Source organism: Arthrobacter sp. WCS2018Hpa-7 (assembly GCF_031843805.1).
Lineage (GTDB): Bacteria > Actinomycetota > Actinomycetes > Actinomycetales > Micrococcaceae > Arthrobacter.
Window position 1 is genome coordinate 1 of record NZ_JAVTJB010000019.1, and the last position, 56,627, is coordinate 56,627.

Below are 56,627 nucleotides of genomic sequence, written 5' to 3' on the forward strand. Positions count from 1 at the left end.
TGCTGTCCAGCCTGTCCGCCATTCCGGCGCTGCTGCCGAGGACCCCGGACCGGCCTGTAGTGCTTCGGTCCGGGCCCGTTCCACCGCGCGGGCAGCAACAATCTGCAGGTACTCCAGTACCCGTGAGACGTCCTCGACCCTGCCGGCAAAATCCGCCGCCTCAACAAACCCAAACAGGGAACTCTCGCCGGCGGCGGACAGGCGTGCAGTGTCCAGAAGTGCCGCGCTGTGGGTAAGAAGCGCCTTCAGGTCCCGCCCGGCAGCTGTGCTGGGGTCAGGACACTGGGTGTCGGAACGTTTGACTGGCTGAGCTGGCTTGGGGTCATGGCCGGTCCGGGGATCCCGCCGTGGGTCAGGGATCGATCCTGTACTTTGGGCCGGAACGTCCGCCGGGTCCGGGCCGTTGAGCGTTGAAGCCCGGGCGGACTTGGACTTGCCGTTGAGCAGCCCAGCGCCGTGAAATGGGATGGTGATGGTGATGGGCGCCGTCGAATCCTTGAACCCGGCCCTCAGCAAGTCCGGCATCCTCAAGAAGCGTCGTGACCGGACGGCGGACAGGGCAGCGACAGCAGGGGACCATTCCGCCCTCAGCGCTGTCAACTGCCCTTGATCTTCCATAAAAACATCATGTCAGGGGGGTCTGACATTTTTAGGCGGCCAGCTACCGGGTGATCTGCTCCCGCAAAATATCCGCGTGCCCGCAGTGCTGGGCGAGTTCGCGGAGCATATGCAGGTACACCCAGCGGAGGGGGAGTGGGCCGCGGCGGTTCCCGAACACAAGGTCGTCGAGCCCCAAGTGGGCCGCCGCCTGCCTGGATGCGGAGCAAGCCTCTCGGTGAGCCGCCTGGATGCTGGCAACGGTGTCGTCATCGTCCAGGATGAACGACTCGTCCGGGCTCGCGGGGATGCCGATCTCGGCCCGGGTCCTTCGCGAGATCGCTTCGTCGAACCACACCTTTTCGACGAAGGTGGCGTGTTTCACCAGGCCCAAGAGCGTGGTGCGCGAGGCGACCAGCCGCCGTCGTGCTTGTTCTTCGGTAAGCCCATCGAGGCATTCGTTGAGGGCCCTGCGATGCTCGTCCAGGAACGCATCGAACTGGGTCCGGGCGTCCTGGTTGATGACGTCCTCACTGAGGGTGTGCGGGAGGGCGCTCATCCGAAAACCACCGTGCCGTCGTCGTTGATTCCCCAGCCGGGGTTGTGCGCGATCTCCCAGACGATGCCGTTGGGGTCCTTGACGTGGGCGTGGAAGATGCCGCCAAACGCGCCTGCCTGCGCCGGTTTCAAAACCGTGGCACCAGCCGCCACCAAGGCATCGATGGTGCTGGCGACTTCCTCGGGGCTGCCGACGTTGTGCGAGAGCGTCACGCCGCTGACTCCTGCCGTCGGAGCAGTGGCGCCGAGATCCTGGTCGAATTTTTCGGCATTGAACAGGCCGAGCATCAGCCCCGGCGCGATCTGGAAGAACAGGATCTCACCGGGAACGTCCATGGTCGGATCCCAGCCGAGCCCGTCCTTATAGAAGGCGCGCGCGGCGTCGAGATCCTTGGTGGCGAACGTGAGGAAGTGCAGTCGCTGGTCCATAGGGGAAGCCTAGCGGGAGGGTACGACGGCGGCACTCGTCTGGGGCGGTTGGTGCAGCAGCGTTGGCGGAGCCGCCAACAATGAGGGTGTGGGCGAACCAGGGTGAGGCAGAGCTTGAGAGAGCCTCTTGTGCCGAGCCGTCGAAGCCACTGACCATCACGAATTAGCCAATCCGGCCAGTCCTGTTGAGCCCCGGTCCAAGCCGGTGGGAGGATGGAGCAGTGGAACCCCTCTTCGACTTCCTTGGTAGTTACTGGTGGCTCATTTTCCCTATCGGCGGGATGGCTGGTGGCTGGGCGAGGTCGTGGTCGAAAGCCAGCGAGGAACGGCACCGCCGCAAGGTGGAATTGCTGAAGTTGAAGAACCAGTTGGCGGTGCACGAGGAAGCCAACCAGGCCGAGGTATTCTCGCTGATTGACGCGCATGATTCGGTGAACCACAGATGGCTTGATTACGAGCTCGACGTCGGCAACGTCATTGATTTCCCCCTCATGACCGACGTGCGCGAGCCGCTCACAGTCGCGTTCCTGCGCGCCAAGAAAGAGGCCGACGGCCTACGGCCCGCCACCCCTGAAGAGATTTCGACGCCGGCCCGGCTGGCTGAGTACCGTGCGGCGGTCCACAGTTACGAACTCGCTTTCGATGTCGCCGAGCGGGAGGCCCGACGCATCAAGGACGGCAACTTCAGTGGCCCCGAACGCCAACGACTTGCGACGGCGAGGAAGCTCCTGCGCATCGCGGAGGACACTGCCGCTACCCCCGCCGAACGACAAACTGCGTACAAGCGTGCCCGCAAGGAACTCGACGGTCTGATCGTCCTGCCGGAGGCAACCGTAGCCGCCCTCGAAAGCAAGATCATCAGCATGTTGGATTCGCGTAAGGATCCGGACCCGGACACGGACGTGCGGTTCGCTTGACGCCACGCAGAAGGCTCGCCGTCATTACAGGTGCCGGCCGCGGTCTGGGGAAGTCGCTGGTGGAGGAATTCTCCGACGCCGGTTGGGCGGTAGTCGCGATCACCCGGACACCCACCGCGTCGACCGACCGGCAGCACGTCACCGCAGTCACCCACGACGTTCGAGAAGAGCCATCGGCCGAGTTGCTGTCAGCCATCGGAGGCAGATCCGTTGACGTACTCGTCAACAATGCTGCTCAAGGAGCTCAGCACGCCGAACTCGGTGACATTGCAGCGGAAGGCGTTATCAACGCCGTCGACGTCAATGTCGCGGGCCCTTTGCGCCTGGTGCAGGCCGTCCTGCCTCATCTTCTGACCGCGCCGGACCCCGTGATCATCAACGTTACGTCCCGGCTGGGCTCGGTGTCGGCGCAGGCGCGGGGTGACTACGCGGACCTCTCAACGAGCTACGCCTACAAAATCTCCAAGGCTGCGCAGAACATGTTGACCATTTCCCTCGCTCAAGACCTCGCGGGCCGGGTACGGTGCTGGGCGGTTCACCCGGGGAAGTTGGCAACGGAGATGGGGCAGGCCGACGCCAACAAGGATCCACGAATTGCGGCCCGAGAGCTGAGGGAACTGGTTGATTCCCGCGACCGCATGTCGCCGCGTTTAGTCTCCCTCGGAGCCGCCGACCTCGCCTGGTAGAGGCCCAAACACCGTGGCTTCCTGACCCTCTTTGAACTCGGATTGGCCGATACTCAACCGAAATAGGGTGCATCACGGCCCTGCTGAATCCAAAGTGGGTGGTGACGCTACACCTGACGGCACACCAGATGGCACACCAGATGGCACACCAGATGGCACACCTGCCAGCACTCCAGCTAGCCGAGCTCCACGCCCATCACTGTTCGCACCACAGATCCGCCCAGATCATCCTCGAGGTGCCGCATCCCCAGCCGCTCAGCTACTCGGCGGGAAGCCGCATTGTCCCGGTGGATGATGGCCACGAGCCGACTGACCCCCACCACGTCACGCGCGAATTCCAGGCACGCCAGCGCTGCTTCCGTGGCATACCCGTTGCCCTGGAGCTCACGACGTACGTGGTAGCCGACCTCAAGTTCGGACCGCCCGTTGACCTGTTGCCACGTCAACCCGCAGTCGCCGACGAACCCGCCGTCGTGCGTTTCAACGATCCATAACCCGTACCCGTAGCGGGCATAGTTCGCTTGGTTCCATTCGATCCAGGCAGCCGCTTCATCATGGGATTTGGGAGCCGGGTAGTAGGTCATAACCACGGGATCACCCAGCAACAAGCTCATCGCATCGAGATCAGCCATCGACATCTCGCGGAAACGCAGCCGGGCTGTCGGGTGGGGGAGCATATCCGAAGCCTACCCGCCGTCGGGCTGCGCCTTCCCCACCCACTTTCAAGTCGGCGGCCCCATAAAACAACCACTATTGCTTGCATGAGTGCCCTTTGGAATTCAAAGTGGGTGGTGACGGTACAGGCCTGCAGAAGAGGCTGCCCTGTCAGGCCGAAGGCCGTACCTCCACCGGCGTCAGCATCTCCCGCTCGAACCCCACCACGCGGCGCGGTCCGTGCAGGATCACCTCATGCGTGTGGGCATCAGCGGGGCTGGACGTCGAGACGTGCAGCTTCACCAAACCCGGCGTCACCACGCGCTGAAGGTCCAGGCCTGTGAACGAGGTCCGGTCGGCGTGAACTACAAAATCCACGACGGCGGACGCGCCGGCTTCCAGCTCGACGCGCGCGTAGCCGATCAACTCGCGGAGTGGACGGACCACTTCACCCACCGGATCCTCCAGGTACAGCTGCACAACCTCTGCGCCGCCACGGACACCGGTGTTCGTGACCGTGCAGCTGACGGTGACCGAGTCCGACGTCGACATGGTGGGTGCGCTGCATTGGTGCCCGGACAACTCGAACGTTGTGTAGGAGAGGCCATGCCCGAAACCGAACAGCGGAGACGGGTCAAGAGCGCTGACTCCGCTGGGGCCGGCGAGCTTGGAGTGCAGGTACGTGCCGGGCTGGCCGCCGGGGGATCGGGGCACCGAGACGGGCAATTTCCCGGAAGGATTAACGACGCCGGTGAGCACGTCCCACAGCGCCTCGCCGCCCTCTTCGCCCGGGAAGAACCCCTGGACGATCGCGTCGGCACGGTCCACGAAGTCACCCAGCGCGTAGGGTCGCCCGCTGAGGACCACCACTACGGCACGAGTTCCGGAAGCAGCGCACTCAGCGAGAATGCGGTCAAGCATCCGGTGCTGGTCGCCGGGAAGGCGGAGGTCGGCGGCGTCGTTTCCTTCGCCCGAAGTGCCCCGGCCGAACAGCCCCGCATTGTCGCCAACCACCACCACGCACGTGTCCACGGAGGACGCCACCCGGCAGGCTTCCGCGATCTGCTCCTCGGTGGCGGCCTCGCAGTTTCCAGTGACCGACGTAGCCACTGACAAGAACCGTCCAGAAGCAACGCCGGCCACGGAGGGAACCGAAATGCCCATCGGCACGTCCGGATGTGAGGCGCCAACATGCGCATCAAAGGAGTAGCAGCCCAGCATCGCGAAGGGATCGTCGGCCAAGGGCCCCACAACACCCAGCGAACCCGTCGGACTGAGCGGCAGCGCCGGAGAGCCGCCGAGCTCCCGGTTGCTGAGGAGCACCAGGGACTGAGCCGCCAACTGCCGCGCCAGCGAGCGGTTCGGAGCAGGATCCAGCTCGATCCGATGAGACGGAGCCTCGGAAAGCACGGCCGGGACAGGGGAGAAGTCCGGCGACAACAAGCCAACCTCCGCCTTCTGCGTCAGGACCCGGCGCAGCGCTTCGTCAACCACGGATTCGTCCAACGCACCCTCGCGGATGCGCCGAAGCAGCGGCTCACCGAAGCAGTTCACGGTAGGCAATTCCACATCAACGCCCGCGGAAAGCGCCAGCACAGCGGCGTCACCGGAATCTGCGGCCACGCCATGGGTAACGTCCAGGAACGCGACGCCGAAGTAGTCAGCCACCACGGTCCCGGTGAAACCCCATTCCTCACGAAGCAGCCCCGTCAGAAGGGCGCGGTTCGCGGCGGCCGGTACGCCGTCGACGTCGGTATAGGCGTGCATCACCGAGCGGGGACCGCCGTGGCGGATCGCCATTTCAAACGGCGGCAGCATGACGTCGGCGAGTTCGCGGGGGCCCATGGAGACGGGCGCGTGGTTGCGGCCGGCTTGGGAGGCTGAGTAGCCCACGAAGTGTTTAAGGGTGGCGACGATGCCGGCCGATTCCAGGCCTTGCACGTACGCGGTGGCTACCGTGCCCACCAGATACGGGTCTTCGCCGATGGTCTCTTCCACACGGCCCCAGCGCAGATCACGCACCACGTCCAACACGGGAGCCAGGCCCTGATGGATGCCCAAAGACAGCATGCTCGCGCCGATCCGGGCTGCCATCTCCCGCACCAGCGGCGGGTTGAAGGTGGCACCCCAAGCGAGCGGAACGGGGAAGGCCGTTGCCTTCCACGCGGCCAGGCCGGCCAAGCATTCCTCGTGAACCTGCGCCGGAATGCCGAAGCGGGACGCGGCCATGATCTGTTCCTGGGCCGCGGCCAGTCGGCGCGCGCCTTCGGCCGGTTCAACGGGAACTGTGCCGTACATGCGCGTGATTTGGCCGAGCCCGTTGGCGATGATGTCGTCCCAGGAGCGGGTGTCTCCGGCCATCTGGCTTTGCAGCGGAGCCACGGAATCGCCGTCGGTGGAGGCATTGACCCACACTCCCACCAGCTGTGCGAGCTTCTCCTCCAGTGTCATTTCGCGGATGAGGTGCTCCACGACGTCCGACGCCGGAACGCGGGCAAGTGATTGCTGATCGGCGGCGCCGGTGCTCACAGGCTTCTCCTTGGATTCTGCAGATGATTTTTAGAAACTATCAGAAATATCCAATTACTTTCCATAGTCAGAAACCCTTGACTTGATCTGTGAGGTCTTCATAACGTTGAGCACTGAAGCGGATGCAGCGAGGCTAAAGGCAACACCGGCCCTGCATGCAAATAAGAAACTTTCGGAAATGAATCCAAGCAATCGGAGAACCATGCACACGTACAGAGTGGCCATCGTCGGCACTGGCGGGATCGCGGCAGTCCACGCGTCCAACCTGGCCCGCACCGACAACCGGGCGGAGTTGGTGGCCGCGTGTGACGTGGATGAGGCGCGCCTGCACGCCTTCGCCGATGAACACGGCATAGCCGGCCGTTACCAGAACCTCACCGAGCTCCTGGCAGAGTCGAAGCCGGACATCGTGCACCTCTGCACGCCGCCCATGATGCACATCGAACAAGCAATTGAGTGCCTCGAAGCCGGCGTCCATGTCCTGTCCGAGAAGCCGCCGGCGCTCAGCCTGGCCGACTTCGACCGTCTCAACGACGCGCAGGTACAGGGCGGTGCCCAGTTCTCGTGCGTCTTCCAACACCGCTTCGGTGACGCCTCGGCCGCGGCCCGTGCCCTGATCGGCGACAGCAACTTTGGCCGTCCGCTCGTGGCCCGCTGCGACACCCTCTGGTACCGGCCCGACGAGTACTTCGACCTCCCGTGGCGCGGAACCTGGAAGGCCGAGGGCGGCGGACCCACCATGGGGCACGGCATCCACCAGTTCGATCTTCTCCTTCACCTGCTCGGCCCGTGGGAAGAGGTCACCGCCATCGCGTCACGGCAAGCCCGCGCCACGTCCACCGAAGACTTCTCCGCTGCCTTGGTCCGCTTCGAGAACGGCGCCGCCGCCACCGTCATCAACTCGCTGCTCTCACCGCGCGAAACCTCCGACATCCGCGTCGACTGCGAATTCGCCACCATCGAACTCAGCCACCTCTACGGCTACGGCACCAAGGACTGGACCATCACCGCAGCGCCCGGACACGAAGATGCCGTGTCTGCTGCATGGAGCGCAAAGCCGTTGGAGCGGGGCAGCGGACACTCCGCCCAGTTCCTCGCGATGTATGACGCGCTCGACGCCGGATTGCCGCTCCCAGCCGGCGCGGACTCTGCGCGGCAAACACTGGAGTTCGCTGCCGCGATCTACGCTTCGGCCTTTACCGGCCAACCCGTGCGACGCGGGGACATCGTCCCCGGCCACGCCTTCTATGAGGGCATGGACGGCGAGGGCCGCGGCACCAGCGTCCTGGCCTCCACCGCCCGCGCCTGAATCCCACACCCGAACCGGAGATCCCGCATGACCACCACAGCCCAGACCCCCTCAGCTCAGACCCTCTCAGCCGAGGCTGACACCGTCAGCTATACAGACGACGGCCGCTCCCTCACCTTCACCGTCGGAGCCCAGGACATCGCCACCTACACGTACCGCCCCACGGATGACCAGTACGAAAGCCCGCGCCCCTACTTCCACCCGCTCACCACACTGGAGGGGGACGAGGTCACCATTTCCAGGCCGTGGGATCACGTGTGGCACAAGGGTCTTTCGTGGGCCCTGCCGAACGTGGGCGAGCACAATTTTTGGGGCGGAGCCACCTACACCCGTGAGACCGGCTACTCGAAACTGGACAACAACGGGGCCATGAACCACGAGGCCTTCACCAGCATCGAAGACGACGGCACCTCCGTCACGGCAGCGGAGTCCCTGCTCTGGACTGCCCAGCCAACTGAACCCGGGCAGGCCGGCGCACCCCTCATTAGGGAGCAGCGCCGTTTCGCCATCCAACTGCTCCCCACCGGAAACGCCTGGGCCCTCCTCTTCGAAACCACCATGGAGAACGTCTCTGGGGCCGAGATTGGCATCGGCAGCCCCACCACCGAGGGTCGCGACAACGCCGGCTATGGCGGACTCTTCTGGCGCGGACCCCGGTCCTTCACCGGCGGCGAATTCCGCTCCGAAGCAGGGGTCGGCGCCGATGAATTCATGGGCACCCGCTCACCGTGGATCGCCTTCACCGGCCAGCACGATGTCACCTGCCGGAAGTCCAGCATCCTGTTCGTCGAGGACCAGGCCAACCCGGGTGCGTCCAACCAGTGGTTCGCCCGCTCGTCCATGTTCGCCTGCCTCGGCTCGGCACCGTTCTTCAGCGAAGTAGTCCCGCTCAAGGAGGGCGCGCCGCTGACGTACCGCTACGCCGTCGTGATTGCTGACGGGGCGCTGGAAGAGCATAACGCCGCTTCGCTTGCCGACGCTGCCAAAGCTTCGCTGGATGCCTGGGTCTGAGATGTGCACATCGTTCCCGGGGGCCACAGCAGTCTCCGAGGTCAGTATTTACAGTTGGCCGGGGCTGGACGGCGCGGCCGGCGGCTCCCCGCATCTGCATACTGCGTCCACAGAGGCGTATGTGGTGCAGCAGGGTCTCGGCCGGCTGGAGACCCTGGATTCCCGCGGTTTCACCTCCACGCCGCTGGCGCCCGGGACGGTGGTCTGGTTTACGCCGGGCACGGTGCACCGCGCCATCAACGACTCCGGGGACCTCAGGGTGCTGGTGGTCATGCAGAACGCCGGGTTGCCGGAGAATGGCGACGCCGTGATGACCTTCCCGCCCAGGCACTTGGTGGATCAGGACACTTACGCACGCGCCGCCGCACTGCCGTCAAAGAACGCCGACGGCGGTGACGCGGCTGCGGAGGCGGCCGCGCGCCGTCGTCGTGACCTGGCTTTGGAGGGTTATCTGGAGCTGAAAGCGGCAGTCCAAGAATCCGGGGCCGCTGCGCTCGCCGACTTTCACGCTGCCGCCGCGCGATTGGTCAACGGGAAAACCGAGACGTGGCGCGGGTACCTCACCGACGGCGCAGAGCGGCAGGCGGGCCTGACTGGACAACAGTTGCTGTCTCTCGAGTCCATGGAAAGTTTCTACATGCAGGACGCGAGGACTACGATGGGCGAACGGAAAACCCGCAGGATCTACGGCATGTGCGGCCGGATCCAAGCGTGGGAACTTTCCGAAACTGTCATCGCCGGGACGTGATTCCCGGCCGGGAAGGTGGGGACCATGGTAACCAAGCAGGACTCGGGTCGGGCGACGATCAGCGAGATCGCCCGGGAGGCCGGCGTGTCCGTGCCCACGGTTTCCAAGGTCCTCAACGGCCATGCCCACGTCGCGGCGGCCACCCGCGCAAGGGTTGAAGAGATCATCGCCAAGCGCGACTACGCCCGCCGCCCCGCCAAGCGCAGCAAGAAGGCCGGGCTCATCGACCTAGTGTTCCCGGGCATGGGCTCGGAATGGGCGTGCGAGATCATCGAGGGCGTGGAGCGCGTCGCCCAGGAAGCCGGGTACGGCACTGTGGTCAGCAGCCTGTCGCTGGACGGATCGAGGATCCGCCCGTGGCTGGCGAACCTTGCGGAGCGAAAGTCCGACGGCGTACTGCTCGCCGTGTACGAACTGGACTCGAAGCAGATCCAGCGCATCAAGTCGCTCGGCATTCCGGTGATCCTGATCGACCCCGTGGGGCAGCCGGGACCGGATCTCATGACCGTGGGAGCGGCCAACTGGGACGGAGCGTTCTCGGCCACCGAACATTTGCTGAAGCTTGGCCACACAAGGATCGGCATGATCGGCGGCCGTGAGGATCTGCAGTGCAGCAGTGCCCGCGAAGACGGGTACCTGGCGGCGTTGCGTCGCGGCGGCGTGGACGTTGATCCGTCATTGATGGTGCCGGGCGATTTCTCCACCGAGTCCGGGGCCCGGGGCACCGAAGCTTTGCTGGCCCTGGCAGATAAGCCCACTGCGATCTTCACCGGCAACGACGCCCAGGCTCTGGGCGCCTACCGGGCCGCGCGCTCGGCCGGCCTGCGGATTCCGGAGGACCTCTCCATCATCGGCTTCGACGACATCCCCGCCGCAGAATGGATCGAACCCGGCCTCACCACCATCCGCCAGCCCGTAGTGCAGATGGCAGAAACGGCCATGCGCGCGCTGCTCCGCCACCTGGAGGGTGATGAAGAGTTGCCGCAGCGGATCGAGTTGGGAACGGAACTGGTGGTGAGGGGCTCGACGGCTGCGCCGGCGGCTTAGCTCCGGCCCATGCTCGTGGACGGATCCGTGCCACCTTCGGAGGGGTCTGCGCGGAGGTCGTCGGGATCATTCTCCGGCAGTCCTGCCGGGCCGGAGACGTCGCCTTCGGCTTTCGGGGTGTTCCCGTTCTCCTGCTGAGCTCCGGCGTCGTCACGCTGGTCCCTGCGGTCCCATCCGCCGTCGGGTGCTCCGTCCGCGCGATGGCGGCCCGGTGCGCCGTTCTCGCCGGGCACATCCGAGTCCATGGCGTTGGATCCTTCGCTGATGGAGGAGTGGACCTGGATGTCGTCGTCCTTTTGCCCGGGCTCGGGGACGTGGCCGTTGTCCACAGGATCGGAGGTGCCGGCCAGATCTTCCATGGCATTTTCGGTGGCCTTGCGGATGCTGTCTTCTACGCCCATCAAATGACTCCTTTGCATGAAAGGCCTGGGTGTCAGGCCGTGCTTGCATAGTAAGCCTACTTACTTCTTTGGTGATCCGAAAGCCTTGCCGGGGTTGACAAAAGAGCTACTCCCGGGTTGCGTAGCTGCAGGTCAAGACCTTACGCGCCGCACTTTGTACCGTTGATCGTTGGGCGATAAGGTATTGCCAGACCGTTTTGCAGAGGGCGGCCCTTTTCGCTCCTTTGCTGTCTGCTGGGGACGCATTTCAGTCAGTAGGAACGTGCATGGTCAACCCCCGCCCTGAGCAGGAAGCTCTCCAGAATGGGTACTTTTTGGATCTAGTCCTGGGCAGCGAAGATGTCGAAGCTTTTCTCGCCGATCTTGCGGCCTTCTCGGCCCAAAGTCTCTCGCATCCTGACTCCACCGTCTTCTGCGGCATCACCGTTCTGCGTCGCAAGAAGTCAGCCACCGCGGCCAGCAGTGATGACCGTGCCCGTGTGATGGACGAACTCCAAAATGACTTTGAAGGTCCCTGCCTCACGGCCATGGATAAGCTAACGGCTGTCCTGGTGCCAGACTTGCTGCGTGAACACCGCTGGCCGGAATATGTCAAAGCTGCATCACACCAAGGCTTGCGCTCCATCCTTAGCGTGCCACTCCTGGTGGAGGGCGACACCCGGGCGGCCCTGAACCTCTATTCGGAACGCAGCGATGCGTTCAGCGAGTCTGATCTGGAGCGTGCCGAGGTCTTTGCGTCGCACGCGTCCAAATCGCTGCGTCTCGCGTTGAAGATCGCGCAGCTCAGCGACGCCCGGAACGACCTCGCGGCGGCCATGGAGTCCCGCACCGTGATCGACCTCGCCGTCGGGGCGATCATGGCGCAGAACAAGTGCAGCCAAGAGGAGGCCTTCACCATCCTTCGCACCGCTTCCAGCAACCGCAACATCAAGCTGCGGCACCTGGCGAAGTCGATCATCGCGGCCGTCTCGTCCGGGAAGATCACCACGCACTTCGAGGAGTAGCCGGCCTTCAGCTGCCCGGAACTACCAAGCGCTCACGCAACTGGGCAATGGTGGCGTCGGACAGTCCGGCACGCCGCACCGGCTCCAGCACGCTCCCGTGCCGCTCAATCAGCAGCGCCTGCATCGCCTCCATGGACTCCACGTGGGCTCCCATCATGGCGCCCATGCTTTTGATCGCTTCCTCATCAAGGACGCGGTCCGGCATGAGGCCGCCCAGAATGGCCCGAAGCCTCGGGAACAGCTGCGGCAGGCGGGTGGCGGTGACGGCGTAGTCGGCCGAGATGGTTTCGGGTGAAGCGCCCAACGCGGAAAGCACGACGGCGGCGAACACTCCCGTACGGTCCTTGCCGGCCGCGCAGTGGAAGACGGTGGCGCCGTCGGCCATGGCTACCAGCGTCACGCCGAGGGCGAGCTGCCGGGCCTGTGTTTCCAGCAGATTGGCGTACCAAGCGCCAACATGCGCAGGAGTAGTGGCAGCCGTCATCATGTCGTGGCTGATGGTCTCCGGCGACGCAATGGATGCCGTCAGGGCGAGGTGGTGGTAACTGACGCCGGCAACGGTCAATGGACCCCGCCCGGTGAAGAGTGCCTCCTCCGGTGAGCGAAGATCGATGACTGACGTGACGCCGTCGTCAATCATTTGCTGGGCGAATGCGGCAGGCATCACCGAGACGTCGTCGCTGCGGAGCAGCACACCGGAGCGGGTGGTTCCGCCGGAAACGGGAAGCCCGCCGAGGTCGCGCAGGTTGACGGGGGAGAGGTCCAGAGTTTCCAAATGAGATTCCTAGCTTGGCCGGGGCAGTTGAAGGCGCTGACCGGTCTATGATGTTGTCCGCCACGGCGATGCTGATGTCGCCGGATGTCCGCAATCGTACACGCGCTTTGTGGTAGTTAGCTCCGAGATGCTGGCCGGCGCCGAACCGGGTAACGGTGCACCGCGGACACTGCGCCAACTAGGAACTGCCTGGGGCTTGGCCACAACGGCAGGGTTGCTCACGTTTTTGCTGTCCATGTCCAATGTGCGGCGCCTACCTAGCGGAGTTGCTCATACTTCCGGGTTGCGCGCCGGATTTGTCACCTCTCCGTAGGCCAAATGGAAGCTGGGAATTGGGCATTCTATTTTGCGCGTCACATAGAGATGACCGCCCGCAGAAGCGGACGGTCATCTCTAGCAACGCAGCTCTCACGAAGTTGTCAGGGGCATCTAGCCGAAAGGACGATCGAGAACAGGTCTACAGCTCACGAAAATGAAGCCCTATAGAAGGCAGCCACCCTTAAATGTTTAGGTGAAGGCTTTAGCCTGCTCGCACTGCTGAGAACCTGAACAGCAGATCAGGGTCCACAGCGTAGAAGGCATCAGTGAGGTTCGTTCCTTGGAGGCACGAAGCATCCTTGGGGACGAACTCTCCGGAGAAGACCACAGTCTGACCTTCCTTGAGCTGGAGGATGGAGTCGTACAGTGCGCCGGGCTTAATCAGCGTGTTATCGGAGTAATCGGAAAGTGCGTTATTCCACGTTTTGACTTCCACATCCTTGGAGAGTCGAACATCAATGTGGGCGTAGCCATCATTGTTTGCACCAATACTCGTGATCTTCCCAGTCCATTCGCCCACGGGTGCGCCGCCGATTGCCGCGCACATCGCGGTGTCGCGGTCTGTGATGGCTTTGGCTTTCTGGAGGTCGTTACCCGCGTTTGAGTGCGCAGTCTTGCCGGCTTCGAATGCGGCCAGGAAAGCCGTCTGGTCAGACGGATGTGCGCCGAATTCGCTGACTGGAGGAGCAGCAGCCGCGGCAGGTGCTGCAGGGCTTGGTGCGCTCTGCTCTCCGGAGGCTGCTGCCAGAGGGGCTGTGGCAGCCTCGGCTGACTGCGTCGCCGCTGGAGAGGGAGCGGCGGTTGGTTCCGTCTTTTTGCCGCCATTGGCAATACCGGAAATGATCATCAAGGCAAGAATGCCGGCCGGAATGAAGAATCGTTTCTTTTTCCATAGAGGTTTCTTGGGTGCCGGACCAAGTGGGTACTGGGTGCCGTAGGGCGGCGGCGGATATGCCCCGCCTGTGAATGGCTGGCCTGATTGAGGCTGAGGCTGAGGCTGAGGTTGGGGCGGGTATTGATTGGCCACGTGCGTCCTTTTGTAAGTTACTAACGGCGCAACGGCAATTCTGCTGCTGCGCGAACCCCCCATTGCTGTGGTTCAGCTGAACTCTATGTGAGCTGGCGTGTGTCAGTGAAACTTGACTTGACTGTTAAGCGTCATTGTGTGACGAGAAGGTCACTTTTTCTATGCCACATTTTCCGTGCACTCAGTCAACCTCAATTTTGCTGGAGTGCGCGTCGGTAAGTTGAGGGACTTCAAGCGGTCCGCGCGCGTGAAAATTCTCCGTCGGTCCCTGCGAAAGGTCCGCCCTGTGACCCTGTTTCGTGACCCGAGGCAACCATGGAGCAGACTTAGGCGGGTGACCGTCAACAAACCCCGTCCCGGCCTCGCGATTGCTGCGCTGAGCCTCGGGACGGCGCTCAATCCGCTGAACTCGTCCATGATCGCCGTCGCGCTGGTGGTCTTGAGGGAGCACTTCGAGCTTGACGTCGCCACGGTCACCTGGGTGATCACCTCGTTCTATCTCGCGTCCGCCGCAGGCCAGCCGCTCATGGGCAGGCTCGCCGACCGCTTCGGTCCGCGCCGCTTGTTCATGTTCGGCATGGCGCTGGTCGCGGTCACCTGCGCCATCGCACCGTTCCTGCCCAACTTTGCGCTGGTCTGCGTGGCCCGCGCGCTCATGGCGGTGGGGACCGCGACGGCGTACCCGTCCGCCGTCGTGATGGTCACCGAATTGAGCCGGCTGGCTGACTTGCCGTCCACGCGGCCGTTGGGCCGGATCCAGATGGCGAACACCTCGGCCGCTGCCGTCGGCCCTGTAGTGGGTGGGCTGTTGGTGAGCCTGGTGGGGTGGCAGGCGCTGTTCGCGATCAACGTGCCCATCGCATTGCTTGCCATGACCGTGGTCTACAAAGTGGCGCCGGTGGATTCCGGGCGCGAGACCGGCAAGCTTGGTCAACTGATCCGCGATTCCGACATCCCCGGCATCCTCGCCTTCGTCACCTCGCTGATGCTCGCCATGATGGCCCTGCTCAACGTCATGCCCGGCTACCGCTGGCACCTGCTGGGCGCCGCCACGGTGATCGGCGCGCTCTTCGCCTGGCGCGAGTTGCGCTTCCAGCCGCCGTTCCTGGACCTTCGCCTGCTGGGCCGGAACCGACCGCTGCTGCTGGTCTACCTGCTGTTCATCGTTTTCAGCGGCGTCTATTACTTCGCGTTCTTCGGCCTGCCGCAACTGCTGCAGGAGGCAGGACACTACGACGCCGGTGTGGTCGGCCTGCTGATGCTGCCCCTCGCGGCGTTGTCGGTGGTGGTGACGCCACTGACGGTGAGGTTCATCGAGCGGTTCGGCGTACGTCCTGTCCTGATCACCGGTGTCCTGATTCTGACAGTTGCGGCGGGAACGCTCGGATTCTTGACCATGACGCTGTGGGCTCCGCTCGTGTTCGTGCTGACGGCGCTCATGGGCGTTCCCTATGGTGTGGTGAGCACCGCCTCCAACCAGGGCCTGTACGTGTCTGCCCGGCCCGAGGAGAGGGGAGTGGCTGCCGGAATTTTCCAGACATGCCGCTACCTCGGAGCCATCACGGCCACCGTATTGATCGGTGTCCTCTACGGCCCGGGCGTGAACCAGGCCAACTGGGGGATCATGGTCCTGGTGATGCTGGGACTCAGCGCTGTGGTGCTGGTGCTTGCTGTCATGTGGCGGAAGCCCGCGGCTTAGGGATTCAGCGGGATCAGCAGCGCCGCCGCGCCTGCGATCGACAGGGCGGCGCGCAGGTGGTTGGCCGGAACCCAGCCCCGCAGGAACTGGTTCCAATCCTGGCTGGATCCTTGGGCCAAGCGGTTGTTGAGCGGCACGTTGATCGCCATGGTGGAGAGGAATCCAGCCAGGCAGGCCGCTGCGCCTGCCACCCGGAGGGGCGGCTGGCTTCCGGGATCGACGACGGCGGCAATCACCACGCCGGCGGAGGCGGCGGCCGAGCCGAAGAACAAGATCATGAACGGCGGCGTCACGGCTTTGAGATTGATGGCGTTCATAGCCGCAACCGCGTCGCTTGTCGGTCGCATTCGGAGTGCGGGCATCACGAGTGCGGAGAAGGCGAAGTAGAAGCCGCCCACCAAGGCCGAACCAGTTCCGGCCGCTACGGGAAGCCAAATGCTCAAAGTTGTCATGCATCAAGCCTGCCCTCGCCGGCGTAGACGATGAATAGGCAAGGGTCCACTTTTCATACGCTGGCGTCTAAGATGACGGCATGGACCCACTCTCGCAGTTCCTCACGGGTCCTCGGGCGCAGGCGGCATTCGCCCTCCGCGTGGTGATGGATCCGCCCTTCGCCATTGACGTCCAGGACCAGGCCGCCCTGACGGTGATCGTCGTGGTGAGCGGGGAAGCATGGATCTCTGCGGACGGTGCTGAACCTCAACTCATCCTGCAGGGTCAGGCGGCGACAGTCCGTGGGCCGGAACCCTATATCGTGGCTGATGCTCCCGGCAGGGAAGCCACGGTGGTCATCGATGCCGACCAGTCCTGCCACACCCCCAGCGGCGAAAAGTTGGAGCTCACGTTTTCCCGGGGTGTGCTGACGTGGGGCAACAGCGCCGTCGGCGAGACAGTCCTGCTGATCGGCACATACCAGTCGCCGGCGGCCGTGGGCCAGTTGGTCACGTCAGCGTTGCCCAGGCTGGCGGTCTTCGGGGAGGAAGACCTCGACGGCGGCCTGTTGGGGATGTTGGAACGCGAACTCACGCATCAACGGCCGGGACAGGAAAGCGCGCTGGACAGGCTCCTGGATCTTCTCCTGCTGAATTTGGTGCGTGCCTGCGTGGACCGGGGAGACGCACTTCAGGGAACGTGGGCAAACGCGTCCCGGGAACCCGTCGTTGCCCAGGCTCTCGAACTCCTGCACCAGGAGCCGGCGGTGCCGTGGACCGTGGCCGGGCTCGCGCTCAGATGCCACGTCTCCAGGGCCACCATGGCCGCCCGCTTCCGTGCCGCCGTCGGGCAGTCACCTATGGCGTATCTCAGCGCCTGGCGACTGGCGCTGGCTGCCGACAGCTTGGCCTCCAGCAATGCGACTACGGCAATCATCGCGGAGGAGGTTGGCTACAGCAATGCGTTCACGTTCAGTGCCGCGTTTTCGCGGGAATACGGCGTCAGTCCGAGCGGCTACCGGCGGTCCGCACAAGCGGCAAGCAGTCGAATGGAAGGCGCGGGTAAATCATCTACCGGGGACCGCCGCCGGTGAGTGTCGCGAAATGTAGCATCTGAAAGAGGCGGCCAATAACCGTGCACTTCGGAGAAAGCGGAACACCATGTCACCCAGTCCCGATGGAATCGCCACTACCGTCAGCAAGGCGTTCAGCCGCACCACACAGGTGTCCACCACCGTCAACGCCAGCCTAGCCACCGTGTGGAAGTTGCTGACCACGGCATCGGACTATCCGCGGTGGAACTCCACGATCGTTTCGATGGAGGGCGAGATCAAACCCGGATCAACCATTCAGCTGGTCTCCACGCTGGATCCCAACCGCACGTTTAAGCTCAAGGTCAAGGAATTCGAGCCCTCCAGCCGGCTGGCCTGGGGTGATGCGATGGGAACCCGCGTCTATACGCTCACCGAAACCAATGGCGGGGGGACCCTGTTCGAGATGAACGAGCGCATCGGCGGGCCGATATTCCCGCTATTTGCCAATAAGATCCCGTCGTTCGACGCCAGCTTTGAACAGTTTGCCGCCGACCTGAAGGCTGCCGCCGAGAACACTGACTGACTGAAGGGACCGGGGCCCTTGACTAAATAACTGAGTGAACTCATAATTGAGTTAAGTCAGTTAATCGATCATTGGAGAACCCCCATGAAAGCCTTCGTCCTCAACCAGTACAAGGAACCCCTGCAGCAGGTCGACGTCCCGGAGCCCATGCTCGGGGACCACGATGTGCTGGTTGAGGTTCACGCAGCCGGCCTGAACCAGCTGGACGAGAAGATCCGGTTGGGCGAGTTCAAGCAGATCCTCCCGTACAAGCTGCCGCAGGTTCTTGGCCATGATGTGGCCGGTGTTGTCCTGAAGGTGGGGCCGAAGGTGCGGTCCTTCACGCCCGGCGACGAGGTCTTTGCGCGCCCCGGCAAAGACAGCATCGGCACGTTCGCGGAGCGCATTGCCGTCGCCGAGGAAGATCTGGCCATCAAGCCGGCCACCATCAGCATGGAGGAAGCGGGTTCGCTTCCGCTGGTGGCTTTGACCGCGTGGCAGGCGCTGGTGGAGCGCGGCAACGTTGGCCCCGGCCAGAAGGTCTTCATCCATGCTGGCGCCGGGGGAGTGGGCTCCATCGCCATCCAGCTCGCCAAGTACCTGGGCGCCACCGTGGCCACCACGGTCAGCGCAGGAAACAAGGACTTTGCCCGTGAGCTCGGCGCCGACGTGGTCATTGACTACCGTACCGAGGACTTCGTGGAGATCCTCCATGACTACGACCTCGTCCTGGACAGCCTTGGCGGCGAGAACCTGGAGCGGTCCCTGAAGGTCTTGAAGAAAGGCGGCAAGGCTATCGGCATTGCGGGACCGCCGGATGCCGGCTTCGCCCGTCAGCTGGGTGGAAACCCTGTGCTGCTGGGTGCGATGACGCTGCTGAGCTCGGGCATCCGCCGCAAGGCCCGCCGCCTGGGTGTCACCTACGAATTCCTCTTCATGCGCGCCGACGGCGGCCAGCTGAGGGAAATTGCGGCACTTATCGACGCTGGTGAGATCAAGCCGGTACTGGGACGCGTAGTGCCGTTCGATCAGACGGCCGATGTCCTGGCTGCCCTGGAAAAGGGCGGCGTCCGCGGTAAGACCGTCGTCAGTCATCTCTAACCCCAAACCAACACCCCGACAGGACAAACATCATGAGCAGTGAACAACAGTCATATCTGCAGGTTCCAGCGAAGACAGTGACGACCGGCGGCGTCACGTACGCGTACCGGGAGATGGGGCCCAAGGGCGGGGTTCCAGTGGTCTTCCTGATCCACCTCGCCGGGACCATGGACAACTGGGATCCGCGCATCATTGATCCCATCGCCGCGAAGCACCACGTCATTACCTTCAGCAACCGCGGAGTGGGTGCGTCCACTGGAAGCGTTCCGGACAGCATCGAAAGCATGGCCGACGACGCCGCTGCCTTCATCCAAGCCCTTGGCTATCCGCAGGTGGAGCTCTTCGGATTCTCCCTCGGCGGCATGATCGCCCAGGCGCTGATCCTCAAGCACCCGGGGCTTGTTCGCAAACTGGTGCTCGCCGGCACGGGCCCTGCAGGGGGCGAAGGCATCCAGAACATCATCGGAATCACCTACTACGACATCCTCCGGGCCACCCTGACCCGGCAGGACCCCAAGGAGTTCCTGTTCTTCAACAGGAACGCGGACGGTAAGCCTGCTGCCCGGGCCTTCATCAATCGCCTCAAGGAACGCACCACCAACCGCGAGGCACCTTTCAAGCTCGGCGCATTCCAGACGCAACTGAAAGCCATCCGCCGGTGGGGATTGTCGCCGTCGGCCGATTTGGGTGTCATCACCCAGCCGACGCTGATCGCCAACGGTGACAACGACCGCATGGTGCCCTCGGTGCTTTCGAACGATATGCACCGCCGGATTCCGGGCAGCGAACTGGTCATCTACCCCGACTCCGGGCACGGTGGCATCTTCCAGTTCCATGACAGGTTTGTCCCTGTAGCCCTCGAATTCCTGGGCCGCTGATGTGGCGCCCGCCGATGCTTCGGCCCGCTGAAACCTCAGCCCGCTGATACGGTAGCTAAATGCAGCCTGCGCCCCAGACCCTTGGCCGACGTGAGCGGAATAAGCAGGAGAAGCTTGACCGCATCACGGCGGCAGCCCGTGAGCTTTTCACCCAGTACGGAGTGGATGAGGTCACCACCCAGCAAGTAGCTGAAAAGGCCGACGTCGGTTCGGGAACCTTGTTCCTGTACGCCAAGACCAAGGCGGAGCTGCTTCTGCTGGTGCACAACGTCAAGTACGCCCAAGCGCTGACCAAGGGAGTAGACGCAGCAGCCGCTGAAACTGAGGTGGTTGATGCGGTGATGGCCATCATCCGGCCCATCATCGAATGCAACCGCGTCCAGATCGAGAACGGCCGCACCTACCTGAAGGAAATCGTCTTCGGGGATCCCGCCGAGCCGCACCACGCAGAAGCGCTGTCTCTGACCATGCGCACGGAAGAAGCCATTGCCGACCTCGTGGGCCGCGACGAGCAACTGCTTGCCCGTGACCCCGCCAAGCTGGCACGGATCATCTCCGCGATCATGTTCATCAGCATGACGTCCTCGGCCACCAAAGAACTGACAGACGCCCAGGTTGGCGACGAGATCCGGGATCAGATCAGCGTGCTCCTGGGCGCCTGACTTCTTAGCTTTGGCGGTCCTTAGCGGTTGAGGAAGGCCTCGTGCTGGCGGTGGGCTTCGGTCACTTGCTCGCGGATCTTGTCCACGTCCTTGGCCTTGTTCCGATACTTGAGTGGCATCTGGACTATCTGCGCTTCCTCGGCGGTCAGCGCACGGTAGATGCGTTCGCGCTCGTTGGCGTCCGCGGTGTAGTCGAGGTCCAGGTAGTCGACGGCGTGGCGGCGGGCGTTGTTGATGGCCGTCTGGGCCTTGCCCGCTGGGCTGATCAGTGAGAGCACCACGGTGACGATCAGGACACCGATGATCACGCTCAAGGAGAGGCCGGTGGTGATCTCGATGACGTTGACGTGCTCGCCGTCGTTGATGAACGGCAGGTTATTCTCGTGCAGGGCGTGGAGGATTAGCTTGACGCCGATGAACGCGAGGATGGCTGCCAGGCCGTAGGAGAGGTAGATGAGGCGGTCCAGCAGGCCGTCGATCAGGAAGTAGAGCTGGCGCAGGCCCATCAGTGAGAACGCCGTGGCGGTGAAGACGATGAAGACGTTTTGCGTGAGGCCGAAGATTGCAGGGATGGAGTCAAGCGCGAACAGGATGTCCGTGCCGCCGATGGCCACCATTACCAGGAGCATGGGAGTCAGGGCACGCTTGCCATTCACGATAGTGAAGAGCTTGTCGCCGTCGTACTTATCCGTAGTGTGGAAGAGCTTTTTGGCGAGCCGGATGATGAAGTTGTTGGCTTGGCCGTCCCCGTGGTCGCCGGGCTTGAGCAGGTTGCCTGCCGTGAGCAGCAGGATGAGGCCGAAGATGTAGAAGACCCACGCGAACGAGTTGATCAGCGCCGCGCCCAGGAAAATGAAGCCGGTGCGGGCGATCAGCGAGAACACGATGCCGAAGAGCAGGACCTTCTGCTGATCCTCACGAGGCACCCTGAAGCTCGCCATGATGATCAGGAACACGAACAGGTTGTCGACCGAGAGGGCCTTCTCCGTGATGTAGCCGGCGAAGTACTCGGACCCCATTTGGCCGCCGCCGAAGATCAGGACGAGGATGCCGAAAACTATCGCGAGTCCCACATAAATGGAGGACCAGATGGCCGCTTCCTTGAGCGAGGGGACGTGTGCCTTGCGGATGTGGAAGAAGTAGTCGAAGGCCAGAAGCGCCAGAATGACGACGATGGTGATGCCCCAGATGAGGGGAGAGACTGTCATATGATCCTGCTTTCGTGAGGCGCGCGAGTGGTGTTGCTCACCGAGGGTCAAACTCTTTGTCTAAATTTACCGGGAGTGGTGGGGCGGGCGCTAACTAGAACGTCATGGGAAAGTACTTGACAATATGGAAAGTACTTTCCTAGAGTGGGCTTATTGATCCGCACAACTTTGGGGGAACCATGAACGAGACCACCGGCAACATGTCAGCAGCTGAAGCACGCGAACTCCTTGCGAAAGCCGACTCAGTGGGTGCTACATCCATCAACGCAGCGGCTTGGCCCGTGGCCGTCACGTTTACCAGCCTCGCCATCATGGGTTCACTGCTCATGATCGGGATGCACATCGTGCTTGTAACTGGCTACGGAGCCCCTTTGTTGGCCTGCTCCGTGGGTGCCTGGGGTGCCATCACCGCGTGCATCTGGCCCATGTTCCAGCGGTCCACCAAAGCCGGTTTCACCAAGCGCTTCCTGACGTCCCTGCTCGGGTACTTCGCGCTGTACGTCGTGGCCCTAGTGGTTGGTGCATACTTCTTCCGCGACGGAAACCTGTGCTTCTACATCCCGGCCGCTATCGCCTTGGCTGCCATTGGCCTGGCCGCCGCCTTCCGCGAGCTGCGCGCATGAGCACGCCGGCGGAACACCCGCGCCACCAGCTCAACGAGGTAGTGCACTCTCCGGTCCGTTTCTCCATCATGGCTGCACTGGCAAAGGCGGAGTCGTTGGACTTCAAGGACCTGCGTGACGCCATACAGGTCAGCGACTCTGTATTGAGCAAGCAGCTTTCGATTTTGGAGAAGGCCGAGTTCGTGAAGATCAAGAAAAGCTTCGCCGGGAAGTTTCCGAGGACTTCCGCCAACCTGACGGCCGCGGGGCGTGAAGTTTGGGCGGCGCACTTGCAAACGCTGCGGGACATTGCGGGCGGCTGAGGGTTTGAGGCGTTAGTGCACGACGGCGGCCCGCCGGGTTGAGTGCCAACGGCGGGGCATGCGCGTCCGCTCATGCTTGGGACGTGCCATTGCCCAGCATCCGGATCGACAGCCGCCATACTGGGGCAATGACATCATCCCCTGTTGCCGGCGGTACGAACCCACGGGTTAGAGCTGCAATATTCGTTGACTTCGACAACGTATACATAGGTCTTAAAGCCTTGGACCCCGGTGCTGCTGAGCGCTTTGCAACGGATCCAGGGCAATGGCTGGACGCCATTACGGAAGCCGACGAATCAGGTGGAAAGAACGTCAGATTCCTCATCAGGAACTGCTATCTGAATCCAACTGTCTATGCCAAATACCGGACGTTCTGGACTCGTGCGGGCTTCAAGGTCATCGACTGTCCGTCGCTCACACAGCAGGGCAAGAGCAGCACCGACATCAACCTGGTCCTGGACGCGGTGGATGTGCTGGCCGGGGCTGCCCACGTCGAAGAGTTCTTCATAGCTTCGGACGACGCTGACTTCACTTCTTTGGTCCAGCGGTTCCGGGCCGCTGATCGGCGAACCACCGTCATTGTTGCCGGACCCGTTGCCGCCGCTTATCGGCAAATGGCGGACACCATCATCCAGTCGCATGATTTCCTGGCCCTGTTGAGTGGAACCGACACTTCGGCAGCAGCAGTCGCTCCCTCCACTGCCCAGTCGAAGAAAACGGATACTGCGGCCAAGAAGTCCTCGGGCCTCTCGACGGCTGCAGCTGCTGTGCGTGACTTGGTCACGACTGCGGCCGGGCCCATCAAGTCTGCCGTGGTGGCCCAACGCGCACTGAGCGCTAACTCATCGTTGTCCACTGATTGGGACGGACACGGTAAGTTTGGCGCCTGGGTAGCTCGGGTCGACGATCGGATTGAGTTCGCGCCTGTGCCGTCTCCTGGCTGGGTGTGGGACTCGAAGCGCTTCTCGCAGGCCGACCTCCCTTCAGAGCCAGAATCTACAGAAGCATTCGAGAAGCAGATTGCACGAGTCACGGACATCCCCGCGCTGTCGGCACCTCAGTACAGGCAGGTTTTGGTCTCCTTGGCCAGCAAGTTGAAGGAGACCACCAATCGCAACGAGCTGGCAAAAATGGTCCGCGACGAATGCTTGGCGGCAGACATTCCCGTGGCACGGTCTGCGGTCAACTACCTTATTCAGGGACTTATTTACGCCAAGGTCAATCTCTCAGACGCACTGACTGAAGCTGAGCTGGCTAGCGCGTGGGTAGGGCACGTCGAAGGCATGTGCCGTGTTGCGGGTCTGCAACTGGATAGCAAAGAGGTCGAGAAGCTCACGGCGTGGACCAGCGGAGGCCTGATCCCGGTTGCCCCTAAACCTTAGGCTGCGCTGATGTCCCGAAGATGCGAGCCCAATCTGCGTTCGGTGCTTCGTACATTGGTCCGCCCAAAACCCTGATTGTGCCCCATACGTGGTGGTTCTTCGGAAAGCTCTTTTACGGCCCCGCCTGAGCGGGCGGGTTCAGTTTCCGGGGACCAATTCCCACTGGTCCTCGTTGTGCGGCTGGTGCCAGAACTGCCGTGGGCCCTCCGTTTCGCGGGCCACGTCCGTGAGCCAGAAGGTGCTGCCAGGATCCCACCCCGCGATGACGGTTGCGGTGTCTTCGTCTGTTTGTAGGGCACGGCCGGCAGCGCTGAGGTAGCCGGCGACAGTGAGGTGAACGGCATCCCACGTGCTGGCCGCTTGCTCCCAGTCGGGGATGACCCAGCGGCCATGGCGGCCGGTGGTGCGGAACCAATCGTGACGACGGGATGCTGTGACTTCCAACGGGAACGCCCGGCACAGGTTAATCCAGTCTTCTTCTGTGGTGATCTCCAAAATCCTGCCTGTTCCGGCGACGGGGATAACCGTGGCTTCCTCCCACCCGAGGGAATCTTCAACCAGGCTGAGCCCGTCGGGGATCCGTGCCACAGTGTGAATCAGCCCGTGAGGGATCGACCACCATTCGCCACTGAAGTTGGCGTGAGGGTCTTGCGGCCGTTCCTTGGCCGCGCGGATTTCCTCGGCACGTTCCTTTCGTGCCCACTCGAACAGGGTGTGCTGCGGGTTTCGGGGGAGCTGCGTGGGATCGTCCGCTGAGCGCCAGTCGATGGCCCACTGCGCGGGTTGTGCCTTCTGGTCCCACCACTGCGTTGCGGGTTTTCCTTCCAGGCTCTTGGCGATATGCGCCAGGGACTCTGTGATTTCCTGGGTGGCGGCGAGGAAGTCCTCCCCTTCGGGCTCCTGCCAGTATCTGGCGGTGTCAACTGCGCGCTGTAGGGCGTGTTGAACCAGCTCGTCAGTGACACCTTTGAGGTCCAGGGACGTGATCATGCCCGCGAGCTCACCCATGGTCGACTCCGGTAGTGGAGGCGGCGCCTCGCCGGAGGGATTCATGGTCAACATCCTTCGTGACCTTCCAGCGCCAGGATCCAGGTTGTATCCGAGGTGGAAGACGGCGATCCGGACGTCCTGGTCCATTTCCATCGCGAGTTCAAGGCAGAGGCGACGGCCACGAGGCCCACTTAGCAATTGCTCGATGTCCGGCTCCATATTCTCATCCTTGCAGCTGATAACCCTGGCACGCTGAATCACGACGCCGGAACCCGCCTTGGCTGCCGGCAGCTTGCCTGACGCTTGAACATGCTTTCAATGAGGTTACTGTGTGTCCAAACCCCAAGTTGTGAGACCGCCGCCGGGGCAAGAAACCAAGAGCAATCCCTCTGGCCCATTGAGCGTCCAGGCTTCGTACTGTTCATCTGGCGAAACCTCAACGGTGCTACCGTCGGCGAAGTCGACATGTAGGTTTCCGCGGTCGTCAGCGAACCCCGCCGTGACTGAGGAGCGTGCGATCGAGAGTGCAGGCCCCAGCTGGGAAGGGTCTCCGGCGGGATTAAGGCGCTGACTTAGGCCGGAAGCTGACTTGTAAATGAACTCATTCTCGACCCTGAGGACAATGCCGCCCTCCGTGTGGATGCTGAAGGCATAGTCGACCATGCAACGGACAACGTCGTCCGGTCCGGATGTCGTTGGCCATGTCCAAAGCACATGTGAGGGCTTCATTGGCTTGCCGCTCATGGTCGCATCCACTTCTGAATCTCCGGTTCCGCTGCGTCCATAAAACGAATGACCACCTGCCTGGCGTCGGGTTCCCCACCCCACCCGTCGTAGGCATCATATGCGTCATCTAGTTCAACCAACTCTTGCGCGATGAGGTGTCCTTCGTGACCGACAACCCGGTGTGCCCACGACGCGAGTTCCCGTACAGGGATGGTTCCCTCGATGGCTCGGCTGGCGTAATGGTAAGCCGCCACAAGCTGGGCATCGTCTTGTGTCATGTCACCCGTCGCCACGTCAAGCTCCTTGAGAGCATCGTCGATGAGGACCCCAAGCTCGAACACGTTGATGTGAAGCGAAGCGCTGGCAAGCTCGCGAAGTGCCTGGCCGTCGTGCCCTTCGACCAGCGCATTCGTCGCGGCCGCGATGGCTGCTGTTGTCGCATCCTGCCGGATAATCCACGAAGCTCGTGCGGCAATCAGGGCGAGAGTAGCTGAGCCCAACGTCTAGAACGTCTTCCGCAAGCGCAAGCCACTACTCAAACCAGACAGGCGCGGCTTCGCGTAAAGCCACACGACAACGCCGAACAGCGGCACCACGAAGAACAGCAGCACCCACATGATCCGGGCAATTTGATCGAGACGCTCCTGCCGTAGGACATCGAAGATCGCCCAAATGTTCGCTCCCATGACGAACACCGCGGACAGTCCCGCCAGCGACGCCAAGACCCATTCCCACGCTTCCATGTCATCCCCCTGAACCAGCAGCTTCCGTCCAAAGTAGCACTCACGCTGCGGACGTACGACGCCGGGGCCCGCCTTGGTGCCTGCCGTTTAGTGGCGTTTCGGTTGGGTCAGATCAGCGCAGTCATGACGTTCCAGCCTTCCCCGATCTTCTTCCTGGGTTCGAGGTGACGACTGCCGACGCCGGGGTAGAGCCAGAGGTCTCCGTTGGCATCACGGGCGATGATCTGTGAGTAACCTGGGTAGTTGCCGTCGAATCTGCCGGTGGCGATGATGGCCGTCATGGCGTTCCAGCCTTCGCCTACCTGCGTGCGGGGCAGCCACCCGCCCTTGCCGTCGCCGGGGTAGAGCCACAGCCGTCCGCCGGTGTCGCGGGCCATGACGTCCCGTTTGCCGTCCTCGTTGAAGTCACCGCGGCCGATCAGGGCTGTCATCACGTTCCAGCCGACGCCGATTTGGCTCCGGGGTTTCCAGCCGCCGGCGTGATCGCCGGGGTACAACCAGAGCCGGCCTTCAACGTCTCGGGCGATGACGTCCGCACAGTAGTCGCCGTCGAAGTCGCCAGGACCCATGATGGCGGTCATGGCGTTCCAGCCGACGCCAACCTTGGTTCGTGGTTTGAGGTACCCGGCGCCCGTTCCCGGGTAGAGCCAGAGATCGCCGTTGATGTCCCGGGCGAGAATGTCGTCGTTAAACTCGCTTTGGAATTTTCCGGCCCCGACTATGGCCGTCATTACGTTCCAGCCCTCGCCCATCTTGAAGGGCGGCTTCTTCCAACCGCCCTTGCCGTCGCCGGGGTACACCCATAGATCACCGGCGGTGTCGCGGGCCAGGACGTCGTCAAAGTAACTGGTGTTGATGTCGACGCGGTCCCAGTTATTTGTTGGGACGCTTGATGCGCGTATGCCCGGCTGGCCTGCCTGTGCTGGAAGGGCAGTTGCGCCGAAGAGCAGGGCCGCGACGGCGGCCAGAGTTGTCCCCACGAAAAGTGGGCGCCTTCGATTGTTGGGTGTTTTATGGCAGGAATTCTTGGTCGACCTTGATTGGAACATCACTGTTACCCCCAGTAGCAACGCGGTCATCAAACGATTCACCGGAGCATAGTCCTGTTGGATAGCTTTTGTTAGGGGTGGGAGGTTCGGCCGGTCCGTTACCGATCGCTGGGTAACGTTGCAGTCCGCATGTTCATACCTGTGCATTTCGTTGCCACAAACGCACACCCCGCAAGAAACTCCTTGAGGAAACCCACTCAATGAGGAGCCCCACTTGCACCCACAACCCATAGCCAGACGTCTGGCAGCAATAACCGCATCAACCGCCCTAACGGCAGCAGTGCTGGCAACCGGAATCGCCGCCAGCCCAAGCGCAGCCGCAGCAGAACTACCCCCGCCACCCACCGGCGTCGTCTATGCCAGCGACGTTCCGTGGTCGAGTATGACCAACGGTTGGGGACCGGCGGAACTGGACATGAGCAACGGTGGCCAAGCGGCGGGCGATGCGAATCGCCGGCCGTTGACCATCGGGGGCACTGTGTACCCGAAGGGCATTGGTACCCACGCGGCGTCGTCCATTACGTACAACCTCGGCGGGCAATGCCGGCAGTTCCTCGCCCAAGTTGGTGTGGACGACACTCAGGGTGACCGCGGTCGAGTGGACTTCAAGGTGGTGGTTGATGGCATCGAGCGCTTCGCAGGAGAGCGGAAGGGGACGGGCGGAGCCCTGCCCGTCAACGTGAACCTGCAGGGCGGCAGCACGCTGCAGCTCAAAGTGGAGACCGGCCCGGAGGGGAACGGCAACGATCACGCCGACTGGGCTGATGCCAAAATCAACTGCTCGGACGCGTTCATAGCAGCACCGCTGCGGGTCGAGGGCTCAGCCGGGACCAATCTCAACGGGCTGGTCCCCGGAACGCCGGCTACCGTCGTCGTGCGTGACCTTAAGCCGCTCAGCCCCGTCAGCCTGAACCTTCGCGGCGAAAAGGTGGCCGACGCCGTTGCTGACGCCACCGGGGCGGCCACCATCACCTTTGTGGTGCCGGCCGGAGCCGCAGGCGGGGCGACGGAACTGGTCGCCACCGGGACGGGACCCTTTGATGTGGTCAGCACGGGCAAAATCGGCGTGCTCATTGTTGAGATCAGCGATGAGAAATTCTACGTGGATTGCTCCGCCGTTGGTGCGGGCGACGGCAGCCAGGTCAGCCCCTTCAACTCAATAGCGCAGGTCAACGGCCACGGCGCATTCAACGCCGGTGAGTCGATCCTTTTCCGTGCAGGCACCAACTGCGTTGGTGCGCTGACCCCGGTAGGCACGGGTGTAGCCAACCATCCCATCACGCTCTCCAGCTACGGTGACGGTGCGAAGCCCACCATCAACGGTGGTGGTGCTGTAGCGGCCATCCAGATCACGAATGTCAGTCACTGGACCGTCAGTGGCCTGCATGTCGTGAATCCTTCGGACACTCCGGTCCGCAGGGTTGGGATCCTGTTTGAGAACAGCGGAACGGCACAAACTGCCGGAATTGTGGTCACGGGAAACCACGTGGAGGACGTGGCCGGGTGGCGGAACAAGGCCACGAACGGCGCTGGCTTCGCCCAGTCGGCCGGCATCGTGGTGCGTACGTGGGGCAAAGGGTCGGTGGACGGCATCACCATCACCGACAACGAGGTCAACGACGCCGCCGGCGGTGGCGTGAAAATCTCCGCCCCGGACACCACGGAGCGCTACAACACCAAGGTCTACGTTGCGCGCAACAAGATCCACGACGTGGGCGGCGACGCGATCGTGATCCATAACTCGGACGCGCCGCTGATTGAGTACAACAGCGGGCTCAACCTTGGCCAGGGCGCCCATCCATATGAGGGCGGCAACTTTGCCGGCATGTGGCCGTACAACTCCAAGAACCCGGTGTTCCAGTTCAACGTGGTGGGTAACAGCAGCACCTCGACCTACGACTCGACCGCCTGGGACTGCGACATGAAAATCGTGGGAACCTGCCTCTTCCAGTACAACTACTCCTACGGGAACGCCGGCGGCTTCTACCTCAACTGTGTGTCCAACTGCGGCGGCGGCGCAACCGCCGCGAACGTGGTCCTGCGCTACAACGTGGCACAGGACGACTGCCGTCTGGGCGGCAGCAGCAGCGGTACCGGCAAGCATTACATCTACAACAACACCTTCTACTGCCCTTCCCGTGTGTTTTTGGATGACATGACCGGCCCACGCGAGGTGCGGAACAACCTGTTTGTGGCACCGGGCGGCGTTCTTAAGTCCGCTGCTGCTGTGTATGCGAACAACGCGTACTTTGGCGGCATTGTCCCGCCCTCGGGAGAGACGGGGTCGGTGCTGGGCGATCCGCTGTTGGTGGCCGGAGGCAGTGGGCAGACCACGCTGGACGTTCCCGGGTACCGGCTTGCTTCCGGGTCGCCGCTCGTCGGTGCCGGTGTTGCTGTGGCCGACGACGGCGGCAGGGACTTCTTCGGTAACCCCACCTCTGGTGCCGGTTCCGTTGGAGCACCGAACATCGGGGCCCACCAGGGGTCTGGCGTTGCTGTTGCTCCTTTGCCTTTTGGTTCATTGGTGAATCAAACCTCCGTGGCAAATGCGGCTAATCCACGGAATGGAGCCGTTACTTCCGATCGCCGGACATTCTCGGAAGAGGCGTTGGCGGCCGCCGGGTTGGTGAGCGGAAAACCGTATTCGGCATTTGGCGTCTCGTCCGTGTGGCATCCGACGGCTGTGGGGACGCCGGATACGTTGAAAGCAGCTGGTCAGGAAGTGGCTCTGTCAGGACGCGGACGGACACTGTTGGTGACGGGGTTCTCCACCGGCAACGTGTCCTCCGGGGTTGCGACAGTTCACTTCACAAATGGGCAGCGCAGGACCGTGACAATTTCGCTGCCGAACTGGCTCTCCGGGGTTGCTACGGAGACTTCGGTGGTTGTGGCTTCCTCGGCCTATCACCAACGGCACACGCAGGCTTACATCGGTGGGCCGTCAACGGTAGTGCGGGTGGATGAGCCGGCACGTATCTTTGCCACGAAGATCGACATTCCACCGGCGTTTGAGGTGTCCAGCGTGACCTTGCCGCAGGGGAGCGCGCTGGTTAATGATGGGCTGAACATTATGGGTATTGCTGTGGGTAATGTGCCGCCGGGCTTGAGGTAGTCTCCTTGGTTGGTTGAAGGCCGAGTGTGGGATCCGCTGGGGGCGGGTCCCACATTTTGTTTCATCGTGGGGTGCCAATGAAGGCGGTGCCCGGAAGAGGCCATCCCGGCTCCCTCGCGAACCCCTAGACGCGGCTATCGGCCACTCATTTTTGGGTGTTTAGGCACCTAGTTTCGCTCTGACAACACCTAGTCAGGAGTATTTCGCCACCTAGTCGGCACATGGCGGGCGCACAATGTGCGGGTCAACAAAGACCGTTCTTCACTAGGAGGAAGCATGACGTCGGAGCAGGCAAACAGACATTTCGTGGCCTTCCAGCGCAAGCATCTGGTGAAAATGGCCAATGTGTAGGGCTAAACGGTTCTCTCTATGTCTGTCCTTGATTTTCGGCGCGGGCATATCATCCGTGGGTCTGGTCCCTGCACCGCTCGTGTACTTTGTTGGCCTCCTCCTTATGTGTCTCCTCATCGCTGCCACCAAGTACTACCGGCGTTGGCGATGGGTTCCACTTGGGGTGGGGTCGGCACGTGCGGCCGCTTTGGGCGTGGGGTGCGTGGCGGCGATGAGTGCGGCATCAATTTTCAGGGGAGGCGAATGGAGTTTCGTTGTCATTTCCATACTCAGCGTCGCGGGAACCGTTGGCATGTTCCACTGGCTAAGCAGACACGGGCGCTTCGTGAGCTCAAAGGGATCGGACCTCGCCTGAGTGCGAGGCCCGGTTCAGACCGCCTTCGTCATGAATGTACCTGCCGACCACGCGGCGCCCGATCGAAAGAGGGAATGATGAGCAAGGTTCCGCATCCGCTGCAAGTGGTGATGTTCTTCGTTATGGCCGTCATTTTCGCGACCTGGCAGCCGTTCGTCTGGTGGCGGGTGGGCGCTGCGGTTCTCATGCTGGGGTTTGGTTGCTACGGCCTTTATGTGTTGCGGCGGAGCAGGCGCAAGGAGTCCAGCCAGGAGCCGGGCGAGCTCGAGTGACCGGGAAGTTGATGATGGCCTGTGGACAGACGTCCGCGGGCCATCGCTTTGTTAAGGGGTGTTTTGGTCGGGGCGAAGGCGATTCTGCAAGTCGGGGTCACCCGAGCCGGCCACGAAGCCGAAGTCGTATTTTCCGTTCTCCGGTGGTAGCTCGCGCTCCAGTTTCATTGCCGTCGTGGGTGTGACCAGGGTTTTCGCGATTCCGCTTTCTGTATCAAAGGTGAAGGACCCAAAGATTGTCGGGTCAACGCGGTGCCTCAGCAGGAGCGTCGTGTCCGAGCCGTTCACTTCACAACCGACCGGGTGGTAGTCGTCCAGTTGCCGGCCCCATATGGGTAGGGAGAGCGGGAACGAGAGTTGGACAGCCTCAGGAAAAGAAAACGGGATGCGGTCAATGGAAAGGCCGTAAGGATCATCGACGCCGTCGGTCTGGATGATCAGTCTTCGGGGGTCGAAAGTTCGGGTGCGTCCGTCCGGCAGTTCCTTCGCGGTCCACATGAAAGCCCTCGGGTGCACCGAGACGGCATAACTCATCTGATAGTTGCCGCTTTGGAAATACGAGGTGCCGGTGTAGGCGCTTGCCTGTCCGCCGCCCAGCGCTTTTCCGATTGCGATCGCCAGCTGCTCAGAGGAAGTGTCCACCGCCTCATCCTCGCATGGGTGACGCTAGCCGCTTAGGAGGGTTCGCCGTCGTCGTTTGTCAGTAGGAACTTGCGCAGGAGATTCGCCAGCTGTGTCCGTTCGGTCTTGGATAAGCCTTCTAGCATCTTTTGCTGGTTCTCGACGTGGTGCTCCACCACGTCATCCACCAAGGCGAGTCCCTCGGGCGTGAGGCTGATGAGGAGTTGCCGGCGGTTCTCGGGGTTGGTCTCGCGATGAACCAGACCGCGCGATACCAGTCGATCCACCCGGTTAGTCATGGCCGCCGAACCGATCATGGTGAGGCTGGCTAGTCGGCCCGGCGTCAACGGCGCCTCGGCAGCCGACCTGCGCAGTGTCGCCAGGACGTCGAACTCCCAGGGCTCCAGCCCGAACTGGTTCATGAATTTCTGCACGTCCAGTGAGGCGAGGCGACTCGCCCTGTTGAGCCGGCCCAGAACGCCCATGGAGCTGACGTCGACGTCGGGTCGCTCCGTGTTCCACTGCTCAAGAATCATGTCCACTGCGTCGCGGTCCATCGTCCTCCAATGCTTGACCTCAAACAGTACATCACCTACATTGTCTTACATCAAATAGTTCGACATCGAAATGTATGGAAGTGAAAGATGAGTTCATCTGCAGCGGTTGCCAGCAAGGCGGGAGTTGCGTCGCCCAAGGCATCCCCTCGCGACCTCTTTATCACCGCCCTTGCCCCAATGGTCTGGGGTTCCACCTACTTGGTGACCACTGAGTTCCTTCCCGCCGACCGACCGCTCCTGGCTGCAACCGTGCGTGCCCTGCCAGCTGGGATCGTGCTCATGTTGGTCACCCGAACGTGGCCGCGGGGGAGTTGGTGGTTCAAAGCCGCGGCGCTGGGTGCGCTCAACATCGGGCTGTTCTTCTTTTTGCTGTTCTTCACCGCGTACCAACTGCCGGGTGGGCTCGCAGCGCTGGTCATGTCCATCCAGCCTTTGTTTGTGCTTTTTCTTGGCGTGCTGTTGCTGGGGGAGAGGATCCGCATGGCGCACATCATTGCCTGCGCGGTGGGAGCCGCGGGTGTCGGCTTGCTAGTGCTTCGATCCAACGCGACGCTGACTTTTGTGGGTGTGCTCGCCGGGATGGCGGCGGCGCTGAGCATGGCAGCCGGCATAGTCCTCACCAAACGTTGGGGAAGGCCCGACGGCGTGGGGCTGCTTGGGTTTACCGGCCTGCAGCTAGCGATGGGTGGGGTCATGCTGCTGCCCGTGACGCTGGTGGTTGAAGGGCTGCCGGGGTCGGTTTCGCTGCCTAACCTGGCAGGCTTCGCTTATCTCAGCGTCATCGGTGCGCTCACGGCCTACGCGGTGTGGTTCTGGGGTATCCAGCGGCTGCCGACGATGGTGGTGTCGTTCCTGGGATTCCTGAGCCCGCTTGTGGCTACGGTGCTGGGGTTTGTGTTCTTAGGGGAGTCGTTGTCGGGGTGGCAGTGGGTGGGTGCGGTGCTGGTGCTGGGGGCGGTGTTTTTGGTGCAGCGGCCGGGGGCTGCTGGCCCAAGTCTCCGGCAAAAGGCGGGGACGCTGGGGTGATTGCCGGAGCAGATGCTCGACTGCAAAAAGCAGGTGGTGGCGTCGTGCTGGGGACAAGTCAGAACAGCATGAGGATCTGCGCAGCTCTCCTATGAACTGACGTCCGCATCGTCCTGAACGTTCATGCCTAGCTTCTTGCCGTGCATCCAGAGGACGACGTCCATGGTGCGCAGTTGAGAAATTTGCAGGTCAATTCCGGATTTTTTCCGTATTGCCGTCAGCCTCTCAGGGAGCCCGCCTCCATCGCTCAGAGCAGTGTGCCAAGTCCGCCATTGAGTGTCATTGTTGTTCAGACCCATCAGCGGCCCCACCACAGAATCGTAGATAGGGACGAGGCGAGGGCGCTTCCGGGCCATTATCTTGCTCGCCGTAGTGGGCCCGATGCCCCACCGGTACGTGTCTGTGCCCCGCAGCAAACGCCAGAGTATGTTGGCAGGACTCAGAGCACCAAGGACGGTTTCGTACTCGTCGGCCGTAACAGCTGCCAGATCCAAGTCGGTCGGAATCTCTTCGAGCAGCCTCGCAACCTCCGCTCCACGTGTTTCAAGGAGCCCGATTATCGCGGGAGGTGGTACTTGCACCGATAGGAAAGAAACGGCGAGGAGATCATCTGCCGAGATGGCATTTGCCACCTCAACCCGGTCGCCTCCTCCGGCCCAGTCGTCGAAGCGACTGCCGGTCTGAGGGGCTCCGTGGCGGTAGAGCTTCGTGTAATACTCGCTGACGAGAGCAGCAGCCTCGTCCACGCGCGCAGGTGAGAGAATTTTCGGCAAGGCCATGGTCGAATCCTTAGTTTACGTTGTTTGCAAGGTTTGCGGGCCGCAGAAAGGCTCCGTGGTTGCGCTGTTCAGCTTTCCTACTGCTTGGGCCAGTAGGTAAAGGCGCTGATGTCGCCACGCTTTTTTGGAGGCGTCCGATAGCCGTACCTACCCACGACCTGGTCGTGCAACGGTCCGCTCAGAACAGGGTCCACGCTGAACCCACGGCGACCCGTTTCGGCGTCCAACTCCCAACTGCCCGGTCGGATTTGAAATAGGCCTCGAGTAACTCCGCGGTGGACGGCCACCACGTGTTTGACCCTCAGTCTCTCCACGGCTTTCGGATCGATACGCCACCATGCTCTTACCGAGTTACCGAGTTCAGCCGCGATTAGCGACTTATCGGAGGCGCTCAGCCATTCAGTTCGGAAACCATAGCCAGCGCGCGTTCCGCCATCAGGTAGAGGTTCCTCCAGATCTACCCACGGCTTTAGCGTAATAAGAAGAAGGGGAGGAGTTTGAGGAGCAAGCTGAGGAGCACCGAATTCCGCCACTATATTCGCCAACGTTTCTATTCCATGGCCCTTCGAGGATTCGCGCCGCTCATTGGTCAACTGGTCGAGGTTGGCCAGCGGGTGCAAGTCTGGTGCCGGCCGGAACAAGAATGTCGATAAGAGGTCTATGGCCGCTGCCTCCACTTGCGTGTACTCCGAGCCCATGCCATGTCGCAGTATCCAGATGCCTGGCTCGAATCCTGCCGCACGAATGTCCTGGATGGCTCGGATTTTGCGAGAATGCTCAACTGCTGTTTCGTCCTCGGACGAGGACAATGCTTCGGCTTCGAGCCCATGGTCGGCCACGCGAGTCCGCGAACCTTTGCCCACGTAGAAGGGTACTGACGTTCTTGGGTCCAGGAGCATGTACACGTAGTTGCCCAAGTGCTCGGCTACCTGTTCCAAGATCTTCGGGTCAATTTTCATGATCTGCCCTGTCTGTGTAGACCGCATCGGGGTCGAATCCCAAATTAGTGAGCGTCTTGCTGATGACACCCCATACTTCCGCGGTGGCCGGCGTTTGTTGCTGCCTTGCAAGTGCCAACAGATGCTGACGCAGTTCAACCTCGTCCGCGCTGAGGCCTTGTGTATAGGCGGGAGCAAGCAGATACGAGTGGTCGTCGGCGGCGTATGCAGCTGTCATGTCCAGGAAGATTTCCATGTCGCGGCCGGCCTCTTGAATGGCTGCGTCCCGTTCGTCCTTGCTTGTCGTCCCGTCGGGGAACGATCCGGCCATAGGGAGGATGTCGAGCTTGCCGGACCAAACCAGTCGTTGGTGCGGCTCCTCAAACAGGCTAAGAACCGTGCCCATCTGCTGCCTTTCCGGGCTGTGGCTCGGCAGGGCCCTTCGCACGTCGTGAACGATCTCGTGGAAATGGTCATCAGCAAGGCCAAAGCCGACGAACAGCAAGTGATGGGTCAGCAGATGTGCTTTCACCAGGGCGGACAAGGCCGCGCGACTGCTGTTAAAGCCGAGATAGTCGTCCCGGGTTAGCACGATTGTGTCCGGCTTGCTGACTGAGCCATGGAGCTTCAACAGCCACTCGCCGCCGACGCTCGGGACATTCTCCGGTAGTACAGTTCGCGGTTGTTGGGCGTCCCCGCACGCCATCTCGAAGAGGCGATCGTAATTAAGTGTGATGGCGCCAGCGGACGGCAGTGTTGCCAAGAGAGCCGGCGCCAGTCCATAACGAGGTAGATCGACGACGGTGGCAACCGCCTTTTCGAAATCCGCCCGGGAACCGTGCTGATCGATGTACATCTGCTCGAGGACGCTGGCGTGGTCCAGAGGCCCAAGCCTGTCAAAGTCGACGTTCGAGGCGTCCTTGAGGTCGATGCCATCGCGTAGGCGCTCCAGAAGTTGTCCCCACGTAGGAGCACCCGCACTGACGCTTACGCCGGCCCCCAAGAAGGGCACAAGGTGGCCGGCTTTCGCTTTGCCGCCTAGGGCAACGGCCTTGCCCTGAAGCTTCGGATTCAATGGTGTCCATCCGCGCCCCGCGGCATGCGCTTCACGGCGAAGTTTTTGGGCGAGAGAGAAAGCGGCCCGATCTTGAAGAAGCAGAACGATGTCCACTGAATAGCGCTCGCGCAGGTCTGAAGCGCAATCGAGAATATCTCTCAGCGCCGCGCCAAGATGTTGACCGGCGCCACCACCAGCAGTACCAAAAAACGGCATTGCCAGCAGAAGGTATGGTCTGTGCGAAGACGGCTCTCGAAGAGCGTCTGTTGCGGCTTTGACGAATGCTTCCAGTCGTTCGGCTACGACCTGTGGTCCCCAAGCCATGTTGTTGGGGACCGCCGTGAGTACCGGGAGCGGCGATGTTTGATCCCAGTCCTTTATGGCTTGGGCGAAGAGTCGGCCCGCTCGGAAGTCGTCTCCACATGACTCCGCCGCAAGGCGTTGAAGGTTTTCGTGGGCGCCGAGCCAATGCCGTCCAATGCTTAGAAAGGAATCCGTAGGAAGGAGCCAAGCATCGCATTCGAAGTTTAGGATGTCCGCCATCGTGACGAAAACATGGGGCGTGGTCATAGGGGAGTAACCTCCAAAAGCAAAAGAGTGAAGTGGGCGAGGGGTGGTCTCAACCGAGGGCGTCCAGGACGCCCTCACGACTGCCTTGGAATGTGGCATTGTGAAGGGCGCCAGACCCGTCATCCGAATCAAAACTTCGGGTTCCGAGCACGACTAGCACGTTCGGCCGTAGATTCCCTGCGGCGGGAAGCAGAACACCGTGTTCAAGCGTGGCTCCAACAAAGTTCATTCCCTAAGCGGCTAACTAGCATGGACTGATCGTAGTGCTCAGTATGTCCGGGATTGGCCTTTGCCGCGCCCAGCCAGCGGCCCCGTTGTAAACGCCGCATGCGGCCGCTTCCCACTCGGCAGCCCTGACGCCCAAGTAGCCACAAAGTGATGCAAAAGATGAGACATTGTGACTCTGTCAGCAGCTGGCGATAGCATCGGATTACACAATTTACAGGCACAATGACCTACCGAATATGGGGATCAAATGGGGGCGCAGCAGTACTCAGATAAAGACGTCGACACGATGGCCGACACGCTTGCTGCGTTGGTGGCCGGAGGGATGACACTGCAGGGAGCCCAGACTGCTCTGGCCTATGCCCCGGAGGGTCTTGTACATGAAGCACGACTCCGCTATGAAAAAAGATTGAACCTCATCAGAGAGATTCCAGACCCTGGGATCTTGGCTGAGATTGAGCGGAAGAGGGGATTCTGGTACTCAGGTCCTCGTCGTGAAGACGTCGTCTGGCCTACCCTGAAGGCAAGATTGCTAGAGGAACTTCCGGAGGCCGCAGTTGCTGGCGTGGACGCAGCATCCTCAAAGGTCATTGGATTAGGGAGTCCTCCGGGCAAGGAATCAATCAGAACCCGTGGACTCGTTCTGGGCTATGTGCAGAGTGGCAAAACAACGAACTTCATGTCTGTGGTGGCGAAGGCTGCTGATGTTGGTTATCGACTCATTATCGTGCTGACTGGAACGACAGAGAACCTGCGCACTCAGACGCAGGATAGAATTGACGAATATTTAATAAGCCCGTGCACGCCGATTTTACATCCACTTACGTCAGTTGATGCAGATTTCAGTGCAACGACAACCGCTGACGCAATTCTAAATTCCCAGTCACTCCGTTCAATCGCCGTCGTGAAAAAAACCCCGCACGTCTACGCAGGTTGCATAGATGGATCAAGACGGCTTCTGCGACAACACTTCAAAATTGTCCAATTCTCATCATTGACGATGAGGCAGATCAAGCATCCATTGATGTTGGAACGTCGCGACAATCAACAATTAATGGTCTAATTCGCGATCTTTTGTCAAATCCGAAGGCTGCATATATTGCATATACTGCAACGCCATTTGCGAACCTGCTTATCGACCCGCGTGTTGAACAGGACTTATACCCTAGGGACTTCATTGTTGATTTACCGCGACCAGCAGGCTATTTTGGTGCGGAGCGAATTTTTGGACAGATGAATAATGTTGACATCGATAATGTAGTTGATGATGGTCTCGACGTTGTCAGAATGATGGATGAGGATGAGGTTGATTCGGTTCGACCGCCACGCAACAAGAGTTTGTTGGAGGAGTGGACTCCGGATATTCCTCAAGCAATGGACTCCGCAATCCGCTGGTTCCTCCTGGCCACAACCGCCCGACGATTGCGTGCAGGCAATGTCGCGCATTCCTCGATGCTGATACACACATCGATGTTGGCGGCCGCACACGAGAAAACTGCCGAGGCCGTAGTTGACTTTCTGGACACAGTACGCTCAGAGCTGGCCAATGAAGCAAGTGCAGAAGAGGTCTTTCGCAGGCTTTGGGAAGAAGAGACAGATCGGGTGATGGCAGAATCATTCGGGAATAGGCGCATATCCTTCGATGAGATGCTCCCTCACCTCATAGCAACCGCACGTGAAACGAAAGTCATAGTTGACAATTATCAATCGACCGACCGTCTGAAGTATGACAAAAAGCATCCGCAAACTGCCATCGTAATTGGTGGCAACACTCTGTCGCGGGGGTTGACACTCGAGGGCCTAGTCTCCAGCTACTTTGTCCGCGCATCGTCGGCGTACGACACCCTGCTTCAGATGGGTCGTTGGTTTGGATACAGAGCCGGCTACGAGGACCTCATCCGAATTTGGATGAGCGCTGAGCTCAAAAACTGGTTCTTGATGTTGTCTATCGTGGAGGCGGAGATACGAGAAGAGATTGCGGTGTACGAGGTTGAAGGTAAAACTCCAGCCGAACTGCCGGTCAAAATCCGGACACACCCGCAAATGTCGGTGACATCGGCCGCCAAAATGCGATCAGCTGCGAAGGCTCAAGTAAGTTATTCCGGCCGCCGGGTCCAAACGATCATGTTTAAGGAAGACGACTCCAGATGGCTTCAAAACAATATTGATGCAACGAGACGACTGTTCGAAAGGCTTATCACCGAAGGGCATGCGGAGTCTGAGCTCCCGGGGATACGACGTGGATTCGCCGATGTATCCGCGGCCGATGTTCTCAGCTACCTGGATTCGTATAAAATTCACGAGGCTTCGAAGTCGATCGATAAGGACGCCATAAGACGCTACATTCAACAAGAACACGCAGCGGGTGATTTAGTACGATGGAACGTTGTTATTATGGAACCCTTGACTGGTGAAGGTGAGCTGGACTTAGGGCTTGGTGGAAAAGTTCGTCTTTTACGCCGCAAGAAGATGTACATTCCCACTAGTGATGGTACGGCCAACCTAAAGGCAATCGCTTCGACCTCCGACCGAATTGCAGACTTGGAAGTAGGTCTTGACCTTGTCCGACAATCCTTGGGATTGAAAGCAAGCGATCAGCTTTCTGACCGGCGGCTGCTTCAATACAGACAGCTACGCGAGACCAACCGCATCGGCGTCCTCTGCGTCTACCCGATTGCCAAAGAATCAGGGCTAGGTCGAAAGGGAGACTCCTTGCAACGAATCGAGAACGGCAGGGCACCCCTGTTTGCTGCTGACCACGTCATAGGCCTCTGTTTCATGTTTCCAGAATCGCGCAATCCCAAGTCTGCAGTTGACTATGTTGCGGCGCCCGTGGACGCCGAGTATCTCGAGTCACTTGAAGATGAGCTCAGGTTAGCCGATGAGTTGGATGAGGCTAAGGCCGTCGAAGACGAGAAGGTAAAGGGATGAGAGAGACATCCGGTTCCATATATGACTACCTAGCTAAAGATATTTCCAATGCCGGTAAGTTTCATTCTAGGAAAACCGGCGTCGTTGCCGCACACGGCGACGTTCTCCATGCAGTAGATACCGAGGGGCGTCCGACTGTGCTTGTCCCAATAGGTCAGTCAAATGACGGCCCGGTTACATGGCAGAGCAAGTCCCTCAAATTGCAGAACTTGGATCTCGCTATAGGGGACTCTCAGCGCCCGTTTGTCGTTCTCAGGTGCTTGGTTTCGAACCTGAACCATCAGTTCGGGCTCCTTGTGGACGATATCTTGGATGCCATTGAACTGGAGCCTGGCCGTGCGGCCAATGCCGTGAGTAGATCGCTTAATCGGTGGAGAAATTTGTTCGAAGATGACCGGGGCGCAGTGCTCGGTCCTGCACAGCTGGCCGGCCTGCTGGCCGAGCTGACGTTTCTCGGTGACTTGGTGGAAGTCCATGGACCCGCGACGATTTCAGCTTGGAAAGGACCCGAAGGGAACCGACACGACTTCGCTTTCAAGGGCAGTTCTGTGGAAGTTAAGGCGACCACAAACCACAACAACTTAGTCGTAACCATACACGGGGGACGACAACTGTCCGGGCCTGACTCCGGAGACCTTTACCTACGGGCATTTCAACTCGAACCATCGCCAAACGGCACGTCGGTACCCGAAAAAATTGACCAGCTCATTGAATTGGGGGTCTCGCGAAACGAGCTGCTCATGGCACTACGAGGAGTGAACTACTATGACGCGGACTCGTTGGCATACGTAGAAACGAGGTTTGTCCTGCTTACAGGCAAGACCTACTTGGTAGACAGCTGCTTCCCCCGGATCACGGCAGAGACTGTGTTCCCTGAAGGAACGATTGAACGTCTGAGCAATATTTCCTACTCCATCGACTTGGGCCAGCTCAAGCACATAGATCTCGACGTGCGTAAGCTCGAACCGGTCATCACGGGGGCCTCGTGAAGCTCTCGCTTTACAGACAGCAGTATGGTGCTGACGGGGGGTTGGACGCACGGTCCGCTGACAATGCCATTGGACGTACATCCTTGGGTTTATGGGACCTCGTGCTGAGAGAATCACTTCAGAATAGCTGGGATGCCCGAACGGACAAGGGAGGGCACATTTGTTATTCGGTTGATGAATACGAGATGTCTGAAAATCAGACAGCAGTCTTGACCCAACAAGTTTTCGCTGAGCTTCCACCTCGATGCCGCTCTACGACGCTCGGCAAGTCAATTCACTCGAAACGAATTCGAGTCCTAGTGATCTCAGACTTAGGCACGAGAGGGTTGGGCGGTCCCGTCCGAGCAGATGTCGCAGGGAACCAAGGGGAACGTCGGGACTTCGTCGATTTCGTCCGCAACCTCGGGCGGTCAACCTCCAAGGGCTTGGAAGGAGGGACATATGGGCTGGGCAAAGGGGTGCTTTACCGAGCAAGCCAGGTAGGACTTTGTCTCATCTATTCTCAAGCACACCACAATGGCAAAATTGAGTCGCGATTGATCGGGGTTTCGGGCGGCGATGGAGATTACGATGACGGAGCTAATAGATACACTGGGCGCAACTGGTGGGGCGTTCCGGGCCAAGATGGAATTGTAGATCCTCTGATTGGTCCAGATGCTCGCCGTTTGGCTGAGCATCTGGGCATGCGTACCCCGAAGGAAGATGCAACTGGGACGAGCATCATGGTTGTCGCACCGGACTTTGAGGGCGTCAAGAACGGGCGCGAACGGGTGAGTGCCATTGCCGACGCCGCTTTGAAGTGGGCCTGGCCGCACGCACTGGACTTCGGCAATGGGCCAAATATTCGATTCGAATTCACGGCCGACGGTGCTTCTGTACCATCGCCACAGCCACTTTCTCATCCTGTCTATCGCGAATTTGCTGCAGCCTACATTGAGGGCCGACAGCGTGTACTGGACCCTGAATATCAAAGCAACTGGCAAACGATCTTCACATCTATCCGGATTCAGCGACCGAAACTGATCTCTGGTCTCCTGACTCACCGAATCAGCCATACCCCCGTGTCAACTGGCTCCGATTTAGAGAATTCCGTGGCCCTTTTGAGGGATCCACGAATGGTAGTGAAGTATCTGTCTGTGGCCGCCCAACCGAGCGGTGTACCTGTTTTTGGAGTTTTCATTTCAGCGCCTGGTATGAATGAACGTTTCGCGAAGTCTGAGCCAGTGACACACGACGATTGGGTCTACCAGAAGACTGCGACCGAAAGGAACGCTCCCAATCCTGTCAGGATCACGCTGGACAGGATCCGAGAGACTTTTCGCATTCTCTCCGCGGAAGGAGCAAAGGCAGGCAACGGGGTGGCATCCAAGGGCGCATCGCGAGTCTCTGCCGCACTAGGTAGTCTGCTCAGCGGCTTCTCAGGATCCGGAGCTGAGCAACAAGAAACCTCCGAGGGGACATTTTCCTCCGGGAGAAAGCGGCCAAGAAAGGCGTCGATCCGCCAGATCTCCGAGGCGTCACTAGATCTCTTAGATGGGCAAGTCGTTGCAAAATACCCGTTTGCTCTAATTGGTGGTCGCCCTGGAGCGTTCGCAACTGTTCGTGTAGCGGCCCGGGTGGTCACCGAGTCTGGAAGCAACGAATCCTCTAGCCCCGAGCAAGCTGCAATGCCGCGTTTCGCAGGCTGGATCTCAGAAACTGGCGTGCTGACATCGAAAGAGACTCTCACCGTGGCTGTACCGAAGGACGAAGTGATTACTGCAGTGTTCACTCAGCCTGATGACGCGGCGATACGCGTCACGGCTACCGTAGAGGAGGTCGAGAATGCGGGGGGTTAGCTTTGGTCACTTGACGTTGCCCATTCACGAAATCTCCCATCTCTCATGGGACATTATGATCGCCGATGTCCAGTTGGGTGAATATGAAGTTCTAGCCAAAGACTGGACTTACTATGACGATATATACGTTAAATGCTCGTTCGACTTGAACCTCGAAAATGTTCGAGCCACCTTAGGGCTTGGGCATGCTGCGAGTTTGGGGGCCGCGATAATAGCGCGCTCCACTGCTACACCCCTCGTCATGGTATCTGAGGTATGCGGTGTCCGGGCCGGGCGTCAGCAGATTTACCTAACTATCCCTGGCGATCAGATCTCTGGGACGCTTTCTTTAGAGTTCCAGCTCTCGCTCATCGAACCAAACGGGCAAGCCGCTAGCCCGTTTGCGCCCAAACGGCTGGGCAACACAGTCTTTCGGGTAGAACGGAAAATTGTGCTAGAGGGATCTGCACCTCGGCTCCCAATGCTGCCAGTGAGCTTTGCTGAGCACGGGTTCTCAAGTTCGAGCAAGTCGCTCTGGTGGTTGCGTCTGACTTCACATGACTTGATGACAAATGCGTCCGCGGCCATTTGGCTGTGGCTGAATTCCGATAACGATAACATCAAGCATATGCTTCAGGATTCGGAGTCGCAGGAAGCAGGAGCCTGGCTTCGATTCCTCGAATTAGATTTCATTCGGCAACTATTCCGCGAAGCTCTAACTTCCGAGGAGCTGAGTCTCGACATGGACTATCCGGAGGAGTCTCTCGGGCATGTTTTGTCAAGCGTAGTTCGACTAGTCGGTGGGTCACTGGACCAAGTCCAACAACGCTATCGCGAGGATCCGGGGCGTGTTGAGGCGGAACTGCAATCCAAAGTCGGTGGGAAGTAAACGTGCGTGCTCCATCCACATTGTTGTGCTACCCCCGGATGCCATTGCATGATGCTGCACTTGCATGGGAGGTGATTCGCTCGCAGAGCTTTTCGGAAATTGCTGCGACTCTGGACCTCGACGTCAGGACGGCGCAGTATTATCCGCTTGCCAGGCAGAGGGCAGGCTCTAATGAACTCTTGAACCTCCGCACCAAGGTTTTGGGCATAGCGGAAGAGTTCGGATTCCCGTCGAAGGTAAGCAATAAAGTCTTGGTTGAATTTGACCGAAGCGTCGGTCCTGAGGTTCATGCCCAAATGGCAATTTTGCCTGCAGATGCGTCATCAATTGATGTCTGGAACTTCGTCAACGCCGCTGTGGTTCCTGACGTGGTGCTCTGGCGCTACGGCCAGCTCAATGTTGACTCCCGGCGGTGGACTATCTCCGAAGACCGCTTATTCGATTTCACAAGGACAACGATCGGTCGACTGTGGTGGAGAGTGCACCTGCTGGGGTCGGACTTGGCTGGCGAACTTGGAGAAGACGAGGTCGTAAACCTATTGGAGAAGCCTCGGATAGGCGGGTACCCGGTGTTGGCTCGCGCCATGGGTCGTCAGTTGCTGGAGTTCACATCTGTGACAAAAACGGGACGCCGTATGGACCTCTTCCGCGACGCGACGAAGCGCTTGCTTAGAAAGATGGCTGTGCAGTCTGTCTTTGTCATGACTCCTGCACAGATTGACGACTTTGTGGCATCGCTATTTCTTGAGTCAGCGGAAGCACTGGGCCTCGACGGCGGCTGACACTTTCCGCGAACGGTTCGGGAGCTACGAAAGCATCTTTGCTACGGCCTGGCCAATCTTGTACGCCAATAACGGAGGGACGGCATTGCCAACTTGGGTATACTGCTGCGTCCGATTCCCGACGAATACATAGTTATCGGGAAATGTCTGTAGGCGCGCTGCTTCCCTGACGGTTAGACTACGCATTTGGTTAGGGTCGGGGTGGATGTAGTAGTGTCCGTCTTTAGCGATATGCGACACGATTGTTGATGAGGGTTTGTCCCACACCTGCACTCGGAAACGATCTTCGAAGGGCATCGAAGCAGAATCCATGTTTTTGTGATTGGGCCAAAAATTCCTAGGTAGTTGGCGGACCTTCGGGCTATCGCCTAGCGATTTGGCCAAAGAACTAAGCAAGTAGTAGCGTTCCAAGTCCTCAATCATGTGACTTCTAGCTTCGTGCTGAAGGGTTGCCGCGCCCGCACGATCGGAGATCCACTCGTGGTACGTCTTCGCCGAGACGTTCGACATTATCTCGTCTCCAGGCGCCGCTGCCTGGGACAGAGACGAAGACTCCAATTTTGAGCTAAAAATGGCCGTTAGCGAATCGCGTAGGATGCTTTTTTTGCCAATATCGCGGATGCTCCGCCGGACGTCGGCCCAGAGCTGGCCATCATGGTCCACTGTCCTTGAAACTGAGGAGCGTATCTTGGGGAGGTTGCCAATGGCCTCGGAAACTGTTACCGGCTGCGACTTTTCCAACACGGACGGAGCCCCTAAATCTAGATCCGCCCGCACGCCCACGATGATAACGCGATGGCGCTTCTGGGGGATTCCGTAATCCTCGGCGCGGATTACGAAGTCTTGAGCCCCCGGACCCTCCGGTCCTGCTTCGACCACCATGGAATGGAGGGTGTAATTGAGATCTTCTGCCGGGTTTGTGAGATCGCCGCGAATGAGCTCAAACATCTTACTGCCGCCATTCGTGGCCGATAGCAGACCTTTTACGTTCTCCATGACGTATATGGCTGGCTTGAACCGCTGAATGATGTGCAGATACTCCCTGTAGAGGAAGTGTTTGTGATCATTCTCGAACTCAACATCATTTGTACGACGTGAGCGCCCAGCGAGAGAATAAGCTTGGCAAGGTGGGCCACCAATCAAAACCCACGCTGCGGAGTTGTCTCCGAGTGCTTCCTCAATTATCTTGTCAGACTCACCTCGGGAATTCTCAGAGAGCTCGAATTGCCGGACTTTCTTTCGGGCTTCTTCGTAGGCCAACGCAAAGCGCGAATCCTTGTGGAGCTCAGAAAGAGACCTCCTCCCTTCCAAGAAATCTTGGTAAGCAGGTGGGAGTCCACTTTCAGAGTGAAGCAGGTGTCGATATGCTGCCCTTAGGGTCAACGTGTTGACTGCAGACCGCTCCATCTCGATGGACACAGCCGTTTTGAATACGGGCTTGTTGGTCGCTGGGTCTAGGATGCTGGAGAAACCCTCGTTGAGCCCTCCAGGGCCTGCAAAAATGTCTACTACCGGAATCAAACTGGCCTCCACCCTAAACTGCTGACGTTACAGGTTACCAGGTTCTCGATCCGGATGGCCTCCGGCGCCACAAAGACATGGACCGGACTTAGAGAGAGTGTTGTTGGCTCGTCGAGGCTGCATGACCAAGAAGTTGAGTGTTTGACGGGTGCCACCAGTCGGCACCGCGAGCGAACGAGCGTGTAAATCCAAGCGGGTCGCGGCTGGTGCCGCAACTGCATCCCACGCCCCCGAGGTGCGGGGTGGTTAGTCATTGAGTGACGAGTCAGAGGTGGGTGCGAATCCGCGGCTCTGTTGAGACTGGACCACGTCAACTAATATCGCAGCATGGAGCCCTGCGAGGGATCGTACTGGTGAATGAGGGCGAGAACTGAGGATGTCTTATCCGTCATGGATCTATTATCCGAGCAATAGTACGCATCCGAACTGGGTCTCAATGCTTGTGGCCGCAATGGAGCCCTTAGTTTCGACGTTGGACACAGAATCGCATTCTGTCATTCCGCGGAAAAGCGATGCAGTCCTAGCTGAGCTTAGACCTCAATTGGAATTGCTTGGCTATGCGGTAGAGACTGGAAAACGAGCGGAGCAGAAGATCCGAAGGCCTGTTCTGTTTGGTGAGAATGGAATTCCGAAAGTTAACTACGAAATCGATGCCTTTCATGATGGACACGGGGTCGCATTGGAGGTGGAGGCGGGCCGAGGGGCCTCAAATAATGCCGACTACCGCGACATATTGCGTTCAGCGCTCATACTGGATGCCACGTACTTGGCTTTGCTCATGCCAAAGATTTACCGGCACGGGTCAAATCCCGTGACGACAATCAAGGCCTATCAGAACACGAAGAATCAGCTGGATGCCGTCTTTGCCTCCCGGCGGCTCCGCCTTCCCTTTGAAGGTGTACTACTAATCGGTTACTGAATATTTGATCTGACGCCCTAGTCGTGGCCATGTTTGCGGGTTTCTAGCATCCAGTAGATGACGTCCTGGCCGCGGTATCGCCGCGGTGCTTCGGGGACGATTGAGACGGAGAGGTGGACTTCGCGGCCAGCGGCGTGGAGCTCCTCGGCGATCTGTCCGCCTGACTGACCGGTGCCGACTATCAGCACGGCGCCTTCCGGCAGTTGCTCAGGGTTGCGGTAATCGTGCGTGTGGAGTTGTCTCACGCCGGCGGGGAGTCTGGCGGCCAGGGCGGGGATCTTGGGGACCTGGTACGCGCCGGTCGCGAGGACCACGTTCTTGGCCCGCAGGTTCCCGAGCGATGTCTCAAGATTGAAGGCGCCATCCGACGCATGGGATAGCCGGGTCACGTCCACGCCCGTATGGACCGGAGCGGCAATGAGCTCCGCGTACCGTCTGAAGAGATTGACGACAGCGATGCGTGAGATGAACGCGTCCCGATCCTCGCCGTCGTACGGCATGCCCGGGAGGTCCAGCGCAAGGTTCGGGGTGTTCATGTAGAAGCTGTCCCAGCGGTCCTGGAAAGCGCCGCCGAGGGAATCGCGTCGTTCCAGGAGCTGATGTTCGACGCCGAATTGCGTGAGCCAGTAGCTCGTCGTGAGGCCGGCTTGGCCTGCGCCGATGATGACCGTATCCAGGGTCGGTCCCATGGGGTGAACTGTACGCTTCGGAGACCTGATAGGGGATGGACGAAGACGGGTTTCTACGGGCTGGGCACCCGGAAACGGCTGCCGCCGGAACGTCCCCCGATGCGAGGTCGCTGGATGCCGCGTGCGTTCAAAAAGACATAGGCTTTCGGAACGTATCTAGGGGGATGATTCGCGCATGTCTACTACCAGCGTGGTTCGGCTACTCGACATCACAACATGGGTGGTGATCGCTGTTAGCCTGTTTCTGCTCGTCAGTGGCCTATTGGACAACTTCTGGGCGACGGCGTGCCTTATAGCGACAGCCGCTCCGTCAATTGCCAGTTGGGTGATCAAGGACAGGCTCAATGCCACGACCAATGGTGACGAGCCGCGGCAGCGATAGCGAGCTGTCTGCCCGGACCGTGGGATTTGTTGACGTGGACTCCGCTGCCCCGTAAAAGGCGGGCCTTGAAGGCCTGGTTTTGGGCCTGCGATCAACATCCGATGGATAAATATTTCCCAGCACTAGCTATCTGCTCAGAACTCTGTAGACTTGACGGTGTTGTTGTGTTTGGCATTTGGTAGTTCAGGCAGTCCCCACGGTCCCTCTGGATCGTGACCTTCTGAAGTAACGGTGGAGAACACCCCACACCGGAGACCCGAAAGTCGGGAGCATCTCCACCTTCAGTAAGGACTGAAAAAATGGCTACAGGTACCGTGAAATGGTTCAACTCCGAAAAGGGCTTCGGCTTCATCTCTCCTGAAGATGGCAGCCAGGACGTTTTCGCTCACTACTCTGCGATCAACTCCTCGGGCTACCGCTCCCTCGAAGAGAACCAGAAGGTTTCCTTCGATGTCGAGCAGGGCCCCAAGGGTCCCCAGGCAGTAAACATCCAGGCTATCTAGTCTTCGGATAACAAAGAAGCAGGGCCGGTCATTGACCGGCCCTGTTTTTGTTTGCCCACCCTCTAGTGTTTCGGGCTAGACGAACTTCGACATCCGCGACCAGATCGCCGTCGAGACGAGAGCCACCGAGGCCAGGCTTGCAACCAACACCAATACGCCGAGTTCGGTCCACACTGGAAATGGCGGACGTGGGTTAAATCCACCCCAATAGTTGAAGACGCCTTCCGCCGCGGTTGTGAGAATATTGCGGGGATCATAGGGTCCGGCGAACGGCAGCAGCAGGAGCAATGCGCCCGCGGCCAGGCAAGGGATCAGCATGCTCTTGGCTACGAGCCCAATAGAGAGTCCCAGCAGACCAAATCCGACGGCTACAGCAGCGGCGAACGCGATTTGAACAATGGGGTTGCCTGCACCGGCGTCGTCGACTGAATAGATGAAGTCGTGGCGATCGCTCTGTAGGAACAGTGCCCTCAGGATTGGCGCGGCACCCAGGCTCAGCATCGCGGTGAGGATGACCGCCGCCATCGACACAAGGGTAATGGTGGCGACCTTCCCAGCCACATACGGCGCTGCGCCCTGCGCGACGATTCGATCCTTCAGAATCCGCCGGCGAACATCGCCTACGGCTGTTGCGCATCCATAAATGAAGAAGAGCAGCGGGATCACCAGGAATGTGATCATCTCCATCCCTGTGCCGATGGCATGAGGTCCCTCGAAAGCGCGGTCGGCGAAGTAGGCGGCTTCGTAGTCGAAGCGGAGGGGGTTGTCTACAATCCGTTGGCCACCTTGGATGACGACGGTGTTGGGTTGTTCCATGGCCGCGGCCAACGAGTTGCCGTTGGCCAGCGCGTAAGCCTCTGTGATCTTAAGTCTCGACATTGTCGCGGTGACGTTGCTGATGCTCCCGGCAAAAGCGAACACCAGCGACGCCGACACGCCGCCGATGGGCAAGAGCAGTGCTTTGCTCCAGAATTGATATCGCAGTTCTGTTCTCAGGGATCGCAGATACCTACTCATCGGCGAAGCGCTATTGCTTCGCCGTCGGCGCGGATTCTTCCGCGCCGGATGGTGAATGTCGTTGAGGCAAGATCCCCGTATAGGGCGTGGTCATGATCGGAAACGATGACGCATGTGGTGGCTTCAATGGACTCCAGCGCCTGCCGTAGGGCATGCCGACCGTGATCGTCGAGGCCTGAGTTCGGCTCGTCGAGCAGGATGCATGGTCGGCCAATTGCCAACGCCGCTGCCAGCTTGAGCTTCTTTCGCTGCCCCAACGAGTACGAGGATGATCTTCGGCTCAACAATTCACGGCTGAGGAATGTCCTGATGATGGGATGGGTGATGGCCTGGCGGGGCGGGATATCCAGGAGTGCGCTGAGATTCTGCAGACCAGTCAGGCGCTCATGAACGGCTGAGTCATCGAAGGACGCAGATACGTGGTCTCGAAGGTCGCTTTTGTACCAGGTTGCCTCACCGTGGAAACGGACCAGCCCCGCGAGGCACTTGAGGAGAGTGGTTTTGCCGCTTCCATTCCCACCCTGGATGACGTGGATGCCCGTCGATGGAACTACGAGGTTGACGCTACTGATGACTCGATTGCGGCCGTAGCTCTTGGATAGGTTCGTGATGCGCAGCATTGATCCTCATTTGTCCCCCCACAATGGAATGCCCGAGAATCACCGTTCACGCTGTCGGGCGCGGGTGATCGAGCAACACTCTCGACCTGGAAGCGTCCACTTGTCAAATGCCTGGGTGGCTGCGGACTCGCCTCCAGCCACCCTTGAAAACGCCTGCTTAGAACCTGTGTACTAGTGCCGTAAATATGATTAGAACACATATCCACATAGCGAATTACACCCATGTAACTCTCGCTCAGCCCTCCGTACCGTGGGAGGTAATCCACCCACAGAGCTGAGGGAGCATCCCATGGATCACCTGAATTCCGAACAGCCCCACCACCTAGACGAGTCCAGTCACCACCTAGATTTGCCCAAATCGCCACCTAGATGCCCCCAAATCGGCCTGTGCAAGGCCGTTTTGCCACCTAGTCCCGTTTTCTCGATCTAGCCTGCGAAGTGAGCCGCATGTCGGGCATCCACAGAAACAGAAGGTTGGGTCGAGTGTTCGATTCTGAGGTTCAGCGAATCCTCGACTTTGTCGCACGCGGAATCGGCGTGAGGGTTGTCGGTGCGCCGGGCAGCGGTAAAACGTCCGTGGTCCGCAGTGTCATGAGCAATCTGGAAAAGACCGGAGTGGCCGTTCACTTCATCACCGGACTGCGCACGCACCGCACTATCCCGTACGCGGCCATCAAAGGACTCGGGCTGGACTTGAGGCCTGGCCGCAGCGGTGTCTTCGACATCGCGGATGTGCTGACCAGCCAGTTGGCCACCAATGGGAAGCACCTGCTCGTCGTCGATGATCTCCACTTGGTGGACAGCGAGTCACTGGCGGTCCTGGAGGCGGTTCGGCGCAGATCCAATTGTCCGATGGTGGCCACGGCGCCCGAAACCTGGGCATTCTCCAAAGGGCAGCTGGCCATCCTCAACAACGGACGCGAGGCACATCTGCAACTGGACCCGCTCCACTACGAGCAGGTTCACATGCTGATCGCACAGGTCCTCGGTGCTCCGGCAGACGCCGACACCACGGCAAGGATACTCACCAAGTCCGCCGGCAACCCGCGCCTCATCGTACGGATCGCGGAGACAGCGTCCCTGAGCAACCTCCTGGTCATGAAGGACAAGCAGTGGGGGATGACCACCAACACCCTCTGGAACGAGCACCTGCGGGGGACACTTGAGTCGCTTCTGGCCGAGCTCAGCGCCGATGAATTCACAGCGCTGCACACCATGGCAATCCTCGGCACAGCCCGCGTGGACATCCTGCAGAAGGTCATCCAACCCGACGCCTTGGAAGGTCTCGAACGCAGAGGGTTCCTCTCCGTCATGGACGATCACCACAACGGTTCCATCGCCGCCATCAGCCCACCCGTCATCGCTGACTACTTCCGCGGCAACAAGAACCTCAGGGACAGGAAATTGCTGCGCAGAAAGATCGCCGGGGTCCTCGAGGCCGTGCCGCGGGCAGAGCAGGAGAACCAAACAACGGCAGACTGCCTCGTACGGGTCCTGGCTACGCTGCGTTTGGAAAAGGGCGACGGCGACGCCGTCACCGCCCGCCACTTCCATGACCACAGTTCCGATCGTGAACGAATCCGTTTCGAGCGATGGGAAGCCAACAAAACCGCCGCCAATGCTTCGTCCCTGCTACGGATCTATTGGGGTGCTCCCGTGGATGTCCAGCGGGCTGCTCGCGTCTGCAGTGAAACAACAACGTCCGACGCCGACCCCAAGGACGTCCTGTTTGTCACCATTACCCGCGCCATGCTCGCGGTCCACGCCGGGCAAGGCCCAGGTGCCGCCGTCGACATCCTCCAAAAGTTCGCAGATGATAACCCGCACCATGCCGCGGAAGCCGCCCACGCAATCACCTTCCTGAGTGCTTCCCACGGCAGGGTCGCTTTGGACACGTCAACAAGCGCGCTCGAAAGCAAGCCTTCCGGGATGGGCAGCCTGGTCCACGGACTTCTGGAGCTCTACCGCTTCAGGCCGGTCGCAGCCTACGACGCCGTAGACGGTCAGAACGATGACGACGCCTTCTCCCACCTCCGTCCGTTCATCCGCGGGTTCGCACTGTTCGCTGCCGGACGCATCGAGGAATCCCTCGTCTTCGCGCTGGACTGGCGGACCGAAGCACGCAAGAACCTGGACCAATTCGGCGTGATCACCAGCAGCTACATCGCCGCCCACGGACTGCTGTATCGCGGGCACTTTGAAGAAGCGGAATACCTCATGAGCAGCGTCTTCGCCATGGGGCGGCCAGGCTTCGTGGTGGACGCCCTCTACGACGCGATGCTGCGCCTGGCGGGGCTCCGTCACGCAACCACTGCCACGCCACCGGCCTTGTCGATTGCCGCGCAGGCGCGGACTGAAGTGCCCGACGTCGGCCCCTTGCCCGGTGTTGGAAAGGGAGCCTACGAACTGATTGCCCACGACAGCGCGCAACCTTCCACGTTCGACCGCAAAGCCGCGAAACTCGTCAGACGCCAGCTGAAGAGCGGCTACGTTCTGGAAGCCATGATGACGGCGCTCCTCTGCACCTGCTTGAGCCCGGGACGTCCGGTCCTGGACCTGCTGCAGAAGATCCTGCGGGACAGTGGCGTCACGGTTCACGATCAACTCATCGGCATTGCTACGGCCGTGGTTGAAGGGGACCACCAGCTCCTTGGTCTGCTGCTGAAGCACTACGAACCGGATATCGACACCTACCAGGTGGGGATGCTTCTCCGGGGTGCACTCAAGAGGCACGTCATAGAGGGGGATACTGCCGCAGCCGACGCCATGGCTCAGGCCTCGTCAATGTTCGCGGTCCGGTTCCCATCGGCCAATGAGCAACTCTCCTTCAACTCGTTCAGGACCACGCCGCTGACTGAACGGGAGATCGAGGTTGCCGTCCTGGCGGGCCATCGCACCAATGTGGAGATCGCAGAACATCTGGGCATCAGTGCCAGGACCGTGGAAAACCATATCTCCAACGCGCTGCGCAAGACAGGCGCAACGTCCCGCAACGGACTCTTCATGCTCGTCGGGAATTCACTTCCGCCGCGAGGAGCCGGGATAAGCTGAAGCCAATTCTCCCAACGCCGGTCTCCGACGCCACGCCCTGAGCCCGGTCCCTCAGTGTGAAGGGTGTCAGTGAACAACTCCCCGGCCTTGGCCCGCCGACTCGGCACGTTCGATGCCTCCCTTATCGGACTAGGCTCCATGATCGGTGCCGGAGTGTTCGCAGCTTTCACCCCGGCCGCTGCCGCCGCGGGATCCGGGCTGCTGATCGGCTTGGTAGTGGCCGCATTTGTCGCCTTTTGCAACGCGACCTCGTCTGCCCAACTCGCTGCACAATACCCAACCTCCGGCGGTACCTACGTTTACGGAAGGGAACGGCTGGGACCGTGGGCCGGGTTCCTTGCCGGCTGGGGTTTCATCATTGGCAAGACGGCCAGCGCGGCTGCCATGGCCATGACCTTCGCCGCCTATGCCGCACCGCAAGGGTGGGAACGCCCGGTGGCGATTGCCGCCGTCGTACTTCTGACCGCGGTGAACTATCACGGGGTGACCCGCACCGCAGGGCTGACCCGTGTGTTGGTGATCGCGGTGCTGGCTGCCCTGACCATTGCTGTCACCGCTGTGTGGGGTGGGTCCGGTCCCGACTTTGGCGACTTTGCGGGGGAGGGGCTGCTGGCCGAGGGCTGGTACGGGATCCTGCAGTCCGCCGGGCTGTTGTTCTTTGCGTTCGCTGGGTATGCGAGGATCGCGACCATGGGTGAGGAAGTCCGAGAGCCCAAGCGCACTATTCCCCGGGCGATCGGCATTGCGTTGGGCATCACGATCATTGTCTACGCCGTTATTGCGGTGACGCTGCTCGCGGCACTTGGCCCCGAGGGGGTTGCCGGTACGCCGACACCGCTGGCTGATGCCGTCGGCGCAGGAGCTTTGGGGTGGGTCTCGCCTGTTGTCCGTATTGGGGCTGCCGTCGCGTCGTTGGGTGCGCTGTTGGCACTGGTTGCCGGACTCGGCCGCACCAGCCTGGCGATGGCCCGCGAGCACGACCTCCCGCACTGGCTCTCTGCCGTGCACCCGAAGTACAAGGTGCCGCACAGGGCCGAGGTGACTCTTGCTGTGGTGATTTGCCTGATCGTCGCCGTGGCCGATCTTCGCGGGGCCATCGGCTTCTCGTCATTCGGTGTGCTGCTCTATTACTTGGTGGCGAACGTCGCTGCCTTCACCCAGCCACGCGAGGACCGTCGGTATCCGAAGTTCCTGCAGGTGGCCGGCGCGGTTGCGTGCGTTGTTCTAGTCGCGACGCTGCCGCCGTTGTCCGTGGGGCTGGGCGTGTTGGTGTTCCTAGTGGGCATCGCTTACAGGGTCATCCGGCTGCGGGTAAACCGCTAGGCGGCTGTGCGGGCCGGTCTTGGAACGAACCGGCGGATCGCAACGGCCGACACCACAGCGATAACGCCAGTGAACAGCCACGGCGAGGCGGCCGCCGTCGACGTTTGGTCTGCAAACTCGTAAAGCGGTGCCATGGCCGTGTTGCCGATCAGCACCATGGCGCCGCCGCAACTGGCGAGGAGTCCGTAGTAGGCGCCGGTTGGGCGGCCGCCGGCGAAGTCCAGGACGAGCCGCATCGCCGTCGGAGTCGCGCACATATTGCCCAGGCACAGGCCGGTGACGAGAGCCAGCGCCGGTAATGCTGGCAACGAAACGATGGGTGGCTGAGTGGCCAAGATTGCGACGGCGGTGAATCCTGCGGCTTTCAGGCTGAGGCCCAATGTTAGGGCGTTGCGCTCACCGAATCGACGCATGAGCTTGGCAATGGGCCACTGGAGAGTGACCGTCAGCAACGAGGCGTACGCGAACACGAAGCCGAGTGCGCCGGCGTCGAGACCGCTGCGTCGAAGCTCCACCGGGAGGCCGAAGTACAACTGATTGTGCGCCAGCAGGCTGACACTGAAGAAGCAGGCGAACGCCACGAAGCGCTTGTCCCGCAGGCAGGCCAGGAGTTGGTGCTTGGGGACTGCCACGTCTGTTGGTTGTCCGAGGCGGTCGGCGCGAGGCAGGAACCGCCAGAAGACGAAAGCCATGACCGCGAAGATGGCCGAGGCGACGTAGAGGGAGACTTCGAAGCCGAAACCCAGGAGCAGGCTGCCGAGCAGTGGGCCCGCCACGGCTCCGAATTCGCCCACGATGACCAGCGAAGCGAAGAGGGTTGGCCGGTGTTTCCCGGATGGTTCGCGCCGTTCTTCGGCGGAGGCGACCAGGCTTTCGAGGGCTGGCGAGAACAACGCACCACCGATGCCGGTGACGATCGCACCCGCAAGGAAGAGATTGAAATTGTCGGCCGCCGCCAACAGCAGGTAGCCGCTGACCCGGACGATGCACCCGGCGACCATCGTGTAGCGGGCGCCCCAGCGATCGGAGATGGCGCCGCCCACCAGGAACATCCCTTGCTGGGCGAAGGTCCGCGCTCCCAGAACGACGCCGATGGCCACCGCACTCATGGCGAAATCGTTGGCCATGGTGAGAGCGATGAACGGCACCACAGAGTAGAACCCGATGTTGAAAATCAGCTGGCTCGAGAGCAGGAGCTTCGGGTTGGGCCTGGCTGGCCGTTCCACAGCCTGGAGGGGTGTCTGGGTGGAACTGGTGGCGGGTTTCATGAACGGCTTTCCTTGGTGGCAGGCACGTTCGAGATTATCAAGAATCGTTCTCGTTTACTTCTGTGACGACTCCCGGCGTCACTGGGTTGGGCACGACTCCACCTGGGGGTAGACGGGTGGAGCCGTGCCGCAGTGCCTCCTACGCCAAAGCGGGTGGGGCTCCCGCCGGACACCGGGACTCCCGCTTCGAAGGCACAACAGGAGACTATGGCCCGTTTTCCTGCTCTAGGTGGCAAATCTGGGCGACTAGGTGCCGTATTCGGAGTAATTAGGTGTTGGTGCGGAAGAAATAGGTGGTGACGGTGCCCGCCTAGGTGGTGGCTGCTCGGCCGCTTGGCTTAGATGCCCGACTCACCCGCGTCGCCCGGTTCACAACTAAGCCGATTACCGCCTGCACTGCGAGGCGAGTGACGACGGTAAAGCTGACGACGATAAGGGAGATGGCGAACCCTCGCGCCATGGCCGGTGCCCAGATGCTCAGCAGCGCATCCCACGGCACTGAATCCGTGCTGGCCAACCAAAAAACAGCAACACCCATGGCACAGAGCGATGACGTCAGAGGTCCGGCGATGAATGTGGTGGCAGGGCCAGTAGCGGGACTAACCAAGCAGAGCACGGCTGACACTGACGTCCAGCAAAGCACCGTGGTGCTTACCCAGAGGA

Annotated in this window: 55 protein-coding genes and 2 pseudogenes (1 of these 57 running past the window's edge); 30 read left to right on the forward strand and 27 right to left on the reverse strand. The window is 60.7% G+C overall.

Annotated elements, in window-relative coordinates; all coding sequences use genetic code 11:
• From RQH14_RS17715 to RQH14_RS17725, 3 genes and pseudogenes are all read right to left on the reverse strand, one after another.
• A pseudogene (locus tag RQH14_RS17715) lies at positions 1-618 on the reverse strand (hypothetical protein); the annotation flags it as partial.
• A gap of 43 nt (positions 619-661) precedes the next feature.
• Positions 662-1,156 carry a DinB family protein gene (locus RQH14_RS17720; RefSeq protein WP_311214450.1) on the reverse strand — a complete coding sequence of 165 codons (495 nt, stop codon included), beginning with the start codon at positions 1,154-1,156 and terminating at the stop codon, positions 662-664.
• Positions 1,153-1,584: a VOC family protein gene (locus RQH14_RS17725; RefSeq protein WP_311214451.1), complete on the reverse strand. Its 432-nt coding sequence runs from the start codon at positions 1,582-1,584 to the stop codon at positions 1,153-1,155. Before RQH14_RS17725 ends, RQH14_RS17720 begins: the two co-directional genes overlap by 4 nt.
• Before the next feature lie 221 nt (positions 1,585-1,805).
• Between RQH14_RS17725 and RQH14_RS17730 the strand changes: the two genes are divergently transcribed.
• Together RQH14_RS17730 and RQH14_RS17735 are read left to right on the forward strand one after the other, a co-directional pair.
• Positions 1,806-2,501: a hypothetical protein gene (locus RQH14_RS17730; protein WP_311214452.1), complete on the forward strand. Its 696-nt coding sequence runs from the start codon at positions 1,806-1,808 to the stop codon at positions 2,499-2,501.
• Complete coding sequence (locus tag RQH14_RS17735; RefSeq protein WP_311214453.1) at positions 2,498-3,187, forward strand: SDR family NAD(P)-dependent oxidoreductase; 690 nt, start codon at positions 2,498-2,500, stop codon at positions 3,185-3,187. The genes RQH14_RS17730 and RQH14_RS17735 overlap by 4 nt, the downstream gene beginning before the upstream one ends.
• A gap of 176 nt (positions 3,188-3,363) precedes the next feature.
• On the opposite strand, the gene RQH14_RS17740 is transcribed toward RQH14_RS17735, so the two are convergent.
• Positions 3,364-3,864, reverse strand: coding sequence for a GNAT family N-acetyltransferase (locus RQH14_RS17740; RefSeq protein WP_311214454.1), 501 nt, complete (start codon positions 3,862-3,864; stop codon positions 3,364-3,366).
• Positions 3,865-4,012: 148 nt separating this feature from the next.
• Positions 4,013-6,370 carry a glycoside hydrolase family 3 N-terminal domain-containing protein gene (locus tag RQH14_RS17745; RefSeq protein WP_311214455.1) on the reverse strand — a complete coding sequence of 786 codons (2,358 nt, stop codon included), beginning with the start codon at positions 6,368-6,370 and terminating at the stop codon, positions 4,013-4,015.
• 202 nt (positions 6,371-6,572) lie between these two features.
• Here RQH14_RS17745 and RQH14_RS17750 point away from each other — a divergent pair, with 202 nt between their 5' ends.
• The 4 genes from RQH14_RS17750 to RQH14_RS17765 are packed head-to-tail and all read left to right on the forward strand — an operon-like array spanning position 6,573 to position 10,485.
• A complete protein-coding gene (locus tag RQH14_RS17750) occupies positions 6,573-7,679 on the forward strand; it encodes a Gfo/Idh/MocA family oxidoreductase (RefSeq protein ID WP_311214456.1) in 1,107 nt (368 codons plus the stop codon).
• A gap of 27 nt (positions 7,680-7,706) precedes the next feature.
• Complete coding sequence (locus RQH14_RS17755; RefSeq protein WP_311214457.1) at positions 7,707-8,690, forward strand: PmoA family protein; 984 nt, start codon at positions 7,707-7,709, stop codon at positions 8,688-8,690.
• Position 8,691: 1 nt separating this feature from the next.
• Positions 8,692-9,438 (forward strand): cupin domain-containing protein, encoded by a 747-nt coding sequence (locus RQH14_RS17760; RefSeq protein ID WP_396136326.1) that lies wholly within the window; start codon positions 8,692-8,694, stop codon positions 9,436-9,438.
• A gap of 24 nt (positions 9,439-9,462) precedes the next feature.
• The gene (locus RQH14_RS17765; protein ID WP_311214459.1) at positions 9,463-10,485 is read left to right on the forward strand and encodes a LacI family DNA-binding transcriptional regulator; all 1,023 of its coding nucleotides are present in this window, start codon (positions 9,463-9,465) and stop codon (positions 10,483-10,485) included.
• Here the strand turns inward: RQH14_RS17765 and RQH14_RS17770 are convergent.
• On the reverse strand, positions 10,482-10,886 hold the full coding sequence (locus RQH14_RS17770) for a hypothetical protein (protein WP_311214460.1): 405 nt from the start codon (positions 10,884-10,886) through the stop codon (positions 10,482-10,484). The genes RQH14_RS17765 and RQH14_RS17770 overlap by 4 nt on opposite strands.
• 266 nt (positions 10,887-11,152) lie before the next feature.
• On the opposite strand from RQH14_RS17770, the gene RQH14_RS17775 reads away from it, so the two are divergent.
• Positions 11,153-11,890, forward strand: a complete 738-nt coding sequence (locus RQH14_RS17775; protein WP_311214461.1) for a GAF and ANTAR domain-containing protein — start codon at positions 11,153-11,155, stop codon at positions 11,888-11,890.
• Positions 11,891-11,897: 7 nt separating this feature from the next.
• Here RQH14_RS17775 and RQH14_RS17780 read toward each other — a convergent pair whose 3' ends face one another.
• Positions 11,898-12,665, reverse strand: a complete 768-nt coding sequence (locus tag RQH14_RS17780) for a tyrosine-protein phosphatase (protein ID WP_311214462.1) — start codon at positions 12,663-12,665, stop codon at positions 11,898-11,900.
• Positions 12,666-13,185: 520 nt separating this feature from the next.
• A complete protein-coding gene (locus RQH14_RS17785) occupies positions 13,186-13,830 on the reverse strand; it encodes a hypothetical protein (RefSeq protein WP_311214463.1) in 645 nt (214 codons plus the stop codon).
• A 514-nt stretch (positions 13,831-14,344) separates the two neighbouring features.
• Between RQH14_RS17785 and RQH14_RS17790 the strand changes: the two genes are divergently transcribed.
• Positions 14,345-15,709, forward strand: coding sequence for an MFS transporter (locus tag RQH14_RS17790; protein WP_311214464.1), 1,365 nt, complete (start codon positions 14,345-14,347; stop codon positions 15,707-15,709).
• Here the strand turns inward: RQH14_RS17790 and RQH14_RS17795 are convergent.
• Complete coding sequence (locus tag RQH14_RS17795) at positions 15,706-16,161, reverse strand: anthrone oxygenase family protein (RefSeq protein ID WP_311214465.1); 456 nt, start codon at positions 16,159-16,161, stop codon at positions 15,706-15,708. The genes RQH14_RS17790 and RQH14_RS17795 overlap by 4 nt on opposite strands.
• A gap of 80 nt (positions 16,162-16,241) precedes the next feature.
• Here RQH14_RS17795 and RQH14_RS17800 point away from each other — a divergent pair, with 80 nt between their 5' ends.
• The 5 genes from RQH14_RS17800 to RQH14_RS17820 all read left to right on the forward strand — a co-directional run bounded on the left by RQH14_RS17800 (position 16,242) and on the right by RQH14_RS17820 (position 20,377).
• Positions 16,242-17,234, forward strand: coding sequence for an AraC family transcriptional regulator (locus RQH14_RS17800; RefSeq protein ID WP_311214466.1), 993 nt, complete (start codon positions 16,242-16,244; stop codon positions 17,232-17,234).
• Between the two features lie 67 nt (positions 17,235-17,301).
• Positions 17,302-17,757, forward strand: coding sequence for an SRPBCC domain-containing protein (locus RQH14_RS17805; RefSeq protein WP_311214467.1), 456 nt, complete (start codon positions 17,302-17,304; stop codon positions 17,755-17,757).
• An 84-nt stretch (positions 17,758-17,841) separates the two neighbouring features.
• Positions 17,842-18,837, forward strand: a complete 996-nt coding sequence (locus RQH14_RS17810) for an NADP-dependent oxidoreductase (protein ID WP_311214468.1) — start codon at positions 17,842-17,844, stop codon at positions 18,835-18,837.
• Between the two features lie 32 nt (positions 18,838-18,869).
• Complete coding sequence (locus RQH14_RS17815; protein WP_311214469.1) at positions 18,870-19,715, forward strand: alpha/beta hydrolase; 846 nt, start codon at positions 18,870-18,872, stop codon at positions 19,713-19,715.
• 59 nt (positions 19,716-19,774) lie between these two features.
• Positions 19,775-20,377: a helix-turn-helix domain-containing protein gene (locus RQH14_RS17820; RefSeq protein WP_311214470.1), complete on the forward strand. Its 603-nt coding sequence runs from the start codon at positions 19,775-19,777 to the stop codon at positions 20,375-20,377.
• A gap of 20 nt (positions 20,378-20,397) precedes the next feature.
• Here RQH14_RS17820 and RQH14_RS17825 read toward each other — a convergent pair whose 3' ends face one another.
• Positions 20,398-21,585, reverse strand: a complete 1,188-nt coding sequence (locus RQH14_RS17825; RefSeq protein WP_311214471.1) for a TerC family protein — start codon at positions 21,583-21,585, stop codon at positions 20,398-20,400.
• Between the two features lie 179 nt (positions 21,586-21,764).
• Between RQH14_RS17825 and RQH14_RS17830 the strand changes: the two genes are divergently transcribed.
• The 3 genes from RQH14_RS17830 (at position 21,765) to RQH14_RS17840 (ending at position 23,892) form a co-directional block, all read left to right on the forward strand.
• Entirely contained in the window at positions 21,765-22,208 is a 444-nt protein-coding gene (locus tag RQH14_RS17830; protein ID WP_311214472.1) for a hypothetical protein, read from the forward strand.
• Positions 22,205-22,510: a transcriptional regulator gene (locus RQH14_RS17835; protein ID WP_311214473.1), complete on the forward strand. Its 306-nt coding sequence runs from the start codon at positions 22,205-22,207 to the stop codon at positions 22,508-22,510. The genes RQH14_RS17830 and RQH14_RS17835 overlap by 4 nt, the downstream gene beginning before the upstream one ends.
• Positions 22,511-22,638: 128 nt before the next feature.
• Positions 22,639-23,892: an NYN domain-containing protein gene (locus RQH14_RS17840; RefSeq protein WP_311214474.1), complete on the forward strand. Its 1,254-nt coding sequence runs from the start codon at positions 22,639-22,641 to the stop codon at positions 23,890-23,892.
• 138 nt (positions 23,893-24,030) lie between these two features.
• Here the strand turns inward: RQH14_RS17840 and RQH14_RS17845 are convergent, their stop codons facing one another.
• The 5 genes from RQH14_RS17845 to RQH14_RS17860 all read right to left on the reverse strand — a co-directional run bounded on the left by RQH14_RS17845 (position 24,031) and on the right by RQH14_RS17860 (position 27,331).
• Complete coding sequence (locus RQH14_RS17845; RefSeq protein WP_311214475.1) at positions 24,031-25,101, reverse strand: hypothetical protein; 1,071 nt, start codon at positions 25,099-25,101, stop codon at positions 24,031-24,033.
• Between the two features lie 105 nt (positions 25,102-25,206).
• Positions 25,207-25,626 carry a DUF6188 family protein gene (locus RQH14_RS23160; RefSeq protein WP_396136324.1) on the reverse strand — a complete coding sequence of 140 codons (420 nt, stop codon included), beginning with the start codon at positions 25,624-25,626 and terminating at the stop codon, positions 25,207-25,209.
• A complete protein-coding gene (locus tag RQH14_RS17850) occupies positions 25,623-26,108 on the reverse strand; it encodes a hypothetical protein (RefSeq protein ID WP_311214476.1) in 486 nt (161 codons plus the stop codon). The genes RQH14_RS23160 and RQH14_RS17850 overlap by 4 nt, the downstream gene beginning before the upstream one ends.
• Before the next feature lie 3 nt (positions 26,109-26,111).
• Positions 26,112-26,351, reverse strand: coding sequence for a PLDc N-terminal domain-containing protein (locus RQH14_RS17855; RefSeq protein ID WP_311214477.1), 240 nt, complete (start codon positions 26,349-26,351; stop codon positions 26,112-26,114).
• A gap of 107 nt (positions 26,352-26,458) precedes the next feature.
• The gene (locus tag RQH14_RS17860) at positions 26,459-27,331 is read right to left on the reverse strand and encodes a VCBS repeat-containing protein (RefSeq protein ID WP_311214478.1); all 873 of its coding nucleotides are present in this window, start codon (positions 27,329-27,331) and stop codon (positions 26,459-26,461) included.
• Positions 27,332-27,614: 283 nt separating this feature from the next.
• Between RQH14_RS17860 and RQH14_RS17865 the strand changes: the two genes are divergently transcribed.
• Positions 27,615-30,512, forward strand: a complete 2,898-nt coding sequence (locus RQH14_RS17865; RefSeq protein WP_311214479.1) for an NPCBM/NEW2 domain-containing protein — start codon at positions 27,615-27,617, stop codon at positions 30,510-30,512.
• 483 nt (positions 30,513-30,995) lie between these two features.
• On the opposite strand, the gene RQH14_RS17870 is transcribed toward RQH14_RS17865, so the two are convergent.
• Positions 30,996-31,124 (reverse strand): hypothetical protein, encoded by a 129-nt coding sequence (locus tag RQH14_RS17870; RefSeq protein ID WP_311214480.1) that lies wholly within the window; start codon positions 31,122-31,124, stop codon positions 30,996-30,998.
• 168 nt (positions 31,125-31,292) lie between these two features.
• On the opposite strand from RQH14_RS17870, the gene RQH14_RS17875 reads away from it, so the two are divergent.
• Positions 31,293-31,490 carry a hypothetical protein gene (locus tag RQH14_RS17875; protein ID WP_311214481.1) on the forward strand — a complete coding sequence of 66 codons (198 nt, stop codon included), beginning with the start codon at positions 31,293-31,295 and terminating at the stop codon, positions 31,488-31,490.
• Between the two features lie 51 nt (positions 31,491-31,541).
• Here RQH14_RS17875 and RQH14_RS17880 read toward each other — a convergent pair whose 3' ends face one another.
• On the reverse strand, positions 31,542-32,132 hold the full coding sequence (locus RQH14_RS17880; protein WP_311214482.1) for a hypothetical protein: 591 nt from the start codon (positions 32,130-32,132) through the stop codon (positions 31,542-31,544).
• Between the two features lie 32 nt (positions 32,133-32,164).
• Complete coding sequence (locus tag RQH14_RS17885) at positions 32,165-32,668, reverse strand: MarR family transcriptional regulator (protein WP_311214483.1); 504 nt, start codon at positions 32,666-32,668, stop codon at positions 32,165-32,167.
• An 87-nt stretch (positions 32,669-32,755) separates the two neighbouring features.
• Here RQH14_RS17885 and RQH14_RS17890 point away from each other — a divergent pair, with 87 nt between their 5' ends.
• The gene (locus RQH14_RS17890) at positions 32,756-33,694 is read left to right on the forward strand and encodes an EamA family transporter (protein WP_311214484.1); all 939 of its coding nucleotides are present in this window, start codon (positions 32,756-32,758) and stop codon (positions 33,692-33,694) included.
• An 89-nt stretch (positions 33,695-33,783) separates the two neighbouring features.
• Here RQH14_RS17890 and RQH14_RS17895 read toward each other — a convergent pair whose 3' ends face one another.
• The 3 genes from RQH14_RS17895 to RQH14_RS17905 form a co-directional block, all read right to left on the reverse strand.
• A complete protein-coding gene (locus RQH14_RS17895; RefSeq protein WP_311214485.1) occupies positions 33,784-34,473 on the reverse strand; it encodes a DUF6308 family protein in 690 nt (229 codons plus the stop codon).
• 77 nt (positions 34,474-34,550) lie between these two features.
• Positions 34,551-35,432, reverse strand: coding sequence for an LEM-3-like GIY-YIG domain-containing protein (locus RQH14_RS17900; RefSeq protein ID WP_311214486.1), 882 nt, complete (start codon positions 35,430-35,432; stop codon positions 34,551-34,553).
• Positions 35,422-37,038, reverse strand: a complete 1,617-nt coding sequence (locus tag RQH14_RS17905; protein WP_311214487.1) for an SIR2 family protein — start codon at positions 37,036-37,038, stop codon at positions 35,422-35,424. Before RQH14_RS17905 ends, RQH14_RS17900 begins: the two co-directional genes overlap by 11 nt.
• 475 nt (positions 37,039-37,513) lie before the next feature.
• On the opposite strand from RQH14_RS17905, the gene RQH14_RS17910 reads away from it, so the two are divergent.
• The 6 genes from RQH14_RS17910 to RQH14_RS17935 all read left to right on the forward strand — a co-directional run bounded on the left by RQH14_RS17910 (position 37,514) and on the right by RQH14_RS17935 (position 44,671).
• On the forward strand, positions 37,514-38,326 hold the full coding sequence (locus tag RQH14_RS17910; RefSeq protein WP_311214488.1) for a hypothetical protein: 813 nt from the start codon (positions 37,514-37,516) through the stop codon (positions 38,324-38,326).
• A gap of 11 nt (positions 38,327-38,337) precedes the next feature.
• Positions 38,338-40,194 carry a Z1 domain-containing protein gene (locus RQH14_RS17915; protein WP_311214489.1) on the forward strand — a complete coding sequence of 619 codons (1,857 nt, stop codon included), beginning with the start codon at positions 38,338-38,340 and terminating at the stop codon, positions 40,192-40,194.
• On the forward strand, positions 40,191-41,183 hold the full coding sequence (locus RQH14_RS17920) for a PD-(D/E)XK motif protein (protein WP_311214490.1): 993 nt from the start codon (positions 40,191-40,193) through the stop codon (positions 41,181-41,183). Before RQH14_RS17915 ends, RQH14_RS17920 begins: the two co-directional genes overlap by 4 nt.
• 683 nt (positions 41,184-41,866) lie before the next feature.
• Positions 41,867-43,021, forward strand: coding sequence for a hypothetical protein (locus RQH14_RS17925; protein ID WP_311214491.1), 1,155 nt, complete (start codon positions 41,867-41,869; stop codon positions 43,019-43,021).
• Between the two features lie 10 nt (positions 43,022-43,031).
• Complete coding sequence (locus tag RQH14_RS17930; RefSeq protein ID WP_311214492.1) at positions 43,032-43,889, forward strand: hypothetical protein; 858 nt, start codon at positions 43,032-43,034, stop codon at positions 43,887-43,889.
• A 44-nt stretch (positions 43,890-43,933) separates the two neighbouring features.
• Entirely contained in the window at positions 43,934-44,671 is a 738-nt protein-coding gene (locus RQH14_RS17935; RefSeq protein WP_311214493.1) for a hypothetical protein, read from the forward strand.
• Between the two features lie 24 nt (positions 44,672-44,695).
• Here RQH14_RS17935 and RQH14_RS17940 read toward each other — a convergent pair whose 3' ends face one another.
• Positions 44,696-45,931, reverse strand: a complete 1,236-nt coding sequence (locus RQH14_RS17940; protein ID WP_311214494.1) for a DNA cytosine methyltransferase — start codon at positions 45,929-45,931, stop codon at positions 44,696-44,698.
• A gap of 733 nt (positions 45,932-46,664) precedes the next feature.
• Here RQH14_RS17940 and RQH14_RS17945 point away from each other — a divergent pair.
• Positions 46,665-47,111 carry a hypothetical protein gene (locus tag RQH14_RS17945; RefSeq protein ID WP_311214495.1) on the forward strand — a complete coding sequence of 149 codons (447 nt, stop codon included), beginning with the start codon at positions 46,665-46,667 and terminating at the stop codon, positions 47,109-47,111.
• A 20-nt stretch (positions 47,112-47,131) separates the two neighbouring features.
• Here the strand turns inward: RQH14_RS17945 and RQH14_RS17950 are convergent.
• Positions 47,132-47,800: pseudogene (locus RQH14_RS17950) on the reverse strand (flavin-containing monooxygenase); the annotation flags it as partial.
• Between the two features lie 175 nt (positions 47,801-47,975).
• Here RQH14_RS17950 and RQH14_RS17955 point away from each other — a divergent pair.
• Both RQH14_RS17955 and RQH14_RS17960 read left to right on the forward strand, forming a co-directional pair.
• Entirely contained in the window at positions 47,976-48,182 is a 207-nt protein-coding gene (locus RQH14_RS17955) for a hypothetical protein (RefSeq protein ID WP_311214496.1), read from the forward strand.
• A 299-nt stretch (positions 48,183-48,481) separates the two neighbouring features.
• On the forward strand, positions 48,482-48,685 hold the full coding sequence (locus tag RQH14_RS17960; RefSeq protein WP_011773907.1) for a cold-shock protein: 204 nt from the start codon (positions 48,482-48,484) through the stop codon (positions 48,683-48,685).
• A gap of 75 nt (positions 48,686-48,760) precedes the next feature.
• Here the strand turns inward: RQH14_RS17960 and RQH14_RS17965 are convergent, their stop codons facing one another.
• Together RQH14_RS17965 and RQH14_RS17970 are read right to left on the reverse strand one after the other, a co-directional pair.
• Positions 48,761-49,636, reverse strand: coding sequence for a hypothetical protein (locus RQH14_RS17965; protein WP_311214497.1), 876 nt, complete (start codon positions 49,634-49,636; stop codon positions 48,761-48,763).
• A 62-nt stretch (positions 49,637-49,698) separates the two neighbouring features.
• On the reverse strand, positions 49,699-50,322 hold the full coding sequence (locus tag RQH14_RS17970; RefSeq protein WP_311214498.1) for an ATP-binding cassette domain-containing protein: 624 nt from the start codon (positions 50,320-50,322) through the stop codon (positions 49,699-49,701).
• A 483-nt stretch (positions 50,323-50,805) separates the two neighbouring features.
• On the opposite strand from RQH14_RS17970, the gene RQH14_RS17975 reads away from it, so the two are divergent.
• Both RQH14_RS17975 and RQH14_RS17980 read left to right on the forward strand, forming a co-directional pair.
• A complete protein-coding gene (locus RQH14_RS17975) occupies positions 50,806-53,373 on the forward strand; it encodes a LuxR C-terminal-related transcriptional regulator (RefSeq protein WP_311214499.1) in 2,568 nt (855 codons plus the stop codon).
• A 69-nt stretch (positions 53,374-53,442) separates the two neighbouring features.
• Positions 53,443-54,696: an APC family permease gene (locus RQH14_RS17980; protein ID WP_311214500.1), complete on the forward strand. Its 1,254-nt coding sequence runs from the start codon at positions 53,443-53,445 to the stop codon at positions 54,694-54,696.
• Here the strand turns inward: RQH14_RS17980 and RQH14_RS17985 are convergent.
• Together RQH14_RS17985 and RQH14_RS17990 are read right to left on the reverse strand one after the other, a co-directional pair.
• Positions 54,693-55,964: an MFS transporter gene (locus tag RQH14_RS17985; RefSeq protein WP_311214501.1), complete on the reverse strand. Its 1,272-nt coding sequence runs from the start codon at positions 55,962-55,964 to the stop codon at positions 54,693-54,695. The genes RQH14_RS17980 and RQH14_RS17985 overlap by 4 nt on opposite strands.
• Before the next feature lie 310 nt (positions 55,965-56,274).
• A protein-coding gene (locus RQH14_RS17990) for a M48 family metalloprotease (RefSeq protein ID WP_311214502.1) crosses the window boundary here: on the reverse strand, positions 56,275-56,627 show its final stretch. Its footprint extends 1,831 nt past the window's final position; the window shows 353 of its 2,184 coding nt (coding positions 1,832-2,184); its start codon lies off the right edge, out of view; its stop codon occupies positions 56,275-56,277.

Excerpts from the sequence above, each read along its gene's own strand:
- RQH14_RS17895 (WP_311214485.1), bottom strand. The coding sequence starts at position 34,473 with ATGGCCTTGCCGAAAATTCTCTCACCTGCGCGCGTGGACGAGGCTGCT.
- RQH14_RS17870 (WP_311214480.1), bottom strand. The coding sequence starts at position 31,124 with ATGACAACGAAACTCCATTCGCCTCCCCTGAAAATTGATGCCGCACTC.
- RQH14_RS17765 (WP_311214459.1), top strand. The coding sequence starts at position 9,463 with ATGGTAACCAAGCAGGACTCGGGTCGGGCGACGATCAGCGAGATCGCC.
- RQH14_RS17770 (WP_311214460.1), bottom strand. The coding sequence starts at position 10,886 with ATGGGCGTAGAAGACAGCATCCGCAAGGCCACCGAAAATGCCATGGAA.
- RQH14_RS17785 (WP_311214463.1), bottom strand. The coding sequence starts at position 13,830 with ATGATCATTTCCGGTATTGCCAATGGCGGCAAAAAGACGGAACCAACC.
- RQH14_RS17955 (WP_311214496.1), top strand. The coding sequence starts at position 47,976 with ATGTCTACTACCAGCGTGGTTCGGCTACTCGACATCACAACATGGGTG.
- RQH14_RS17820 (WP_311214470.1), top strand. The coding sequence starts at position 19,775 with ATGCAGCCTGCGCCCCAGACCCTTGGCCGACGTGAGCGGAATAAGCAG.
- RQH14_RS17855 (WP_311214477.1), bottom strand. The coding sequence starts at position 26,351 with ATGGAAGCGTGGGAATGGGTCTTGGCGTCGCTGGCGGGACTGTCCGCG.
- RQH14_RS17760 (WP_396136326.1), top strand. The coding sequence starts at position 8,692 with ATGTGCACATCGTTCCCGGGGGCCACAGCAGTCTCCGAGGTCAGTATT.
- RQH14_RS17875 (WP_311214481.1), top strand. The coding sequence starts at position 31,293 with ATGATGAGCAAGGTTCCGCATCCGCTGCAAGTGGTGATGTTCTTCGTT.
- RQH14_RS17740 (WP_311214454.1), bottom strand. The coding sequence starts at position 3,864 with ATGCTCCCCCACCCGACAGCCCGGCTGCGTTTCCGCGAGATGTCGATG.
- RQH14_RS17840 (WP_311214474.1), top strand. The coding sequence starts at position 22,639 with ATGACATCATCCCCTGTTGCCGGCGGTACGAACCCACGGGTTAGAGCT.
- RQH14_RS17775 (WP_311214461.1), top strand. The coding sequence starts at position 11,153 with ATGGTCAACCCCCGCCCTGAGCAGGAAGCTCTCCAGAATGGGTACTTT.
- RQH14_RS17815 (WP_311214469.1), top strand. The coding sequence starts at position 18,870 with ATGAGCAGTGAACAACAGTCATATCTGCAGGTTCCAGCGAAGACAGTG.
- RQH14_RS17905 (WP_311214487.1), bottom strand. The coding sequence starts at position 37,038 with ATGACCACGCCCCATGTTTTCGTCACGATGGCGGACATCCTAAACTTC.
- RQH14_RS17960 (WP_011773907.1), top strand. The coding sequence starts at position 48,482 with ATGGCTACAGGTACCGTGAAATGGTTCAACTCCGAAAAGGGCTTCGGC.
- RQH14_RS17970 (WP_311214498.1), bottom strand. The coding sequence starts at position 50,322 with ATGCTGCGCATCACGAACCTATCCAAGAGCTACGGCCGCAATCGAGTC.
- RQH14_RS17755 (WP_311214457.1), top strand. The coding sequence starts at position 7,707 with ATGACCACCACAGCCCAGACCCCCTCAGCTCAGACCCTCTCAGCCGAG.
- RQH14_RS17910 (WP_311214488.1), top strand. The coding sequence starts at position 37,514 with ATGGGGGCGCAGCAGTACTCAGATAAAGACGTCGACACGATGGCCGAC.
- RQH14_RS17835 (WP_311214473.1), top strand. The coding sequence starts at position 22,205 with ATGAGCACGCCGGCGGAACACCCGCGCCACCAGCTCAACGAGGTAGTG.
- RQH14_RS17885 (WP_311214483.1), bottom strand. The coding sequence starts at position 32,668 with ATGGACCGCGACGCAGTGGACATGATTCTTGAGCAGTGGAACACGGAG.
- RQH14_RS17825 (WP_311214471.1), bottom strand. The coding sequence starts at position 21,585 with ATGACAGTCTCTCCCCTCATCTGGGGCATCACCATCGTCGTCATTCTG.
- RQH14_RS17830 (WP_311214472.1), top strand. The coding sequence starts at position 21,765 with ATGAACGAGACCACCGGCAACATGTCAGCAGCTGAAGCACGCGAACTC.
- RQH14_RS17985 (WP_311214501.1), bottom strand. The coding sequence starts at position 55,964 with ATGAAACCCGCCACCAGTTCCACCCAGACACCCCTCCAGGCTGTGGAA.
- RQH14_RS17890 (WP_311214484.1), top strand. The coding sequence starts at position 32,756 with ATGAGTTCATCTGCAGCGGTTGCCAGCAAGGCGGGAGTTGCGTCGCCC.
- RQH14_RS17720 (WP_311214450.1), bottom strand. The coding sequence starts at position 1,156 with ATGAGCGCCCTCCCGCACACCCTCAGTGAGGACGTCATCAACCAGGAC.
- RQH14_RS17805 (WP_311214467.1), top strand. The coding sequence starts at position 17,302 with ATGTCACCCAGTCCCGATGGAATCGCCACTACCGTCAGCAAGGCGTTC.
- RQH14_RS17810 (WP_311214468.1), top strand. The coding sequence starts at position 17,842 with ATGAAAGCCTTCGTCCTCAACCAGTACAAGGAACCCCTGCAGCAGGTC.
- RQH14_RS23160 (WP_396136324.1), bottom strand. The coding sequence starts at position 25,626 with ATGAGCGGCAAGCCAATGAAGCCCTCACATGTGCTTTGGACATGGCCA.
- RQH14_RS17920 (WP_311214490.1), top strand. The coding sequence starts at position 40,191 with ATGAGAGAGACATCCGGTTCCATATATGACTACCTAGCTAAAGATATT.
- RQH14_RS17750 (WP_311214456.1), top strand. The coding sequence starts at position 6,573 with ATGCACACGTACAGAGTGGCCATCGTCGGCACTGGCGGGATCGCGGCA.
- RQH14_RS17900 (WP_311214486.1), bottom strand. The coding sequence starts at position 35,432 with ATGAAAATTGACCCGAAGATCTTGGAACAGGTAGCCGAGCACTTGGGC.
- RQH14_RS17795 (WP_311214465.1), bottom strand. The coding sequence starts at position 16,161 with ATGACAACTTTGAGCATTTGGCTTCCCGTAGCGGCCGGAACTGGTTCG.
- RQH14_RS17925 (WP_311214491.1), top strand. The coding sequence starts at position 41,867 with ATGCGTACCCCGAAGGAAGATGCAACTGGGACGAGCATCATGGTTGTC.
- RQH14_RS17725 (WP_311214451.1), bottom strand. The coding sequence starts at position 1,584 with ATGGACCAGCGACTGCACTTCCTCACGTTCGCCACCAAGGATCTCGAC.
- RQH14_RS17845 (WP_311214475.1), bottom strand. The coding sequence starts at position 25,101 with ATGGAGCCGGACATCGAGCAATTGCTAAGTGGGCCTCGTGGCCGTCGC.
- RQH14_RS17800 (WP_311214466.1), top strand. The coding sequence starts at position 16,242 with ATGGACCCACTCTCGCAGTTCCTCACGGGTCCTCGGGCGCAGGCGGCA.